The 44,587-nt window shown below is 72.2% G+C and carries 32 protein-coding genes, 1 rRNA gene and 1 pseudogene; 17 read left to right on the forward strand and 17 right to left on the reverse strand.

Annotation, left to right across the window (positions count from 1 at the left end):
- From ACWD0J_RS30535 to ACWD0J_RS30545, 3 genes are all read left to right on the forward strand, one after another.
- On the forward strand, nucleotides 1-1,292 hold a 1,292-nt coding region (locus ACWD0J_RS30535), incomplete at its 5' end, for a CDP-glycerol glycerophosphotransferase family protein (RefSeq protein ID WP_451499072.1).
- Nucleotides 1,289-2,566: a hypothetical protein gene (locus ACWD0J_RS30540; RefSeq protein WP_451499073.1), complete on the forward strand. Its 1,278-nt coding sequence runs from the start codon at nucleotides 1,289-1,291 to the stop codon at nucleotides 2,564-2,566. The genes ACWD0J_RS30535 and ACWD0J_RS30540, both read left to right, overlap by 4 nt.
- 93 nt (nucleotides 2,567-2,659) lie before the next feature.
- Entirely contained in the window at nucleotides 2,660-4,219 is a 1,560-nt protein-coding gene (locus tag ACWD0J_RS30545; RefSeq protein WP_451499074.1) for a hypothetical protein, read from the forward strand.
- Between the two features lie 40 nt (nucleotides 4,220-4,259).
- On the opposite strand, the gene ACWD0J_RS30550 is transcribed toward ACWD0J_RS30545, so the two are convergent.
- Nucleotides 4,260-4,673 carry an organic hydroperoxide resistance protein gene (locus ACWD0J_RS30550; protein WP_451499075.1) on the reverse strand — a complete coding sequence of 138 codons (414 nt, stop codon included), beginning with the start codon at nucleotides 4,671-4,673 and terminating at the stop codon, nucleotides 4,260-4,262.
- A 121-nt stretch (nucleotides 4,674-4,794) separates the two neighbouring features.
- Here ACWD0J_RS30550 and ACWD0J_RS30555 point away from each other — a divergent pair, with 121 nt between their 5' ends.
- Together ACWD0J_RS30555 and galE are read left to right on the forward strand one after the other, a co-directional pair.
- Entirely contained in the window at nucleotides 4,795-5,280 is a 486-nt protein-coding gene (locus ACWD0J_RS30555) for a MarR family winged helix-turn-helix transcriptional regulator (protein WP_451499076.1), read from the forward strand.
- 106 nt (nucleotides 5,281-5,386) lie between these two features.
- Nucleotides 5,387-6,367, forward strand: a complete 981-nt coding sequence (gene galE, locus ACWD0J_RS30560; RefSeq protein WP_451499077.1) for a UDP-glucose 4-epimerase GalE — start codon at nucleotides 5,387-5,389, stop codon at nucleotides 6,365-6,367.
- 51 nt (nucleotides 6,368-6,418) lie between these two features.
- Here galE and ACWD0J_RS30565 read toward each other — a convergent pair whose 3' ends face one another.
- The 3 genes from ACWD0J_RS30565 to ACWD0J_RS30575 are packed head-to-tail and all read right to left on the reverse strand — an operon-like array spanning nucleotide 6,419 to nucleotide 7,999.
- Nucleotides 6,419-6,649 (reverse strand): hypothetical protein, encoded by a 231-nt coding sequence (locus tag ACWD0J_RS30565; protein WP_451499078.1) that lies wholly within the window; start codon nucleotides 6,647-6,649, stop codon nucleotides 6,419-6,421.
- A gap of 10 nt (nucleotides 6,650-6,659) precedes the next feature.
- A complete protein-coding gene (locus tag ACWD0J_RS30570) occupies nucleotides 6,660-7,304 on the reverse strand; it encodes a LuxR C-terminal-related transcriptional regulator (RefSeq protein WP_451499079.1) in 645 nt (214 codons plus the stop codon).
- A 56-nt stretch (nucleotides 7,305-7,360) separates the two neighbouring features.
- A complete protein-coding gene (locus ACWD0J_RS30575) occupies nucleotides 7,361-7,999 on the reverse strand; it encodes a TetR/AcrR family transcriptional regulator (protein WP_451499080.1) in 639 nt (212 codons plus the stop codon).
- Nucleotides 8,000-8,188: 189 nt separating this feature from the next.
- Here ACWD0J_RS30575 and ACWD0J_RS30580 point away from each other — a divergent pair, with 189 nt between their 5' ends.
- The 4 genes from ACWD0J_RS30580 to ACWD0J_RS30595 all read left to right on the forward strand — a co-directional run bounded on the left by ACWD0J_RS30580 (nucleotide 8,189) and on the right by ACWD0J_RS30595 (nucleotide 13,967).
- Nucleotides 8,189-9,118 carry an ABC transporter permease gene (locus tag ACWD0J_RS30580; RefSeq protein WP_451499081.1) on the forward strand — a complete coding sequence of 310 codons (930 nt, stop codon included), beginning with the start codon at nucleotides 8,189-8,191 and terminating at the stop codon, nucleotides 9,116-9,118.
- A complete protein-coding gene (locus ACWD0J_RS30585; RefSeq protein ID WP_451499082.1) occupies nucleotides 9,111-10,028 on the forward strand; it encodes an ABC transporter ATP-binding protein in 918 nt (305 codons plus the stop codon). Before ACWD0J_RS30580 ends, ACWD0J_RS30585 begins: the two co-directional genes overlap by 8 nt.
- A 97-nt stretch (nucleotides 10,029-10,125) precedes the next feature.
- Complete coding sequence (locus ACWD0J_RS30590; protein ID WP_451499083.1) at nucleotides 10,126-12,324, forward strand: CDP-glycerol glycerophosphotransferase family protein; 2,199 nt, start codon at nucleotides 10,126-10,128, stop codon at nucleotides 12,322-12,324.
- Entirely contained in the window at nucleotides 12,321-13,967 is a 1,647-nt protein-coding gene (locus ACWD0J_RS30595; RefSeq protein WP_451499084.1) for a glycosyltransferase family 2 protein, read from the forward strand. The genes ACWD0J_RS30590 and ACWD0J_RS30595 overlap by 4 nt, the downstream gene beginning before the upstream one ends.
- A gap of 167 nt (nucleotides 13,968-14,134) precedes the next feature.
- On the opposite strand, the gene ACWD0J_RS30600 is transcribed toward ACWD0J_RS30595, so the two are convergent.
- The 4 genes from ACWD0J_RS30600 to ACWD0J_RS30615 all read right to left on the reverse strand — a co-directional run bounded on the left by ACWD0J_RS30600 (nucleotide 14,135) and on the right by ACWD0J_RS30615 (nucleotide 22,939).
- Entirely contained in the window at nucleotides 14,135-15,634 is a 1,500-nt protein-coding gene (locus ACWD0J_RS30600) for a hypothetical protein (RefSeq protein ID WP_451499085.1), read from the reverse strand.
- 285 nt (nucleotides 15,635-15,919) lie between these two features.
- A complete protein-coding gene (locus ACWD0J_RS30605) occupies nucleotides 15,920-20,854 on the reverse strand; it encodes an NAD-glutamate dehydrogenase (protein WP_451499086.1) in 4,935 nt (1,644 codons plus the stop codon).
- A gap of 686 nt (nucleotides 20,855-21,540) precedes the next feature.
- A complete protein-coding gene (locus ACWD0J_RS30610) occupies nucleotides 21,541-22,206 on the reverse strand; it encodes an HAD family hydrolase (RefSeq protein WP_451499087.1) in 666 nt (221 codons plus the stop codon).
- A gap of 217 nt (nucleotides 22,207-22,423) precedes the next feature.
- Entirely contained in the window at nucleotides 22,424-22,939 is a 516-nt protein-coding gene (locus ACWD0J_RS30615) for a DUF6912 family protein (RefSeq protein ID WP_451499088.1), read from the reverse strand.
- A gap of 341 nt (nucleotides 22,940-23,280) precedes the next feature.
- Between ACWD0J_RS30615 and ACWD0J_RS30620 the strand changes: the two genes are divergently transcribed.
- Entirely contained in the window at nucleotides 23,281-24,030 is a 750-nt protein-coding gene (locus tag ACWD0J_RS30620) for an Rv3235 family protein (protein ID WP_451499089.1), read from the forward strand.
- 156 nt (nucleotides 24,031-24,186) lie between these two features.
- Here the strand turns inward: ACWD0J_RS30620 and secA are convergent, their stop codons facing one another.
- On the reverse strand, nucleotides 24,187-26,997 hold the full coding sequence (gene secA, locus ACWD0J_RS30625; RefSeq protein ID WP_451499090.1) for a preprotein translocase subunit SecA: 2,811 nt from the start codon (nucleotides 26,995-26,997) through the stop codon (nucleotides 24,187-24,189).
- A 280-nt stretch (nucleotides 26,998-27,277) separates the two neighbouring features.
- Here secA and ACWD0J_RS30630 point away from each other — a divergent pair, with 280 nt between their 5' ends.
- Complete coding sequence (locus tag ACWD0J_RS30630) at nucleotides 27,278-27,886, forward strand: GNAT family N-acetyltransferase (RefSeq protein ID WP_451499091.1); 609 nt, start codon at nucleotides 27,278-27,280, stop codon at nucleotides 27,884-27,886.
- 150 nt (nucleotides 27,887-28,036) lie between these two features.
- Nucleotides 28,037-29,209, forward strand: coding sequence for a winged helix-turn-helix domain-containing protein (locus ACWD0J_RS30635; RefSeq protein ID WP_451499092.1), 1,173 nt, complete (start codon nucleotides 28,037-28,039; stop codon nucleotides 29,207-29,209).
- Nucleotides 29,210-29,224: 15 nt separating this feature from the next.
- Here the strand turns inward: ACWD0J_RS30635 and ACWD0J_RS30640 are convergent, their stop codons facing one another.
- The 7 genes and pseudogenes from ACWD0J_RS30640 to mtnA form a co-directional block, all read right to left on the reverse strand.
- The gene (locus ACWD0J_RS30640; RefSeq protein ID WP_451499093.1) at nucleotides 29,225-29,971 is read right to left on the reverse strand and encodes a response regulator; all 747 of its coding nucleotides are present in this window, start codon (nucleotides 29,969-29,971) and stop codon (nucleotides 29,225-29,227) included.
- Between the two features lie 204 nt (nucleotides 29,972-30,175).
- Complete coding sequence (gene hpf / locus ACWD0J_RS30645; protein ID WP_451499094.1) at nucleotides 30,176-30,868, reverse strand: ribosome hibernation-promoting factor, HPF/YfiA family; 693 nt, start codon at nucleotides 30,866-30,868, stop codon at nucleotides 30,176-30,178.
- Nucleotides 30,869-31,741: 873 nt separating this feature from the next.
- A pseudogene (locus ACWD0J_RS30650) lies at nucleotides 31,742-32,533 on the reverse strand (ComF family protein); the annotation flags it as partial.
- 279 nt (nucleotides 32,534-32,812) lie between these two features.
- Nucleotides 32,813-34,645, reverse strand: a complete 1,833-nt coding sequence (locus tag ACWD0J_RS30655) for an LpqB family beta-propeller domain-containing protein (RefSeq protein WP_451499095.1) — start codon at nucleotides 34,643-34,645, stop codon at nucleotides 32,813-32,815.
- A complete protein-coding gene (gene mtrB / locus ACWD0J_RS30660; protein ID WP_451499096.1) occupies nucleotides 34,635-36,746 on the reverse strand; it encodes an MtrAB system histidine kinase MtrB in 2,112 nt (703 codons plus the stop codon). Before mtrB ends, ACWD0J_RS30655 begins: the two co-directional genes overlap by 11 nt.
- Nucleotide 36,747: 1 nt before the next feature.
- Nucleotides 36,748-37,437 carry a two-component system response regulator MtrA gene (gene mtrA / locus ACWD0J_RS30665; protein WP_187284748.1) on the reverse strand — a complete coding sequence of 230 codons (690 nt, stop codon included), beginning with the start codon at nucleotides 37,435-37,437 and terminating at the stop codon, nucleotides 36,748-36,750.
- Nucleotides 37,438-37,441: 4 nt separating this feature from the next.
- Nucleotides 37,442-38,590, reverse strand: a complete 1,149-nt coding sequence (mtnA, locus tag ACWD0J_RS30670; RefSeq protein WP_451499102.1) for an S-methyl-5-thioribose-1-phosphate isomerase — start codon at nucleotides 38,588-38,590, stop codon at nucleotides 37,442-37,444.
- A 140-nt stretch (nucleotides 38,591-38,730) separates the two neighbouring features.
- Between mtnA and ACWD0J_RS30675 the strand changes: the two genes are divergently transcribed.
- From ACWD0J_RS30675 to ACWD0J_RS30695, 5 genes are read left to right on the forward strand one after another with little or no spacing between them, the layout of a single operon-like run.
- On the forward strand, nucleotides 38,731-40,095 hold the full coding sequence (locus ACWD0J_RS30675; RefSeq protein WP_451499097.1) for a glycerophosphoryl diester phosphodiesterase membrane domain-containing protein: 1,365 nt from the start codon (nucleotides 38,731-38,733) through the stop codon (nucleotides 40,093-40,095).
- A 4-nt stretch (nucleotides 40,096-40,099) separates the two neighbouring features.
- Nucleotides 40,100-40,918 (forward strand): DUF4129 domain-containing protein, encoded by an 819-nt coding sequence (locus ACWD0J_RS30680; protein WP_451499098.1) that lies wholly within the window; start codon nucleotides 40,100-40,102, stop codon nucleotides 40,916-40,918.
- A complete protein-coding gene (locus ACWD0J_RS30685) occupies nucleotides 40,915-42,117 on the forward strand; it encodes a DUF4350 domain-containing protein (RefSeq protein WP_451499099.1) in 1,203 nt (400 codons plus the stop codon). The genes ACWD0J_RS30680 and ACWD0J_RS30685 overlap by 4 nt, the downstream gene beginning before the upstream one ends.
- Nucleotides 42,117-43,106, forward strand: a complete 990-nt coding sequence (locus ACWD0J_RS30690; protein ID WP_451499100.1) for an AAA family ATPase — start codon at nucleotides 42,117-42,119, stop codon at nucleotides 43,104-43,106. The genes ACWD0J_RS30685 and ACWD0J_RS30690 overlap by 1 nt, the downstream gene beginning before the upstream one ends.
- The gene (locus ACWD0J_RS30695) at nucleotides 43,106-44,416 is read left to right on the forward strand and encodes a DUF58 domain-containing protein (protein WP_451499101.1); all 1,311 of its coding nucleotides are present in this window, start codon (nucleotides 43,106-43,108) and stop codon (nucleotides 44,414-44,416) included. Before ACWD0J_RS30690 ends, ACWD0J_RS30695 begins: the two co-directional genes overlap by 1 nt.
- 83 nt (nucleotides 44,417-44,499) lie before the next feature.
- Here the strand turns inward: ACWD0J_RS30695 and rrf are convergent.
- Nucleotides 44,500-44,587: ribosomal RNA gene (gene rrf / locus ACWD0J_RS30700) — 5S ribosomal RNA — on the reverse strand; the annotation flags it as partial.

Genomic DNA, 44,587 nt, shown 5'->3' on the forward strand with positions numbered 1-44,587 from the left:
GGTTCGGCCGAGGCACTCATGAGATCGACACCTCGATCGACGAAAGGTCGGGCCAGAACATGTCCAGCACGCGGCGCAGGCCCGGCGGCGGCCGGCTGAGCGCGCGCCGGGCGCTGGACCCGGACCTCGTCCTCTACTCGGCGTTCTCGCACCGGGGCGTGCTCGGCGACCCGGCGGCGGTCTACCGCACGGCACACGAGATCGCGCCGCACCTGCGCGGGGTGTGGGTGGTGCGGGACGAGGAGGCGGCGGCCCTGCTGCCGCCGGACGTGGAGCACGTCCTCCTGGACTCTCCGCACTACCGCCGGGTGGCCGCGCGGGCCACGTACTTCGTCAACAACGTCAACTGGCCCGGCACGCTGCCCAAGCGTCCCGGCAGTGTCCACATCCACACCCACCAGGGCACCCCGCTCAAGTACATGGGCGCCGACCTGCTGGACAAGCCGGGTGCCCGGCTCGGCTTGGACGTGCCGCAGATGCTGCGCCGCGCCGACCGCTGGGACTACAGCCTGGTCGCCAACCCGCACTCCGAGCTGGTGTGGGAGCGGGCGTACCCGTGTCACTTCACCTCGCTGCGGACGGGCAGCCCGCGCAACGACGTCCTCGTGCGTGCCCGCCCGGACGACTCCGCGGCCGTCCGCGCCCGGCTCGGCGTCCCGGCCGGCCACCGGGTCGTGCTGTACGCGCCGACCCGCCGCGACTACCGGCGCGGCGGCCACGTCGACCGGATCGACCTGGCCCGGTTCGCCGAGGACCTGGGCCCCGGCCACACCCTGGTGGTACGCCTGCACCCCTCGCTCGCCGCCGGCCCGGCGCGCGGCCTGGGCCTGGCCGAGCTGCACCGGCGCGGTGTCCTGGTCGACGCGACCGGCGAACCGCACGTCGAGGACGTCCTGCTCGCCGCCGACGTCCTGGTCACCGACTACTCGGCCCTGATGTTCGACTACGCCCTGCTGGACCGGCCGATCGTCGTGCACGCCGACGACTGGGGCGCCTTCACGGCCAGCCGGGGCGCCTACTTCGACATCACCGCCGAGCCGCCGGGCCATGTCTCGCGCTCCTACCGGGAGCTGGCGTGGCTGTTCGCCTCCGGGACCTGGCGGGACGAGGAGTCGGCGCGTCTGCGGTCCGTCTTCCGGGAGCGGTTCGGCGCGTACGACGACGGACACGCCGCCGAACGGGTCGTACGGACGCTGCTGCTCGGCGAGGACGGGTGGGTGCCGGGACCGCCGGCGGCCACCGAGCCGCTGCCGGTGCTGTCCGCCGACCGTGACCTGCTGACCTCCTCGTGAGGCCGCGCACCTGGGTGCTGGCCCTGGCCGCGGTGTTCGCCGTGCTCCAGCTCGCGAACGTCTCCGGCCGGGACACCCCCGACAGCAAGAACTACCTGTCGTACGCCCTGAGTCTGCGCGGTGACAGCAAGCGGGAGGCGGCGTCCGCGACCATCGCCTACGCCTGCGCGGGCAAGGCGTCGATCGCGCACCGCCAGCAGAAGGTCGACGTGGTCCGCTTCCACGCGCCGAGCCCCACCCGGCGGGTGCGGGAGACGTGCCGGGCCGCTCAGTGGCGGGGCGTGGACGCGCGGCTGCGGGCGGGGCAGACGGGCGGACACACCGTGCCGTTCATGCCCGAGCGGTTCATGCGGATCTTCGAGGCGCGGCCCGGCTACCCGGTGTTCCTGGTGCCGTTCCTCACCGTGCTGGGCATGAAGTGGGGCGTGTGGGCGGCGGGTGTCGTGGTGACGGTGGCGGGCGGCGTGCTGGCCTTCCTGATCCTGCGCACGCTGTCCGTGCCGCTGCCGCTCGCGCTGACCGGCCAGGCGCTGTTCTACGTCCTGCCGTGCGGTGCGACCGCCATGCGGCCCATGACGGAGGGACTGCTGCTGGCGCTGACGCTGGCGGCGGTGTGGGGGTGCGCGCTGGTGCTGCACGGGCGGCGCGAACGGGCCGGTCTGTGGCTGGTGGGCGGCTCGCTGCTGGCCCTGTTCACGGTGAAGCACTCGCAGGCGCTGTTCCTCGGGCTCTGTCTGGCGGCGGCGGGCACGGTGATCGTGGTCCGGGGATGGCGGCGGGGCCGGGCGCCGGGGCGCGGGGTGGTCGCGCTCGGGGTGGTGGGCTGCTGCGGGCTGGTCGGGACGCTGCTGCTGGCCAGGGTGCTGCACTATCCGTCTGGGTCGGAGAGCCTCCAGGACCTGCTCACCGGGCACTTCGCCCGGCCCGACCGGGCCCGGCCGTGGCCGGAGTTCCTGCACCTCCAGGTCAACTTCTGGGGGGAGTGGCTGCGCCGGCAGCTGTGGGAGCCGCTGTTCCTGGCGGCGCTGGCGGCCGGGGCGTGGGGCGCGCTGCGGGGGCGGCGGGCGTTCGGCGGGTTCCTGCTGGCGGCCGCGTTCACCGGGGTCCTCACCCAGGCCGGGCATCCCGACATCAACATCTGGGGCGGCCGGCTGATCGTGCTGGCGTGGCTGCTGCCGGTGGTGGGGGTGCCGTTGCTGCTGGAGCGTCTCAGCCGCGGGCCGGTCCCGGTTCCGGCGCAGGGGCACGCCGATCGGGCTCACTCGATGAGGTGACGGGCCGCTCGACGGGGTGACGCCCGGCTAAGGCGTTGACGTCGGCGGGAACATACGGCCAATGCCTCAGCCCCTCCGTGTTCCCCCCGTCCGATGAGCGCCGGCGTTCTGGTCCGGCGGGCCACGCGCGGCGCGACGGCGCTGCGCGGCGGCCGCGCCTGGCGGCCCACCCCCTACCAGGTCTTCGGGTTCCTGTTCTGGCTGCTGATGTCGCTGGCCTACTGGCGGGTGCCGCTGTGCTGCGACGCCGGCCAGCACGCCGCGGTCGTCGAACGCCTGAAGGCCGACCTGCTCCGCCCGCGCCACCCGATGGCCGACCTGCCGGGCGCGGGCAGCCCTTACTACTCGCCGTACGCGGTCGCGCAGGGCGCGTTCGCCCGGCTGACCGGGCTGGGCGGCTGGGAGGTGGTGAAGCTCGCCGGACCGCTGAACCTGCTGGTCCTGCTGACCGGCATCGGCCGCTTCGTGCGCGTGCTGACGCCGAGACCGTGGGCGCCGGTGCTGGCACTGGCCGCCATGACGCTGCTGTGGGGGACCGAGCGGGCCTGGTGGAGCGGGTACCTCGGGCTGATGTCGATGACGGGGAACCTGGGGTATCCGTCGACGTTCGCCATCGGGCTGGCGTTCTGGGCGTGGGGGTGGACGGGGGCGCGGGCCCGGGGCGCGGTGCGCGGGGTGCGTTATGTGGGGCCGCGCGGGCTGGCGGGTGTGTCCGGGTACGCCGGGCTCGGCGCCCTGTACGGGCTGATCCTGCTGGTCCACCCGATCACGGCGGTGGCGGCGGTGCTGGGGGCGGTCGCGTTCGCGGCGGGGTGGCAGCGGGGCTGGTCCCCGGCCCTCCTCGGGCGCTGGGCGCTGACCGGCGGCACCGCCCTGCTGGTCGCCGTCTGCTGGCCGTACTTCGACGTGTTCGCGCTGGCCGGGAACGGCAGCGTGGACGCCATGCACCGGCGGCTGTACCGGGACCTCGGCGGGCACTTCTGGCTGGCGCTGCTGGGGCTGCCGGCGCTGTGGCTGCGGGCGAGGCGGGGTTCCCCGCGCGATCCGCTGGTGCTGATGTTCGCCCTCGACTGCCTGGTCGTGGGCTACGGCTGGGTCAGCGGGCACCACACGTACGGCCGGATCCTCGGGCTGACGCTGGTGCCGCTGCAGTTCGCGCTGGCGGTGGAGCTGGCGGCACCGCGGCCGTGGCCGGCGTGGCGGCGGGTGCTCGGAGCCGCCGCGGCGGCCGGGGCCTGCGTGGGCTTCCTCGCCGTGCAGGCGGGGGCGGTCGTCCCGCGCGCCCTGGACCCGGTCGGCTTCGCGCAGCCGCCGCGCTGGCCCACGTACGAGTGGGCCGCGCGGCACATCGGGCCCGGCGAGGTCGTGATCACCGACGGCTACTACTCCGTCCACGCGATCGCGGGCCACGGCCCGAACCTCGCCGCGCCCGCCTGGCCGGACCCGGCCCTGGACGAACGGGAGCGGCTGCGGCGGCTCGCCGACGTCCGCGCCTACCTCGCCCCGACGTCGACCCGCGCCGTACGCACCGCCGTCGCCCGCCGCTATCACGTGCGGTGGCTGCTGCTGACGCGCTGGCGCACCGTGCCCGAGGAGGCGGTGGTGGTGGCGTGGAGCGGGCGGACGGGGGAGGTGCTGGCGCGGGTCGGGTGAGGGGGCCGGGCCGCGGGGCCGGGGTCTGGCGGGCCGGGGACTACTCGATGACGAGGTCGACCTCGATGTTGCCGCGGGTGGCGTTGGAGTAGGGGCAGACCTGGTGGGCCTGCTCGACCAGCTTGCGGCCGGTCGCCTCGTCCAGGGTGTCGGGCAGCTCGACGCGGAGGGCGACCTGGAGGCCGAAGCCCTCGCCCTGCTTGCCTATGCCGACCTCGGCCGTCACGGCGGCCTCGCTGACGTCGACCTTGGCCTGGCGGCCGACGAGGGCGAGGGCGCTGCCGAAGCAGGCGGCGTACCCGGCGGCGAACAGCTGCTCCGGGTTGGTGCCCTGACCGTTGCCGCCCATCTCCACCGGGATGCCCAGCGCGAGGTCAAGGGTGCCGTCGGAGGAGACGGCACGGCCGTCTCGGCCGTGGGTGGCGGTGGCGACAGCGGTGTAGAGCGCGTCCATGGAAGATCCATCCCTCTTGAGTCACGGAGCGGCGGCCCGTTCCGGCCGCCCGACGACGACAAGTAGAGCACACAACTTAATTGTGCACAACTAAATGGCTCGCAAGAGCTATCCTGGAGACATGACCCCGACGCCGACCCCCGCCACCGACGAGAACTGGCTGCGCCTCGACTCCCAGATCTGCTTCTCCCTGCACGCGGCCTCCCGCGCCTTCAACGGCGTCTACCGGGTGATCCTCAAGGACCTGGGGCTGACCTACCCGCAGTACCTGGTGATGCTGGTGCTGTGGGAGCGGGGCGACCTGCCGGTCAAGACGCTCGGTGAACACCTGCGCCTGGACTCCGGCACGCTGTCGCCGCTGCTCAAGCGGCTGGAGACGGCCGGTCTGGTCCGGCGGGAGCGCAGCGTCCGGGACGAACGCTCGGTGGAGGTGCGGCTGACCGGGGAGGGCGCGGCGCTGCGCGAGCGCGCGGTGCGGGTCCCGCACCGGATCGTCGCCGCGACCGGGTTCGACCTCGACGAGATCCGCGAGCTGCGCGAACGCCTCGACCGGCTCACCTCGACGCTGGACGCGTCGGCGCCGGAGGAGACGCCGGAGTGCCGGTGAACTCTCGCGCCTGTGCCGGAACCAGGCTGAGCCGCCCGCTTCACCGCGGACGGAGACCGGAGCCCACCCGCTCCCTCACAGGCCACGGACGAGGAGACGGCCCCACATGACCTGGCTGATCACCGGCGGCGCCGGTTACATCGGGGCGCATGTCGTGCGCGCGATGACGGACGCGGGCGAACGGACGGTCGTGTACGACGACCTGTCCACCGGCATCGCCGACCGGGTCCCCGCGAGCGTACCGCTGGTGACCGGCTCGACCCTGGACGGCGAGCGCCTGGCGCGCACCCTCGCCGGCCACGCGGTCACCGGTGTCGTCCACCTGGCCGCGAAGAAGCAGGTGGGCGAGTCGGTGCAGCGCCCGCTGCACTACTACCGGGAGAACGTCGAGGGTCTGCGCGTCCTCCTGGACGCGGTGACCGCGGCGGGCGTGCGCTCGTTCGTGTTCTCCTCCTCCGCGGCGGTGTACGGCACGCCGGACGTGGAGCTGGTGACCGAGGAGACCCCGTGCGCGCCCGTCTCGCCGTACGGCGAGACGAAGCTGGCCGGCGAGTGGCTTCTCCGGGCCACCGGCCGGGCGACGGGCCTGGCCACGGCGTCCCTGCGCTACTTCAACGTGGCCGGCGCGGCGAGCCCCGCCCTCGCGGACACGGGCGTCTTCAACCTCGTCCCCATGGTCTTCGAGCGGCTGACCGGGAATCTGCCCCCGCGGGTGTTCGGCGACGACTACCCCACCCCGGACGGGACCTGCGTCCGGGACTACATCCACGTGGCCGACCTGGCCGAGGCCCATGTCGCCGCGGCCCGCGCCCTGAAGGCGTCCCCCGGCCGCGATCTCACCCTCAACATCGGACGGGGCGAAGGCGTGTCGGTCCGCGAGATGATCGACCGCGTCAACGCCGTCACGGGATACGACCGCCCTCCGACCGTCACCCCGCGCCGCCCCGGCGACCCGGCCCGTGTCGTCGCCTCCGCCGAGCGTGCCGCCGCCGAACTGGGCTGGAAGGCCAGGCACGGCATCCAGGACATGATCACGTCCGCCTGGGCGGGCTGGGTACGCCTGCACCCGGAAGCCGCCCGCGACTGACCCGCCCCGAGGCCGGCCCGCGCCCGGCCGGCCACCGCGCCGAGGCCCCTGTCAGCCGGGGCGCTCGGCGCGCTCGCGGCGCCCGGCCCGCTCACGGCGAGCGCGCCGCACCTCCTGCGCGAGCGTCCAGCCGGCGCTCAGGAAGACCACGGCTCCGGCCCCGACCCACAGCGCCGACGCCCCGGCCCGGTGGTCCCGCACCGCGAGCAGCAGAAGTCCCGCACTCACAAGGAACCCGAACACGGAGATCAGGGTGCCGATGTCGCCCGCGGCCCTGCGCACCCCGGGCGGCCTACGCATTGTTCAGGTACGTCAGCACCGCCAGCACCCGCCGATGCCCGCTGTCGCTCTGCTCCAGCCCCAGCTTCAGGAACACGTTGCCGATGTGCTTGTGGACCGCGCGCTCGGTCACGACCAGCGTCCGGGCGATGGTCGCGTTGTCGCGGCCCTCGGCCATCAGCTTCAGCACCTCCCGCTCTCGCGGGGTCAGCGAGTCCAGCGGAGTGTCCCGGCGGCGGGTGAGCAGCTCGGTCACCACCTCGGGGTCCAGCGCCGTACCGCCCGCCGCGACCCGCTCCAGCGCGTCGAGGAACTCGTCCACCCGCCCCACCCGGTCCTTCAGCAGATACCCGAGGCCGGCCGCACCCCCGCCCAGCAGCTCGGCGGCGTACGACTCCTCGACGTACTGCGACAGCACCAGCACCGGCAGCCCGGGAAGCTCCCTGCGCGCGGCGAGGGCGGCACGCAGCCCCTCGTCACGGAAGCCCGGGGGCATCCGGACGTCCAGTACGGCGACGTCGGGCCGGTGTTCCAGCAGCGCGGGCAGGACCTCGGGCCCGGTGCCGACGACGGCCACCACCTCGTGTCCGGCCGAGGCCAGCAGGAGGACGAGCCCCTCGCGCAGCAGGGCGTTGTCCTCGGCGATCACCACTCTCATGGGCCCCATGGTCCTACGGGCCCTTCAGGCAGGTGGCGGCGCGGTCCGCCTGGGCGTCACAGCGCCTTGACCGCCGCCGCGGTGGCCCGCGCCAGGGAGGCCAGATAGCCCTTCGGGAGCTTCGGGCTGCGGATCACCACCGAGCGCCAGTACAGCGGGCCCGAGACGAGGTCCAGGGCCAGGTTCTCGTCGAAGCCCCGGCGGATCTCGCCGCGCTGTGCCGCCGCCGCCACGATCTTGCTGGCGACGCCCTCCTGCCCCTCTTTCAGCGCCTTCTGCAGGGCCTCGGCGATCTCGGGGTTGCGGGCCGCCTCGGCCTGGAGGTCGGGGATGACCTGCGAGGCCACGGGGTGGCGCAGGGCACGGGAGGTCACCTCGTACAGCAGCCGCAGGTCGCCCTCCAGGGAACCGGTGTCCGGCACGGGCAGGCCCTGCACGGCGATCGCGGAGACCAGGTCGAGGACGAGGTGCAGCTTGGAGCGCCAGCGGCGGTACACCGCGGTCTTGCCGACGCCCGCGCGGCGCGCGATCCCCTCGATGGACATCCGCGCGTAGCCGACCGCCGCGAGCTCCTCGAAGACGGCCGCCCGGATGGCCTCCGTCACATCCTCCCGGAGCACGGCGGCCCCGGCGGGGGCCCGGCGGCGCGGACGCGGCTGCGGCTCGTCGGCGTTGCTCGTCATACCGACCAGCATAGGGCGTGAGGACGGAACGGTTGCGTTCCGACGTCGACTCGTCCTACTCTCGCGTTGCGACGATACGGTCCCGTCCCGACGTAAGAGAACGTGAAGAGAACCGTGAGGAAACGCCGGGCGACGGGCCCGCCGGCCACGCACGCACCAAGGCCCCACGCACCACACCACCCCCGAACGAAAGCAGCGGATGTGAGCCAAGTCCTCCACACACCGCCCCCGACATCGGCACCGGCGACGGCACCGCCCGCCGACGACCTCGCGGCGCTCGCCGCCCGCCACGGCCTCTCCGTCAGCGGCGCCCGCCCCTCCCTGCCCGAGTACGTCCGCGAGCTGTGGGCGCGACGCCACTTCATCACCGCCTTCTCGACCGCCAAGCTGACCTCCCAGTACAGCCAGGCCAAGCTGGGACAGGTGTGGCAGGTGATGACGCCGCTGTTGAACGCGGCCGTCTACTTCTTCATCTTCGGGGTGCTGCTCGGCACCAAGAAGGGGGTGCCGGACTACATCCCGTTCCTGGTCACGGGCGTGTTCATCTGGACGTTCACGCAGAGCTCGATCATGGCGGGCACCCGCGCGATCTCCGGCAACCTCGGCCTCGTGCGCGCCCTGCACTTCCCGCGGGCCGCGCTGCCGATCTCCTTCTGCCTCCAGCAGCTCCAGCAGCTGATGTTCTCGATGTCCGCGCTGGTGGTCATCCTGCTCTGCTTCGGCGTCCCGGTCGCCGCCTCCTGGCTGCTGGCGATCCCGGCGCTGGTGCTCCAGTTCACCTTCAACGCGGGCGTCTCGATGATCCTGGCGCGGCTGGGCGCGAAGACCCCCGACATCGCGCAGCTGATGCCGTTCGTGCTGCGCACCTGGATGTACGTCTCCGGCGTGATGTGGAGCATCGACCACCTGCTCAGCAAGCACGGCGACCTGCCCTCCTGGGTGGCACCCGTGCTTCAGGCCAACCCGGCGGCCGTCTACATCGACCTGATGCGGTTCGCGCTGATCGACAGCTTCACGGCCGGCCGGCTCCCGCAGCACGTGTGGCTGCTCGCGACGGGCTGGGCGCTGCTCGCCGGAGTCGGCGGGTTCATCTACTTCTGGAAGGCTGAGGAGACGTACGGCCGTGGCTGACAACACGCAGGACGCACCCGAGCAGGTCCCCACCGTCGTCGTCGACGGCGTCGACATCGTCTACCGGGTCAACGGCACCGGCGCGGGCCGCGGCTCCGCGACCGCCGCCCTCAACCGCATGCTGCGCCGCCGGCAGACCGAGAAGGCGGCCGGCGTGCGCACGGTGCACGCCGTGCGGAACGTGTCCTTCGTCGCGTACCGGGGCGAGGCGATCGGCCTGATCGGCACCAACGGCTCCGGCAAGTCCACGCTGCTCAAGGCGGTCGCGGGCCTGCTCCCGGTGGAGCGGGGCCACATCTACACCGACGGCCAGCCCTCCCTGCTCGGCGTGAACGCGGCCCTGATGAACGACCTGACCGGCGAGCGCAACGTGCACCTCGGCGGCCTCGCCATGGGCATGTCCCGCGAGCAGGTCAGGGAGCGCTACCAGGAGATCGTCGACTTCTCCGGCATCAACGAGAAGGGCGACTTCATCACGCTGCCGATGCGCACCTACTCCTCCGGCATGGCCGCCCGCCTGCGCTTCTCCATCGCCGCCGCCAAGGACCACGACGTCCTGCTCATCGACGAGGCCCTCGCGACGGGCGACCGTTCCTTCCAGAAGCGCTCCGAGGCCCGGATCCGCGAGCTGCGCAAGCACGCGGGCACGGTGTTCCTGGTCAGCCACAGCAACAAGTCGATCCGCGACACCTGCGACCGCGTGCTGTGGCTGGAGCGCGGCGAGCTGCGCATGGACGGGCCGACGGAGGAGGTGCTGGAGGCGTACGAGGCGTTCACCGGCGGCCCGGACAAGGCGAAGGCCAAGCCGAAACCCCAGCCGAAGGCCGCCGCCCCGAAGTCCGCCGCCTCGAAGCCCGTCCCGCAGACCCCGGCCTCACCCGACGGGACCAAAGTGCCGCTTCCCTCGTGAGGCGCAGCTCCGGCCGCCCTGTTCGTCGTATTGGTGCCATTATGACCGAACAGGGTGTGCCCGCAGTGCAGCCGCCGTAGGTGAAGGAGTCCCCGCGATGCCCGAGCTGAGCGTCATCGTCCACGGACCCGACACGCGGGGGCACCTGGCCGGACTCCTCGACTCCCTGGCGGCCGTACCGCCGCCGGGCGTCGAGGTGGTCGTGGCCGCGGTCGGCGACTGGGCCCGGGAGACGGCCGAGGCGCACGCGGCACCCGGGACGGTGGTGCTGCCCCTGCCGGACGGGACGGACGACGCCGCGGCGCGGGCGGCGGGGGCCGCGCGGGCCTCCGGCCGCTGGCTGCACTTCGTGCACGCCAAGGACGGCCTGCCCACGGGTGCCGCGCGGACGGTGGCCGAGCGCGTCGCGGACCTGCCGGACGCGGTGGACCTCCTGCTCTTCGACCACGTCCGCACCACCTGGGAGTCGGCCGCCCTCCCCGGCCCGGACGGCCGCCTCCTCGCCCGCGCGGGCCGCACCGACCTGACCCTCGACGACGCCCCGAGCCTCCTGCGGCTGACCCCGCTGCTCGGCAGCCGGGCGATACGCACCGCCTTCTGGCACACGCACGAGCGGCACCTCACCACCGACGACGAGCCGTTCGCCGCGCACGCCGCCCTCCTGCGCGCGGACCGGATCGCCTGCCTGAACCAGGTCGCGTACGAGGAACGCCGGCCGCGCCCCGAGAGCCTCCCGCCGCTCACCCCGCAGCAGCGCTACGCCCTCGTCGACCGCTACGAGCGGCTGCTCGCCGAGGCCGCGGACCGCCCCGCCGTCCACGCCGTCCTCTACGACCTCATGGTCCGCGACTGTCTGCGCGCCTTCGCCCGGACCGCCCTGCCGGACCCGGTGGCGCGGGAGTTCTTCCGCCGGGCCTCACAGGCGGCCGTCCGCCACCGCCCCGAGACCTACCGGCACCCCGCCGGACCCGAGGGCATCCGCCGCACGCTCCTCGAAGAAGGCGCGTACTCCCGGTACCGCGCGTTCCAGACCGCCAACCGGGCTCGCCGCGCCACGAGATCGGCGCTCAGGTCCGGCGCCCGCCGGATCGCCGCCGGCCTGCGCGACCACCGGTACCGCACGGCCCTGGGCCGCCCCGTCAACCCCGACCTGGCCGTCTTCGCGGCCTACTGGAACCGCGGGGTCGCCTGCAACCCGGCGGCGGTCGCGGTGAAGCTCGGCGAACTCGCCCCGCAGATCCACCCGGTGTGGGTCGTGTCGGCGGACCACGCGCCGCTGCTGCCGCCCGGCACGGACCACGTCGTCCCCGGCACCCGGCGCTACTGGGAGGTGCTGGCGAGCGCGAAGTACCTCGTCAACAACGTCAACTTCCCCGACACCGTGGTCAAACGCCCGGACGCGATCCACCTCCAGACCCACCACGGCACCCCGCTCAAGCGCATGGGCCTGGACCAGATGAGCTTCCCGGCCGCCGCGCAGGGCCTCGACTTCGCCGCCCTGCTGGCCCGCGTCGACAAGTGGGACTACAGCGTCTCCGCGAACCGCCACACCACGCGGATGTGGGAGCGGGCGTACCCGTCCCGCTTCGTCTCGCTCGACCACGGCTATCCGCGCAACGACATCTACTACCGGGCCGGAGCCGAGGACATCCGCACGGTCCGCGCCCGCCTCGGCATCCCCCCGGGCCACCGCGCGATCCTCTACGCCCCCACGCACCGCGACTACGAGGCCGGCTGGACTCCCCGTCTCGACCTCGCCGCCCTCGCCGACCGCCTGGGCGAGGAAACGGTCCTGCTGGTCCGCGCCCACTACTTCTACGGCGCCTCGGCGTCCCCCCTGGCGGGCCTGCGCCGCACCGGCCGGGTCATCGACGTGTCGCGGTACGACCCGGTCGAGGAACTCTGCCTGGCCGCCGACGTGCTGGTCACCGACTACTCGTCGATCATGTTCGACTACGCCAACCTGGACCGCCCGATCGTCATCCACGCCGACGACTGGGAGATCTACCGGGAGACCCGGGGCGTCTACTTCGACCTGCCGGCCGAACCGCCGGGCCAGGTCTCCCGCACCCAGGAGGACCTGACGGAGATCCTCACCACGGGCGCCTGGCGCGACGAGGGCGCGGCCAAGGCCCGGGCCGCGTTCCGGCGCCGCTTTTGCGAGTACGACGACGGACGCGCCGCCGAACGGGTCGTCCGCCGGGTCTTCCTCGGCGAGCCCGAGGAGCGGCTGCCGCCGGTGATCCCGGTCGGGGAACGGACGCCGGCGCCGAGCCCCGAGGAGGCCCGCGCATGAGCATCCCCGACGTGACGGTCACGGTGATCGTCCACAACGACGCCGCACGCCTGCCCCGCGCGGTGGCCTCCGTCCGCCGCCAGACCCACCCCGGCATCGAGATCGTCATCAGCGACGACCACTCCACGGACGACACCCCGGCGGTGGCACGGGAGCTGGCGGCCCAGGATCCCCGGATCCGCCTGCTGCGCCTGCCGGAGAACAGCGGCGGATGCAGCGCCCCGCGCAACCGCGCCCTGGAGATCTCCCGGGCGCCGTACCTGATGTTCCTGGACAGCGACGACGAACTCCCCGACAACGCGGTCGAGTTGCTGCTGGCCGCGCACCGCGAACGCGAGATCGACTTCGCGATGGGCGCGGTGCGGCGGATCCGCGAGGACACCGGCCGCCGCTCCACCTGGATGCCGCACCTGGTGTCCGGGCGCCGCACCCTCGACGGCATCGAGTCCGACCCCCGCCTCCTGTTCGAACACCTGGCGACGAGCAAGATGTACGCCCGCGCCTTCCTGGACCGCCACACCCTGCGCTTCCCCGAGGGCATCCACTACGAGGACCAGCTGTTCACGGCGCAGGCGTACTGCCTGGCGAAGTCGTTCACGATCATCCCCGACCCGGTCTACCTCTGGCACGTGGCTCCGCAGACGGATCCGGCGTCGGCGTCGATCTCCAACCAGCGCCACAAACTCAGCAACGTCCGCGACCGGGTCCACGTCCAGCGCCTGATCGACGACTTCCTGGCCGCCGCCGGCCACGAGTCGCTGCGCGAGGACAAGGACTACAAGTTCCTCAAGCACGACTTCCGCATCCACGCCGGTGACCTGCCGTACCGGGACGAGACCTGGCTGGCCTCCTTCGCCGACGTGATGAACCCGTACCTGGAGACGCTCGCACCGGCCGCGTACACCCGTCTCCCGCGCACCGAACGCGTGGTCCTCCAGCTGGTCCGCGACCGCCGCTTCGCCGAGGCCCAGCTGGCCGCCCGGGGTCTGGGGCACGCGGTCGCCCCGAGGCAGGTGACCACGGACGAGCAGGGCAGGACGTACTGGGGCGGCCGCGTCCCCACGTCCTCCCCCGCCCGCCACGAACTGGACGTCGGCGACCTGGACCTGGACACGCGCCCCTTCCCGAGCGCCCTGTTCCGCCACGAGATCGCGGACCTCACGCCGGGCCCGGGCGCCTCGGTCGACCTGGTCGTCCACACCTACGACCCCGGCCTGCGCCTGCCCGTGGGGCCGCACCACGCCGACCTCCTCCTGTCCCCCGGCCGCCGCCGTCTGACGGTCCCCTTCCGCCTCACCCCGGTCCGCCCCGGCCTCTACGAGGGCCACGTCCACCTGGACCTGGCGGCGGCCCCCCTCCCCCTTCACGGCTTCGAGGGCACCCGCCACCCCATGGTCCGCCTCCACCACCGGTCCCAGACCAACAGGGCCGTCCTCCTGGCCCCCCTGTCCTTCCCGCCCCGCACCGCCCAGGTCCCGCACCACCGCCTCACCCTGGAACCGGAGGGCCGCACCCCGGGCCGCCTCCAACTCCGCTGGCACCCCACAGGCGCCACAGCGAAACTCCTCCACCCGGCGGCCCGAAAACTCGCCCGCCCACGGGTACGGCGGGCGATGCGGTTGCTGAGGAGCGTGTGGAGGTAAACCCTGCCCTCATGACCCGCCGGCATCCATAGCCCGTCCGGCGCTTGAGGACGAGGCCGTCCAGGCCGAAGCGGGGCCCGGGGACGGCAGAGCCCCCGCCGGGGGCGAAGGGGCGGAGCCCCTGGGGACGGGACGGGACGGGCAGAGGCGGCGGGGGCGAAACACCCCTACGGCACCACGGCGTACAGCACCTGCCCACCCGGCCCTCGAGCCACCGCCCGCACCCCCGCCGCGCCCCGCAACCCCGCCCCCCGGTCCACCACCCACCGCACCCCGTACACCCGCACGATCTCCCGCCGCTCCCCCGCCGACGTCCCCGCGTCGAAGTACCTCCGCACGGCCACCCCCCGCCGCCCCTCGTCCGGCAGGAAGAAGTCGGGATACCCGGGCGCCACGGTGTACGCCCCGTACGCCGGAATCTGCCGGGCCGCCCCCGTCCGGGCCATCACCACATCCCCGTACTCCACCCACGGAGTGATCCAGTGGTACCCCGCCCACGGCTCCCGGTACCTGGCCTCGACCACCGCCGGCAGCACCCCCCGCCCGACGACGTACCCCAGCGTCCCCGCCTGCGCCCACGCCCCCACGGCGAGCGCCCCCGCAAGCACACACCCCCACCCCACCCCCCACCACCGCCCCCATCGCTCCCCCACCTCCGTCGTCTTCATCACCCCCACCACCCTCACCGTCTCCACCGCCGCAGCGATCTGCGCCGGAATCATCACCCCCGGCACCACCCGCCCCCACGACCAGTGCCCACTCACCCCGCCCACCACGAACACGGCCGCCGCCGACCCGAAGAACAGCACCAGCGGATCCCACCGGTCCCGCCGCCACCGCAGCCCCAGCGCCGCCACCCCGACCAGCACCAGCCCGAACCGCCCGGCCAGGTCCCGGTACAGCCCCCGGTGCACCGACTCCAGCTCACCCCCCGCCCCGAGCAGCGCGAAGAAGTCGTAGTACGGCCACACCCAGAGCACCGCGAGCCCCGCCAGCAGCCCCGCCCCGAGGCGCCGCCACACCATCCCCGCCGGGCGCGCGGCCACCACCACCGCCAGCGCGCCCAGCGAGGCCACGATCCCGGAGAACTGGTGGCACAGCAGGACCACCGCCCACAGCACCCCGAGCCCCGCCCACGTCCCCCACCCCCCGGCCGGCCGTCCCACCGCCCCCGCCAGCCACGCCCACAGGTGAAACGCCAGCCCCAACGCGAACACACTCGGATACGACACCGTCAGCGCGAGCGAGTTCAGTCCCAGGAACCCGCTCCACGCGAACAGCACCGGCCCCCAAAGGAACAGCAGGCACGCCATCGCGAGCGCCGGCGCCGCCCGATGCGCGCTCAGCGTCCGGACGTACCGCCACACGCCGGTCACCAGCAGCCCCAGCCCGGCCACCGCCCCGATCCGCAGCACGACGAAGACCGAAACGCCCGTCACCCGGGCGAGGCACCCGAGGACCACCATCCACGGCGAGTAGTACGGACTCGGCGTGTCCGCGTCGACGAGCGGATTCCCGGGCCGGACCAGGTCGTGCCGCAACCGCTCGACCGTCGCCGCGTGCATCCCGAGGTCACCGGCCCACGGCAGGCGCACGATCACCAGGAGCAGGAACAGCAGGAGGACCGCGACCGCCGCCGACGGCGCGGCCCTAAGTGCGACGCGCATCGCGCGGGAACAGCGGTGGCACGGGGGCGTCCGCCGGACACTCCTCGGAGAGATTCACAGTCACGTCCCCAGCCTCGGCCGGAAACGCCAAGTCCTCCACTCGACACTCGAAGCCCTCCGCGGGCACGCCGAGAAAGGGCGCCCCGAGCCGCGATGGCCCAGGGCGCCCTGATGGTCGTACGCACCGCGAACGGGTACCGGCCGGCGAACCCGTACCGGTCATGAGCTGCCGGCCGACGAACCCGTACCGGTCATGAGCTGTACCGGCCGGCGAACCCGTACCGGCTACGAATGCGCCCGCAGCAACGTCCGCATCGTCCGCATGGCCACCGACAGGTTCGCCAGGTCGAACGAGTCCGAGCTCTGGATCTCCTCCAGCGTCGTCCGCGCCCGGCTCAGGATCGGCGCGTTCTTCTCCTCCCACGCCTTGAAGCGCTGCTCGGGCGTCGAGGTGCCGTCGCCCACCGCGAGGACATCCGCGGTCAGGGCCGCGTGGGCCGCGTACAGGTCCTCGCGGATGGAGGCGCGGGCCATGGACTGCCAGCGGTCGGCCCGGGGCAGCTCGATGATGCGGTCCATCAGCTGGGTGATGTGGAGACGGTCGGCGAGGTCGTAGTAGACCTCGGCGACGTCCATCGGGTCCCGGTCCATGCGGTCCGCCACCGAGACGATGTCGAGCGTCGGGAACGCCGAGGAGAACCCGGCCACCCGGGTGGCGACCTCGTCCGGGACGCCGGCGCCCGCCAGCTCGTCGTAGATCTTCTGGTACCACTCCGCGTCCGCGCCCCGCAGCAGCTTCGGCAGCTGCGACCACACCTGCTCGACCCGGTCCACGAAGAAGTCGACCGTCTCGGCGAGCTGCAACGGCTGCGGCCGGTTGTTGAGCAGCCAGCGCGTGCCGCGCTCCACCAGGCGGCGCGAGTGCAGGCGGATCCGGGTCAGTACGGCCGCCTCGACCCGGTTGTCGAGCGCCTCGACCGCGTCCCACACGACGCCGGAGCGGAAGATGGCGCGGGCCACGGTCTGCGCCCGCACGATCTCCTCCAGCGAGGCGCCGGTCTCCTCCCGCAGGCGGTGCAGATACGTCGTACCGCCCGTGTTGACCGTGTCGTTGACCAGCACGGTCGTGGTGATCTCGCGGTGCAGCGGGTGGCCGTCGATGCGCTCGGAGAACTTCTCGCGCAACGCGGCCGGGAAGTACGTGTGCAGCAGACCGCGCAGATAGGGGTCGTCCGGCAGCGAGGTGTGCAGCAGTTCCTCGGCGACGGTGATCTTCGTGTACGCCAGCAGGACGGCCGTCTCCGGGCTGGTGAGGCCCTGCCCGGTGCTCAGCCGCTCGCGGATCTGGCGGTCGGTGGGCAGGAACTCCAGGGCCCGGTCCAGCCGGCCCTCGCGCACCAGGTGGCGCAGGTAGCGCTGCTGGGCGTGGAGCATGTCCTTGGACTGGGCGAGCGCGTTGGCGATGGCCGTGTTCTGCGCGTAGTTGTTGCGCAGGACCAGGCGGCCGACCTCGTCGGTCATCGCGGCGAGCAGCTTGTTGCGCTGCTTGACGGTCATGTCGCCGTCCACGACCAGGCCGTTGAGCAGGATCTTGATGTTCACCTCGTGGTCGGAGGTGTCCACGCCCGCGCTGTTGTCGATGGCGTCACTGTTGATCTTGCCGCCGCGCAGTGCGAACTCGATCCGGCCGAGCTGGGTCAGCCCGAGGTTGCCGCCCTCGCCGACGACCCTGACGCGCAGGTCGGCGCCGTCGACGCGGATCGGGTCGTTGGCCTTGTCGCCGACGTCGGCGTGGGTCTCGGTCGACGCCTTCACGTACGTCCCGATGCCGCCGTTCCACAGCAGGTCCACCGGCGCCTTGAGGATCGCCTTCATCAGGTCGGCCGGGGTCATCTTGGAGACCTTCTCCTCGATGCCGAGGGCCTCGCGGATGTGCGCGTTGACCGGGATGGCCTTGGCGGTCCGGGGGAAGACGCCGCCGCCGGCGGAGATCAGGCCGGTGTCGTAGTCGGCCCAGCTGGAGCGGGGCAGCTCGAAGATGCGGCGGCGCTCGGCGAAGGAGGTGGCCGCGTCCGGCTTCGGGTCGATGAAGATGTGCCGGTGGTCGAAGGCGGCGACCAGGCGGATGTGCTCGCTCAGCAGCATGCCGTTGCCGAACACGTCACCGGACATGTCGCCGATGCCGACGACCGTGAAGTCCTCGGCCTGCGTGTTCACGCCCAGCTCGCGGAAGTGCCGCTTCACGGACTCCCAGGCGCCGCGGGCGGTGATGCCCATGCCCTTGTGGTCGTAACCGGCGGAGCCGCCGGAGGCGAAGGCGTCACCGAGCCAGAAGTTGTAGTGCTGCGCGACCTCGTTGGCGATGTCCGAGAAGGTCGCGGTGCCCTTGTCGGCGGCGACCACCAGGTAGGTGTCGTCCTCGTCGTGCCGGACGACGTCGGCGGGCGGCACGACCTCACCGGCGACCATGTTGTCGGTGATGTCCAGCAGCGCCGAGATGAAGGTCTTGTAGCTGCGGATGCCCTCCGCCAGCCACGCGTCCCGGTCCACGCTCGGGTCGGGCAGCTGCTTGGCGACGAAGCCGCCCTTGGCGCCGACCGGCACGATGACGGTGTTCTTCACCATCTGCGCCTTGACCAGGCCGAGGATCTCGGTCCGGAAGTCCTCCCGCCGGTCGGACCAGCGCAGACCACCGCGCGCGACCTTGCCGAACCTGAGGTGCACGCCTTCGACGCGCGGCGAGTACACCCAGATCTCGAACGCCGGGCGCGGCGCCGGCAGGTCCGGGATGGCCTGCGGGTCGAACTTCATGGAGACGTACTCGTGCGGCCGGCCGCCCTCCGCCTCCTGGAAGAAGTTGGTGCGCAGGGTCGCCTTGATGACGGTGAGGAAGGACCGCAGGATCCGGTCCTCGTCGAGCGACGCCACCTGGTCGAGCGCGGCGTCGACCTCTTCGAGCAGCGCGTCGACGATCTCGTGCCCCGCCCGCTGCCGGTCGGGCGACATCCGCGCCTCGAACAGCGAGACGAGCAGCCGGGTGGTGTGGACGTTGTTGCGGAGGGTGTCCTCCATGTAGTCCTGGCTGAACGTCGAGCCCGCCTGCCGCAGGTACTTCGCGTACGCCCGCAGCACCACCGCCTGGCGCCAGTTCAGCCCGGCACTCAGCACGAGGGCGTTGAAGCCGTCGTTCTCCGCCTTGCCGGTCCAGGTGGCGGCGAAGGCCTCCTGGAACCGCTCGCGCCCGTCGTCGCCGAGGTAGTCGCCGCTGCCGCTCTTCGGCTGGGGCATGCGCAGCCCGAAGTCGTAGATCCAGGCGACGCTGCGGTCCGAGCAGCGCAGTTCGTACGGCCGCTCGTCCATCACCTCGACGCCGAGCCGGTTGAGCACCGGCAGCACCGCGGACAGGGAGATGGACTCACCCTTGCGGTAGATCTTGAACCGGCGCTCCTCGGGGGCGGCGCCCACGGGCTCGTAGAGGCTGAGCGAGAAGAAGCCCGTCTCCTCGCTGAGCTCTTCGAGGTGCGCGAGGTCGGCGACCGCGGCGCGCGGGCTGTGGTCGGCCTTGTAGCCCTCGGGGACGGCGTTGTTGTAGCGGCGCAGCAGTTCGGCGGCGCGCTCCTCGCCGAACTCGGCGTTCAGCGCCTCCGCGAACCCGTCGGCCCAGGAGCGCGCGGCCTCCACCAGCCGTCCCTCGATGCGCTCCTTGTCGGCGTCGGACAGCTGCGGCAGCTCGGTGCCCTGCGGGACCCGGACGACGAAGTGCAGCCGGGAGAGGATCGACTCGGTGTTCCAGGCGCTGAAGTCGACGCTGATGCCGCCGAGTTCCTCCTTGAGAATGTCGATGATCCGCAGCCGGACGCCGGTCGTGTAGCGGTCGCGCGGAAGGTAGACCAGCGCGGAGTAGTAGCGCCCGTACTCGTCCTGCCGGAGGTAGAGCCGCAGCCGCCGGCGCTCCTGGAGGTAGAGCACGGAGGTGACGATGGCCTGGAGCTCGTCGACCGGGGTCTGGAACAGGTCGTCGCGCGGATACGTCTCCAGGATCTGGAGCAGGTCGCGCCCGTCGTGGCTGTTGGGCGAGAACCCGGCGCGCTCCAGGACCTCCTCGACCTTGCGGCGGACGACCGGGACCCTGCGCACGGACTCGGTGTAGGCGGCGGACGAGAACAGCCCGAGGAAGCGCCGTTCACCGACGACGTTGCCGTTCTCGTCGAACTTCTTGACGCCGACGTAGTCGAGGTACGACGGCCGGTGCACGGTGGCCCGGCTGTTGGCCTTGGTCAGGACGAGCAGCTTGTGCTCGCGGGCCTTGGCGCGGGCGTCGACGGGCAGCCGCTCGAAGGAGGGGCTGACGGGGTGGCTCTCGTCGCTCGCGTGCTGCGGATCGGCCCGCAGGATGCCGAGCCCCGTGCCCGGTACGGCCGCCAGCGAGTCGTCGTCCCGGAGCTGGTACTCCCGGTAGCCGAGGAAGGTGAAGTGGTCGGCGGCCAGCCAGCGCAGCAGCTCGCGGGCCTCCTCGATCTCCTGCTCGCGCAGGTCGGAGGCGATGGGCTCCCTGGGCAGTTCGTCGGCCATGCGCAGGGCCGCGTCCCGCATCTTCTCCCAGTCCTCGACGGCCTCGCGGACGTCGGACAGGACCCGCAGCAGGTCGGCGGTGATCTGCTTGAGGTCGTCGCGGTCGCTCTCGCGGTCGATCTCGACGTGGATCCAGGACTCGATGTGCCCGTCGTGCGGGAGGTCGCCCGTGAGGGGCGCGGTGAGCACCTCGACCAGTTTTCCGGTGACGTCGCGCCGCACGACGACCTGCGGGTGGATGACGACGTGGATGCCACGCCCCTGCCGCGTCAGCTCGTTGGTGACGGAGTCGACGAGGAAGGGCATGTCGTCGGTGACGACCTCCACGACCGAGTGGCTGCAGGTCCACCCGTTCTCTTCCACGGTGGGCGTGTGGACCCGCACGTTGGCCGTGCCCTGCGGGCGGTTCTCGGCCAGCCGGTAGTGCGAGAGCGCGGCTCCGAAGACATCGACCGGGTCGCGGTCGGTGAGGTCCTCCGGTGCGGTGTGCAGGTAGTAGCGCTGGAGGAACGCGAGCACGCTGTCCTGGTCGGACGTGCTCGCGTCCGTGGTCCCGGTCGGTAGGTGCCCCCCGACCGGGCTGTTCTCAGCTACCCGTGCGGCCCTCTCGAGCAGCTCGGCCTTGGCTTCGTCCAGCTTGGTCTGCATTGTCCTCTGGCTCCTGTCGCGCGCCGTTGCGTGACGTAGAAGGAAGTACGGTCTCTTCCCCTGTGACGTAACGCCGCGACGCGGGGTGTCCGGTCTGCTCCGACGCTATGCCGCCAGGTGAGATGAGCGGGGGGTTATCAGCCATTCTCGACACGCCGGCACGGTGTGACGCTGATCTCCGCGCCGCCTGTTCCCGGGGTGTGTACGGCGTCCTGGGGGCCCTTGCGACCCCGTCCAGCCCGCGAGGACCAGCGACCGCCGCCCGGTCACGGAGGTAGTCCGTGCTCGCCGGGCGCAGGGCAGGGGCAACAACGCCCCCGCGAACTATCGCGCTGATCACGCCACCAGGCTATCGCTCCTTACAGGTGCCTCGTCATGAGCCGTATGTGTACAAAAGCGGGGGTGGAAGTTTGACGTTCTGCACTAAAGCGGAACCCGGCCGACCGTGCAGGGGCGACTCAGCCTGTCCGGCGCTTGAGGACGAGGCCGTCCAGGCCGAAGCGGGGTCTGGGGGCGCAGCCCCCAGGGACGGGAAGGGAAGGGAAGGGGCGGGAAGGGGCGGGGCGGCGGGGGCGAAGACCCACTCCATCACCGGCCGACGCCACCGCCCCGGGTACTCCCGACCACCACTCCCGGTGCCACCCAGCACCATTCCGGCCCGCCCAGCCCGGCTGCCCCGCCGCTTCCTACGCCGCCAACCGCTCCGCCTCCACCACCGCCTCCGCCAACGTGTCCACCACAGGCACCCCGACCCCTTCCAGGCTGGCCCGGCTGTGCGATCCGCCGGTGTACAGCACGGCTCTCGCGCCCACGTGCAGCGCGGCCACCGCGTCGTCCGCCGCGTCCCCGATCACCACCGTCCGGGCCGGCTCCACCCCCGCGAGCGCCGCCAGATGCCGCACCATGTGCTCCGCCTTGCTTCCCCCGGACGGCCCGGTCCGCCCGTCCACCCGCAGGAAATGCGCCTCGATCCCGAAGTTCCGCACCAGGGGGACGAGTTCGTCATGGACGTACATGCTCAGGATGGACTGGCTCCGCCCCGCCGACCGCCATCCCGTGAGCAGCTCCGCCACTCCGGGTGTGAGCCCGCACCCCACCCGGTGCTCGGTGTAGTACCGGTGGAAGGTCTCGTCCATGACCTCCCACTCGGCGTCGGTGGGCAGCCGCCCCAGCAACCGCTCGTAGAACTTCGGCACCGGCACGCAGTACAGCGCCCGGTACTGCTCCATGGTGATCGGCGCCAGCCCCAGCTCGCCGAAGGCCGCGTTCGTCGCCCCGATGATCGCGTCGTTGTCGTGGAACAGCGTGCCGTTCCAGTCCCAGACAATGTGCGCGCCCGTCTGCTTCCCCATGCAAAAACGGTACCCGCCGCCACTGACAATCAAGAGTCCACGGCTGACAGCCCGGCGCAGGGGGCCCGGTACAGGGGAGTACCGGGCAGTACAGGCAGGGGAGGGAAGCAGAGGGAGGCAGAGGCAGAGGGAGGCAGAGGGAACGGAAGGGCACGACAGGCCAGGCCCCGACACGGACGGGCCGGGGACAGGACAGCCGAGGGAACGGCAGCCCCGCTCAGTCCCCCAGCCCCACCAGCCTCGGGATCTCCTGCGTCGCGAACCACAGCAGTTCGTGGTCCTCGGCCCCGTCCACGACGAACTGCGCGTCGTCGTCCCCGCCGTCCGCCGCCTCCAGCGCCTCCGCCGCGGCGGTCACGTCCGCCTCCGCGTCGTCCGAGTCGACGTGCACGGCCGCCGCCCCGGTCAGCCGTACGGTCCCGGCGACCCGCACCTCGCCGAGCGCCGCCGGGTCCAGCGCCCGGTCGGGATCGGCGGCCGCCGTCCCGTCGGGCACGTCCACGGCGACCACGACCCGGCGCCGCGCCGCGTCCGGGTCCGCCGCCAGCAGCCGCAGGGACGCCAGCGCGGCCCGGTTCAGCGCCGCGTACTCCAGTTCCTCGATGTCGTCGGAGAGATACCACTCGCGCAGCGCCGGCGTGACCGCGTACGCGACGAACGGCCCGGCCCCCAGCTCTCCCGTCCTGTACGCCTCGGCGAGACCGGGAAGGGTCAGGGGGACGTAGACGCGCATGGCTGGCCGCTTTCGTGGTCGGTTCCGTGGTCGCGGACTCCGCAACAGAGTCCTCGGAAGGGCGAGCCCGCACCTCCCGGGGGCCTTCAGGATACGCGCGGGCGTCCCCTTTCGAGTCCCTGCCCATGCCCCCGCGAGCGTCAGCCAGGCGCCTCGAAACTCACCCGGCGCACCCTCTCCACCAAGGCTTTTCCCCGCCCGGACCACCCGGATAAGTGAACCTCCCGGCCACCCCGCCGCGCGTGCCGCCCTCCTTGCCCTGGCCCCCCAAGGCCCCGTACAAGATCCCCAACCACGAAGTTACTGCCCGGTATCTCCGGGTCGATCGAACGGGGACCCCCATGAACAAGGTCATGACCAGGGCGAGCCACCACCCCGGCGCCCGCCCGCCGAGCCGCCGCGACCCCCGCCGCCCCGGCGGCACACCCCCGCGCACACCGGGCGGTGGCGCCGTCCGCACCACGACCCCCGACGGCCGGCCGCCAGGTTCCGCGGGCGGCCGTGGCCCCGCCCTCCGCTCCAGGCCCACCGACACCCGGCCACCGACCGCCGCCGTCACCACGTCCACGAGCACGAGCACGAGCACGAGCACGAGCACGGCAAGGGTGACCGCGGCGGACCCGGCGAGGGCCACGACCCCGCGCACGACCGCGAGGACGGGCACCGCCACGGCCCCGGCCCCGCCCGCCACCGCCGCTCCACTGAACCCCGGTGTCCCCGCCCGGACCCCGCACAGGCCGGTCCCCCAGCCCCGCCCCACCGATGTCTTCGCCGACCGTCTCCTCGCGGTCCTGAGCGGCCGGCGTCCCGTCCACGCGATGCTCCGGCACACCGCGGGCCGCGCCTACGACGAACTGGCCTGGCTCGCCGAACGCGGCCCCCTGCGCACCACCCGGGGCACCGCACCGGTGGTCCGCGACATCGGGTACGACGTCCCCCGCCCCGGCGTCATCGAGGCGTTCGCCCGCATCGGCGCCGGCGACCAGCTGCGCGCCATGGCCTTCCGCCTGGAACAGGGCCGGGACCTGCGCTGGCGCTGCACGGCGGTAGAACTGGGCGGCCCCCGCCGACCGCACACCGACGCCGACTGACACCGGCCGCCCCGCCGAAGCAGCACCGCATGCCGCGAGGCCGCACCGCATGCCGAAGGGCCGGGCACCCAGAGGTGACCCGGCCCTTCGAGCCGCTACGGCGCCGCAGACACAGGCGCCCTTCGCATCGCTACGGCACCGCGGGTACCGGCAGCGTCACTTCTTGCGGCGCCGCCCGCCGCGGGACTGCTTGCGCCGCTCCGCGCGCGTGAGGCCGTCGGCCTGCGAACGCACCGGCTCCTCGTCGTCGGCGAAGTCGCCCTCGATGACGCCGCCCTCGCCGTCCACGGTCGGCGCGGAGAAGTGCAGTTCCCGTCGCTGCGGGACGTCGAGCCCCTTGGCGCGGATCTCGGGACGCCCGCCCGCCTGCGCCGGCACCGTGTCCTGCTTGTCGAGCGACGGCTTCGCGTCCTCGACCGGGACCTCCTCGACCTGCTGCTCGACCTGGACCTCCAAGTTGAACAGGTAGCCGACGGACTCCTCCTTGATGCCCTCCATCATGGCGGTGAACATGTCGAAGCCCTCGCGCTGGTACTCGACCAGCGGGTCCTTCTGCGCCATCGCGCGCAGGCCGATGCCCTCCTGGAGGTAGTCCATCTCGTAGAGGTGCTCGCGCCACTTGCGGTCCAGGACCGACAGCACGACCCGGCGCTCCAGCTCACGCATGATCTCGGAGCCCAGCTGGGCCTCACGCTGCGCGTACTGCTCGTGGATGTCGTCCTTGATGGACTCGGAGATGTACTCGGCGGTGAGTCCGGCCCGGTCGCCGGCCGCCTCCTCCAGCTCCTCGACGGTGACCTTCACCGGGTAGAGCTGCCTGAAGGCGCCCCACAGCCGGTCGAGGTCCCAGTCCTCCGGGAAGCCCTCGGCGGTCTCCGCGCCGACGTACGCGTCGATGGTGTCGTCCATGAAGTGCTGCACCTGCTCGTGCAGGTCCTCGCCCTCCAGGACGCGGCGGCGCTCGCCGTAGATGACCTCGCGCTGCCGGTTGAGCACCTCGTCGTACTTCAGAACGTTCTTGCGGGTCTCGAAGTTCTGCTGCTCGACCTGCGACTGGGCGGACGCGATCGCGCGCGTGACCATCTTGTTCTCGATCGGCACGTCGTCCGGGACGTTCGCCATCGACATCACGCGCTCGACCATCTGGGCCTTGAACAGGCGCATCAGGTCGTCGCCCAGGGAGAGGTAGAAGCGGGACTCGCCCGGGTCGCCCTGACGGCCGGAACGGCCGCGCAGCTGGTTGTCGATACGCCGCGACTCGTGCCGCTCGGTACCGAGGACGTAGAGCCCGCCGAGCTCCTTGACCTCTTCGAACTCGGCCTTGACGGCCTGCTCGGCCTTCTCCAGTGCGGCGGGCAGCGCCGCGGCCCACTCCTCGATGTGCTCCTCGGGGTCGAGGCCGCGCTGCCGCAGCTCCGCCTCCGCGAGGTCCTCGGGGTTGCCGCCGAGCTTGATGTCCGTACCTCGGCCGGCCATGTTCGTGGCCACGGTCACGGCGCCCTTGCGGCCGGCCTGGGCGATGATCGGCGCCTCACGGTCGTGCTGCTTCGCGTTCAGCACCTCGTGCTGGATGCCGCGCTTGGACAGCTGCTGCGACAGGTACTCGGACTTCTCGACCGACGTCGTACCGACGAGGATCGGCTGGCCCTTCTCGTGCTTCTCGGCGATGTCGTCGACGACCGCCTCGAACTTCGCGACCTCGGTGCGGTAGATCAGGTCCGACTGGTCCTTGCGGACCATCGGCCTGTTCGTCGGGATCGGCACCACGCCGAGCTTGTAGATCTGGTGGAACTCGGCGGCCTCGGTCATCGCCGTACCGGTCATGCCGGCGAGCTTGTCGTAGAGGCGGAAGAAGTTCTGCAGGGTGATCGTGGCGAGTGTCTGGTTCTCGTCCTTGATGTCCACCCCTTCCTTCGCCTCGATCGCCTGGTGCATGCCCTCGTTGTAGCGGCGGCCGGCGAGGATACGGCCGGTGTGCTCGTCGACGATCATGACCTCGCCGTCGATGACGACGTAGTCCTTGTCCTTCTTGAAGAGCTCCTTGGCCTTGATGGCGTTGTTCAGGTAGCCCACCAGCGGCGTGTTCACCGACTCGTAGAGGTTGTCGATGCCCAGCCAGTCCTCGACCTTCGCGACACCGGACTCGTGGATGGCGACCGTGCGCTTCTTCTCGTCGACCTCGTAGTCGCCGGTCTCCTCGATGCCCTTGAGCGGGTTGCCCGCCTCACCGCGCTTGAGGCGCGTGACCAGCTTGGCGAAGTCGCCGTACCACTTGGTCGCCTGGTCGGCCGGGCCGGAGATGATCAGCGGCGTACGGGCCTCGTCGACGAGGATGGAGTCGACCTCGTCGACGATGGCGAAGTTGTGGCCGCGCTGGACGAGTTCGTCCTTGGACCACGCCATGTTGTCGCGCAGGTAGTCGAAGCCGAACTCGTTGTTCGTGCCGTAGGTGATGTCGCAATTGTACTGCTCGCGGCGCTGGGCCGGCGTCATGTTCGCGAGGATGCAGCCGACGTCCAGTCCGAGGAACTTGTGGACGCGCCCCATCATCTCGGAGTCACGTTCGGCCAGGTAGTCGTTGACCGTGATCAGGTGGACGCCCTTGCCGGAGAGAGCGTTCAGATACGCGGGCAGGGTGCCGACCAGGGTCTTGCCCTCACCGGTCTTCATCTCGGCCACATAACCGAGATGGAGGGCGGCGCCGCCCATCATCTGGACGTCGTAGTGACGCTGTCCGAGGACACGCTTGGCGGCCTCGCGGACGGTGGCGAACGCCTCGGGCAGCAGATCGTCCAGGCTCTCGCCGTCGGCGTACCGCTGCTTGTACTCATCGGTGAGGGCCCGCAGCTCGGCGTCGGAGAGGTCGACGAAGTCCTCTTCGATGGAGTTGACCTGGTCCGCGATGCGGTGCAGCTTGCGCAGGATCTTGCCTTCGCCTGCACGCATGATCTTGGAGAGGACGGACACGGGGGTTGGTCTCCTTGCCGGTCGGGCCTGGGACGGTCGGTTTCCATGGGACGTGCTGAGCAACGGCCATCGTATGCGAGGACCCCACCGCGCCGGGAGGCCTGCAGACACGACGACCGTCCACTGCTTCACGCGCCCGCATCACTCTGCTTCAAAAAGGACAACGGGCAAGCTCCGCGGATGGTGCCGCGGGCCGCCGAGGAATTGCGCGAATCGTGATCACCCGCTCACGCACGGAGAAAGGATGGCGTCCTTCCGCCCGCCTGAGCAGAATCGCCCGATGGACCCCGTCACGCTCACCACGGACCGCCTCGTCCTGCGCACGGTCGACGCGCGGCACACGGACGCCGTGTACGCGGCCGCCCAGGACCCCGGCATCCAGCGCTGGACCACGATCCCCGTGCCCTACCTCCGTGAGCACGCCCTGAGCTTCACCCAGCAGGTCGTCCCGGACGGCTGGGCCGACGGATCGATGTTCACCTGGGGTCTCTTCCTCCCCGAAGGGGAGGACCTGGTGGGCATGCTCAGCATCACCCTGCGCTCCCCCGGCACGGCCGAGATCGGCTTCTGGGGCACGCAGCAGCACCGCGGCAACGGCTACCTCACGGAGGCCGCCGGCGCCGCCTCCCACTGGGCCTTCATCCAGGCGGGCGTCGACCGCGTGGAGTGGCGCGCGGAAGTGGGCAACGGACCCTCCCGCGCCGTCGCGGAACGCGCGGGCTTCACCATCGAGGGCACGCTGCGCTCCGCGATCACCAACAAGGGCGTGCGCCGGGACTGCTGGGTGGGTTCCCTGCTCCCTTCCGACCTGGGCCTGCCGTCCAGGGCGCCGTACCTGCCGACGACGACACCACCGCCGTCCGGCCCGTCCGGCCCGTCCGGCACCTGAGGACGAGGCCGTCCAGGCGGGATTCCAGGGACGGGACGGGCGGGGGCGGCGGGGCGTGGCCGCATGGCGCCTGACCCGATGCCCGGTGCCCCCGCGACAAACCCGCAGCGCATCCCCCGCTGTCAGTGCCACCCCTTATCGTGCGATCCCATGACGACCCCGCGCCCCGCCACCCACCTCTCCGCAGACGAGGCCCGGCGCCTCGCCCTACGAGCTCAGGGCTTCCTCGGCGCCCCCGACCGCAGGTCCGGCGTCCGAGGCGTCCTCCGCCACCTGGGCGCGGTCCAGCTGGACACCATCTCGGTCCTGGCCCGCTCCCACGAACTCATCCCGTACGCCCGCCTGGGAGCGGTGGGCCGCAAGACGATCGAGGACGCCTACTGGAAGGACACCCACGCCTTCGAGTACTGGTCCCACGCCGCCTGCATCCTCCCCATCGAGGAGTGGCCCCACTTCGCCTTCCGCCGCCGCGCCTACCGCAACCGCCCGCACTGGAACCACGAACTCCCGGACGACGCCTACGACCAGGTCGTCAAGCAGCTCCGCGCCGAGGGCCCCCTCACGGCCACGGAGCTGGGCGGCGCGAAGAGGACCAGCGAGTGGTGGGACTGGTCCTCCTCGAAGGTCGCCGTCGAACGCGCCCTGATGTACGGCGAGGTGGTCTGCGTCGAGCGCCGCGGCTGGAAGCGCGTGTACGACCTCGCCGAGCGCGCCGTACCGGCAGCGCTGCTGCACGACGACCTGGACGACACCGAGTGCCTGCGCCGCCTGGTCCGCCTGGCCGGCCAGTCTCTGGGCGTCGGCACGCGCGCCGACATCGCCGACTACCACCGCCTCAGGGGTGATCAGGTCGACGCGGTGATCGCCGACTCGGGCCTGGTCCCGGTCACCGTCGAGGGCTGGGGCAAGCCCGCCTGGGCCGACCCCGCGGCCCTGGAGACACCTCCGCGCGGCCGCCACCGCACCACGCTCCTGTCCCCCTTCGACTCCCTCGTCTGGGAACGGGCGCGCACGGAACGCATCTTCGGCTTCACCCACCGCCTGGAGGCCTACGTCCCCAAGCCGAAGCGGGTGTACGGCTACTTCGCGATGCCGGTGCTGGCCGGCGGCCGGCTCGTCGGTCGCGTGGATCCGGCCCGCGAGGGCCGCACCCTGGTCGCCCGCCAGGTCACCCTGGACGGCCCGAAGGCGGTCCCGGCCATCGCGCAGGCCCTGGTCGAGGCGGCGAGCTGGGTGGACTGCACGGACGTACGCGTGGAGCGGGTGGACGCACCGGACCTCCGCGAGCCCCTCACCAGGGAACTCGCCCGCGCACTCGCCTGAGTCCGCCAGCCGGGACTACCGGATCTCCAGGATCTTCTCCCGCATCGCGTAGACGACGGCCTCCATCCTGGAGTGCAGTTGCAGCTTCTCCAGGATGTTGCGCACGTGGTTCTTCACGGTGTTCTCGGAGATGAACAGTTCCTTGGCGATGTCCCGGTTGTTCATTCCCGTGGCGACGAGTTTGAGGACTTCCAGTTCGCGCTCGGTGAGCCGGGGCGCCGGCACCAGTCGGCGCTCGTCGGTCCGCTGGATCATCGACTTGAACTCGGTGAGCAGTTTCGACGCCATGGACGGGCTGATCTGCGACTGCCCGTCGGCCACCGCGCGAATGGCGGTGGCCACCTCGTCCGTGGAGATCTCCTTGAGGAGATATCCGGTCGCGCCCGCCTTGATCGCGTCGTAGAGGTCGGCCTCCTCGTCGCTGATCGTCAGCATGATGATCTTCGCGCTCGGGGCGACCTCCTTGATGGAGGTGCACGCCTCGATACCGCCCCGCTTGGGCATCCGGACGTCCATCAGCACGATGTCCGGCAGCAGGTCGGCGGCCTTGTCGACGGCCTCCGCGCCGTCACCGGCCTCGCCGACCACCTGGATGTCCTCCTCGGCGGCGAGCACGATCTCCAGCCCACGGCGGAAGAGGGCGTGGTCGTCCACGACCAGGACACGGATCGGCTCCTTGCGTGGAGATCCCGCGTCCGGGCCCATGCCGACGGCGCCGTCGCCGGCGTTCTCGTCCTGCATCGGTCCGAAGCTGTCCGCCATCGTTCCTCCCCCTGAAGGCTGTGGCCTGTGGTTCCGTGCCATCGCCAACCCAAGGCAACGGCCCAGCGGTTGGGCCGGTGCGGCCATGATTTCATGCCCGGACGACAGTGAGGTGACAGAGCGGGGCGTGAAGTGGTCGCACACCGGTGCCCCTGGGGGCGCACGCGCGCACCAGGGGCACCGGCTCAGCTGTCTGCCGGGCGATCAGCCGCCCAGCGTGTCTCCCGCCGCCTGGGGTTGCGCCTCGGTCACCATCGGGTCCGTGCTGAGGTGGATGACGCCGTAGTCGTAGGCGTGCCGCCGGTAGACGACACTCGGCTCCTTGGTCTCGGAGTCGATGAACAGATAGAAGTCGTGCCCGACCAGCTCCATCTCGTAGAGAGCCTGATCGAGGGTCATCGGGGAGGCGACGTGGGTCTTCTCACGGACGACAAGGGGGCCGTCACCCTTGATCTCCAGCGAGCCGATCCTCTTGGTGGGCACTCCGTCCGACTCCTCGTCGTGGACGGCGTTACCGTTCCCGTCGAGCGTCGCCGCGTCCGGGACGTGGTCGGGGACCTCGGCAGCGGTGAGCCGCCGTGCGCCCCGGCGGGTGTGGCGCTTGTCGTGCTCCTTGCGCAGCCGGGCGTCCAGCTTCTCCGCCGCCAGGTCGAGTGCCGCGTACGGGTCACTGGCCGCCGCCTCCGCCCGGATCACCGGTCCGCGGGAGCGGAGCGTGATCTCCACTCGGTCACAGCGGTCGGCCTGTCGGGGGTTGGGCTCCTTGGACACCTCGACGTCGAGGCTGATCACCTTGCCATCGAGCTTCTGGATCTTCTCCAGCTTCAGCTTCTCGGCCACGTGCTTGCGGAACCGCTCGGGCACCTCGGTCTTGCGGCCCTTGACGACGATGTCCACGCAGAACTCCGTTCCCGGATCGCTCCGCCTCGCTGCGGAGCATCTCCCTTTTGCACCAGGCTCCGGTGAGTCCCGGAACCTCGGACTCGGTGACGTCCACCTCCTCCCCCGCGGGCAAGATCTCCACTCCACCGGTGCGGGTGATGAGGGAAAATCCCGCAGCACGGCATTCGGATAAGAGAGGTGTGGCCTGGGCCTTTCTCTCACAACCGAACATATCTCGCCCGGACGGATGTCGTCACCCTCTACTGTGGCCTACCTCCGTTCAGGTGAATTGGACCTCTCATTACCTGCAACGATGCACGTTTCCAGTCAGTTCCGGTTCATTTCGAAAGAATCCGGCGTGGCCGCGACCACGGCCGCGCAGATCACGCCGCGGACAGCGCCACCGCCCGCCGTTCCCGGCCGGTCAGGCGCCCACCCGGTCTCCTCCTCCGTCACCCGGATCGTCCGTTCCTCTCTGCGTTCCCGACTTCCTGCCCCGTACACAGGCGTGACCAACCCCAGACACTCCCTCACTCCACCATCCGCCCGACAGGCCCCCACCTCTCCCACACCGACCCCGCGATCTCCGGCCCGCGGACCACCGACAGCCCAGCCACACCCGCCCGCTCTCCCCCCACGCTCGGTGTCTCCGCAGGCGACGGCACTCCCCCCGGCCCCCGGCCCGCCGTACAGCCCCACTCCCTCCGTCCCCGCCGTTCCACCGCGGCCGGCCGGCTCCTCCACGCCGCCGTACGCCTCCGCTCCCCGCCCCCACGCCGAAGCACCGCCGGCAGCGGACCCGCGCCCACGCACCACATCCCCGTACGCCACCGGACGCCCGTACGCCACCCCACCGCCCGACGCCGCTCCCTCCGTCTCCCCCGCCGACGCCTCCCGCACCGCACGCGCCGCCTCCGCCAGGGACGCCCCGGTCGTCATCAGGTCGTCGACGAGCACCACCGGACCGCCGGCCAGCAGCCGTTCCCCGCCCGGCACGACCACCAGCGCGCCCGCGAGGTTCTCCAGCCGCTGGCGGGAGTTGAGCCCCGCCTGGTCGGCCACCTCCCGGCGCTGCCGCAACACCGCGGCCACCCGCGCCGGTGTCCCGGCCCGCCGCAACGCACGCGCCCCCGCGAGCGCGATCCGCCGCGCCGGATCATGTCCCCGCGCCCGAACCGTCCGTCGCGCGGACGGCACGGGCACAAGCACCACGGCCCCGCCGCCCCACACCGCCCCGTCCCGCGACCCCGCCGGCCGCCCGCCCCACCCACCACCGCCGCCGATCCCGGCCCCTACGTCCGGCGCCCCGATCCGCGCATCCCGGCCGGCCCGCCCGTCGGCGCCCCGCAGGCCCGCCCGCCCACCGTCGCCGGTCCACGCGCCGGCCTCCCGCACCCCCGCGCACACGGCGCCCGCCAGCGCCACTCCGAGCGGCGCCGCGAGCGCCAGCGCACCCCGTTCCTTGTGCGCCAGCAAAACCGCCCGCACCTCGTCCGCGTACCGTGCCGCCGCGTGCACGACCGGCAGACCCGGTGGTTGCGGCACCGGTCGTACCCGACGCGGTACGGCCCCGCTCAGGGCCGCACGGCACTCCGGACAGAGCACCGTGCGTGGCCGCCCGCAGCCTCCGCACTCGGTCGGCAGCACCAGGTCGGTGAGGTCCTGCCACCACCCCCGCATGCCCACCACTGTGCCCGCACCGACGCGTCCCGGCCACCCCTGTGGACAACCGCCTGTGGACAACTCCGGCCGGTACCACGCACAGCCGGTGCCGCAGCAGTGACCAGCACAGCCCCCGGCCCCCGGCCACTGGCCCACCGGGCCCACCGGCCACCGCACAGCGGAACGGCCGCCCCCGCCGGAGCCGTACCCCGGCGAAAACGGCCGCTCGAATCACCGGTCGCCCACGTCACTGGTCGCCCACGTCACCGGCCGGTCCGGCTCACCGGCCGATCCGGCTCACCCCGGATAGACCGGCGCGGTCCCGTCCGCGTCGACCTTCTGCCACTGCGCCCCGGACGGCAGCCGCACGATCCCGTCCTCCGAGTACGCCGCCAACGGCACCTGGTCGTCCTCGGACGCGGCGATCTCCTTCACGCCCGTCAGCGCCGCCGGCGGCGGTCCCTCCGGCGTGGAGCCGTCGACCTGGACGTACCGCATCTGCTGCACCCCGCCCTGCTCGCGTCCGACCACCACGAGTCGGCTGTCCCCGGCCCACGACATGGCCGTGACCTCCTCCAGCTCCGGAGTGGCGGACCGCAGTTCCTGCACCGAGACGGACGGCCTGGCGCTCGTCCGCTCGCCGCGCTCGATCCGCCCGATGAACAGCGACTGCCGGTCGCCCTTCTCCACGACGAGTGCGATCCGCACCCCGTCGGCGGCCACCCGGACGTCCTTGACACGCCCGTCCAGTCCCGGCGCGTCCACGGTGAGCGGCTCGCCCGCGCCGTCCTCCAGCACCAGCAGCCGCGCGTTGCCGGGATCGCGGTCGGCCACCCACAGGTCGCCCTCCGCGTCCCAGCTCGGCGTGGTCAGCCGGTCGTCGGCCGTCGCTCCCCCGCTGCTGAGCACGGGCTCCCCGAGCGATCCGCCCGACGCCAGCGACCCCACGTACAGCGCCTTGCCGTCGATGCCGACGCCGGCCGCCTTGTGCTCGTCGCGCGACACCGCCACCGACTGCAGTTGCTTGTCGCCCTCGCCCAGCGCCCCCGGCACCGGATCGGGCTTCGTACCGTCGCTGTCGGCCGGGATCCGCACCAGCCGGCGCTTGCCGTCGACGAAGTACAGATACTCGGGATGCCGCACCGAGCCCCGCGCGGCGACGGAGTCGGCCCCGCCCTCGGTGAGCGTGCACAACTGCTTGCCGCCCGCCTCGAGCGCGACCTCGTCCACCGCCGGCGTGAGGTTCTTCAAGGTGAACAGGATCTGGGCCGCCATCTCGCTGCACACGGGCGCACCGACCCGGGCGGCCTTGTCGTTCAGCGGCACGGTCAGCTTGCTCCGGTCGTCGGGCGTCAGCGAGGTGACGCCCTTCTGCAGCTGAGTCCCGGTGGGGAAGCTCGACCTGACGACCGGCCCGAGCCAGGTCGTGGGCCCGCTGAACAGGGACCGGACCATCTGCGTCATGGGATCCACCCGCTTGCGCACGTACACCGGGTCGGCGACCGCCACGGTCTGCGGGGGCGTCCCCCCGGGTGCGTGCGAGGCGAAGTAGTACTTGTTGACGGAGACGTAGTTGCGCTGGAAGTCCGACTTGCCCATGACGACGCCCTGCGGCGGTTCGTCGATGCGCCACTGTTCGGTCTTCTGGTCCCGCACCAGGTGCACCGACTGCTGGTAGTCCCCGTCGGTGGGTGCGTACGACTGCTGCGCGTCCACGGTGGCGACCTTGGTGCCGGTCAGCGTGAACAGGTAGTCGCCGGTCTCCTCCCGGCTGACATCGGGCTCGACCTCGATGCCCGGCCCTTCGGCGAGCACCGTGGTGGACCGCTCCGGCTCCCAGGTCTGCGCGGCTTCGGCGGTCAAGTACTTGCTGGCCGTCTCGTAGTGCGGATCATCGCTGGTCAGCGCCTCCAGGAAACCCTGCACGATCGCGTTGGGCCGCGCGTCCTCCTGCGGCGGCATGGCGAAGACCCGCACCTGCGTGTCCTGGCGCGGCGTGGACTCGACACCGCGCAGATCCCCGCTGTCCGGCATCGAGGCGCACCCCGCCAGCAGTACGACGCCACAGGCGGCGTACGCCATCGTCCGCCCCGGTCCGCGCCGAGCGCTCCCCTTGCGGTCAGCGCCCACGAAATGCCTCCCCTTGCTCGTACGACTCCGCCGGCGCGGTCTGCGAAGAGGCCGCCGGCGGATGCTCCGGCCCGGTGTCCGGGCCACGTCCGCTCCCGCCCCGAGACCCGTCACCGACGGGCGTCTCGGGCCGGCGCACGCCCGAGGCCGGCCGGGGCACCACGCGCGCGCCGCTGCCCGGCAGCGCCGTGGGATCGGCCGTGGGCGCCACGGTGGCCGGCCGCGGCGCGATCGGATCCCGCGACGGCGTCTGGTCACCCGCCGGCTGGGCGGGCACGGTGGCCCGCTTCTCCCCGCCTCCGCGCGGCAGCCCGGCGTCGCTGAGTCCGCGATGGCGGCGCGAGTCCTTCGGCTCCAGCGGTATCGGGGAGCCCCGCAGCGGCTCGTCCGCCGTCCGCGGCAGCGTCAGCCGGAACTGCGACCCGCCGCCCGGCTCGCCCCACGCCTGCAGCCAGCCGCCGTGCAGCCGCGCGTCCTCCAGGGCGATGGACAGCCCCAGCCCGGTACCGCCGGTGGTACGCGCGCGTGCCGGGTCGGCCCGCCAGAAGCGGCTGAAGACGCGAGTCGCCTCGCCGGGCTTGAGCCCGACCCCGTAGTCACGCACCGCGACCGCGACCGCCCCGCCCGCCGCGGCGAGCTTGACGACGACGTCCTTGCCCTCGCCGTGCTCCACGGCGTTGACGACCAGGTTGCGCAGCACCCGCTCCACCCGCCGGGCGTCCGCCTCGGCGACGACGGGCTGCTGGTCGCCGACCACCCGCACCGTCGTCCCCTTGCGTTCGGCGAGCGGCTCGGCCCCGCTGACGACCCGCCGTACGACCTCCCTGAGGTCGATCGGCTCGGCCTCCAGCGCCGCCGCGCCCGCGTCGAAGCGGCTGATCTCCAGCAGGTCCGCGAGGAGCGTCTCGAACCGGTCCAGCTGGTCGGCGAGCAGTTCGGCCGACCGTGCGGTCACCGGATCGAAGTCCACGCGCGCGTCGTGGATGACGTCGGCAGCCATCCGCACGGTCGTCAGCGGCGTGCGCAGCTCGTGCGACACGTCCGACACGAACCTCCGCTGCATCCGCGACAGGTCCTCCAGTTGCTGGATCTTGAGCTGGAGGTTCTGCGCCATCTTGTTGAAGGCCTCACCGAGCCGGGCGATGTCGTCCTCGCCGGTGACCTTCATCCGTTCCTGCAAGCGCCCCGCGGACAGCCGCTCGGCGATCCCGGCCGCCATCCGCACCGGGGTGACGACCTGCCGCACCACGAGCCAGGCGATGGCCCCGAGGAGGACGACGACGAAGAGACCGGCCGTCGCGAGGGTCCCCTTGACCAGGCTGAGCGACTTCTCCTCCTGGGTGAGCGGGAAGAGGTAGTACAGCTGGTACGGGTCGCCGTTCGGGTCGTTGACCTGCTTGCCGATGACGAGGGCGGGCTGGGACGCCTTGTCGGAGGACCTGTCGTAGGTGATCCGCGTGTAGCTCTGCGCCGGCGCCGTACTGCCGTCGACGCGCTCACGCAGGTCCTCGGGCACGCTGGCCGACCAGTCGACGTCACCGGAGGCGCGCGGTCCGCGCCCGCCGCCGCTGTCGTCGCCCGCGGCGGGGAGCGTCACCACGTCAAAAGCGCCCTGGCCGCCGCTGGAGAGCGACTCCACCAGGTCGCTCATCCACTGGATGACGTTCTGCTCGGTACGGTCGTCCACCGGGGCGCCGTCGTCGCCGGTGCCGGCCGCCGCCTCGTCGGACTTCTGCTTGGCCACCGCGAACCCTCCGGTGGCCTGGCTCTGCGAGGCCTTCACCTTGGCGTCCAGCAGCCCGTTGCGCACCTGCCCGATCACGACGAACCCGAGCAGCAGCACGACGCCCAGCGACATCAGCAGCGTCGTGACGACGACCTTGAGCTGGATGTTGCGCCGCCACAGCCGCATGACGGGCAGCAGCGGCCGGCGCACCCAGCGCACGAACAGGCGCAGGACCGGACTGCCCTGGACTCCGCCCTGCAGCAACCCGCCCTCGAAGAAGCGCCCCCAACGGGAGCCTGCCGTCTTCCGGCCGACAGGCCGCTCCGCGCGCGCCCCGGTCCGCCCGGGCGACGAAGCGGCACTGTCCTCGGACATGTCAGCTGGGTCCTGCCTTGTATCCCACACCACGGACGGTCACCACGATCTCCGGCCGCTCCGGGTCCTTCTCGACCTTGGAACGCAGCCGCTGCACATGCACGTTCACCAGCCGGGTGTCAGCCGCGTGCCGGTAGCCCCACACCTGCTCCAGAAGCACCTCCCGGGTGAACACCTGCCACGGCTTGCGGGCCAGCGCGACCAGCAGATCGAACTCCAGCGGGGTCAGCGCGATCGACTGCCCGTCCCGCTTCACGGAGTGACCGGCCACGTCGATGACCAGATCGCCTATGGCGAGCTGCTCGGGCGCCGGTTCCTCGGACCTCCGCAGCCGCGCCCGGATCCGGGCCACCAGCTCCTTCGGCTTGAACGGTTTCACGATGTAGTCGTCGGCACCCGATTCCAGGCCCACCACGACATCGACGGTGTCGCTCTTGGCCGTGAGCATCACGATCGGCACCCCGGACTCCGCCCTGATCAGGCGGCACACCTCGATACCGTCCCGGCCCGGCAGCATCAGATCGAGCAGCACGAGGTCGGGCTTGGACTCACGGAAAGCGGCCAGCGCCTTGTCGCCGTCGGCTACAAAAGACGGCTCAAAACCTTCACCACGCAGCACAATGCCGAGCATCTCGGCCAGTGCGGTGTCGTCGTCGACGACAAGGACTCGTCCCTTCATAAACGACATCATCCCATTAGCTAATCGTTACCTGGCGTGACCTGGCACACAGCTCCGCAAGCGCCTCAGCCGTCACGGGCGAAACGACGCCTTCCTCGGTGACGATCGCCGTCACCAACTCGGGCGGCGTCACGTCGAACGCCGGGTTGTACGCCTGGGTCCCCAGGGGTGCCACCGGAATCCCGCCTCCCGCTTCCGCTCCCGCCACCGGCACCTGGGGTGCTGTGAGCTCGGTCACCTCATGACCGGGACGTTGTTCGACCTCGATGGAAGCCCCGTCCGGCGTGTCCGGATCCACTGTCGTCACGGGCGCCACCACGATGAACGGGACATGGTGGTACCGCGCGAGCACAGCGAGCGGGTAGCTCCCCACCTTGTTCGCCACCGAACCGTCGGCGGCGATGCGGTCCGCACCGATCAGCACCGCGTCCACCTCTCCGGCCGCGAACAGCGAGCCCGCCGCGTTGTCGGTCAGCAAGGTGTACGCCATACCGCTGCGAGCCGCCTCGTACGCCGTCAGGCGAGCACCTTGCAGCAACGGACGCGTTTCGTCCACCCACAGGCGCCTGAGCTGCCCCGCGCGATGCGCCGCCAGCGCCACCGCGAACGCCGTTCCCTCACCGCCCGACACCAGGGAGCCCGTGTTGCAGTGGGTGAGGATCCGGTGCCCGCCACCGGGCAACAGCTCGTCCAACAGCGCCAGCCCGCGCTCGGCCATCCGGGCGCTCGCCTCGGCGTCCTCCTGGTGGAGCCGGCGTGCCGCGGCCAGCGCCGCCTCGGCGGCCTGCCGGGCGTCTCCGCCCTTGCCGAGCTCGGCCCGGTACGCCGCGTGCGCCCTGCGCACCCCGACGGCCAGGTTCACAGCGGTGGGACGCGCACCCGCCAGGGCGGCCGCGGCGTCGTCCACCTCGAATCCGCGCGCGGCGGCGAGCGCGACGCCGTACGCCCCCGCGATGCCGAGCAGCGGTGCCCCGCGCACAGCGAGCGACCGGATCGCCTCCACCAGCGCGGATGCGTCCGTACAGACCAGTTCGACCTCCTCGGCCGGCAGCCTCGTCTGGTCGAGAAGCACCAGTACGGGACCTTCAGGTGGTTCTTCCCAGCGGATCGCCGGCAGTTCTGTCGGCCTGCTGTTCTCGGCGGTTTGCGCGTACTGATCAGCCATGCGATCAGTCTGCCCCTTATCCAGCTCACAATTGAAGGTGTGCAGCCCATACCGCGGCTGGTCACTCGGCGACCACCCCATGGCACGATGGCTGCCAACCTGCCGCCGCGACCGCGGACGGGCACCGTGAAGGAGCGACGATGAACGACACTCCGGGCTGGGCCTCGCCCGGATCCGCCCCGTCCGACGGGCAGCAGCCCGGCGCGTCCGGCTCCCCCGAGCCCACCGACCGCCCCGGTGCCCAGGACCCCACGGAGCAGCCGGCAGCGCAGCCCGGACAGGCCCCGCAGGGCCCCGGCTCGCAGTGGTCCAAGGAGCAGCCGCCGCCCGCCCAGTGGTCCGCGCCCACGGGCCCCACGGCCCCGGGCCAGGCTCCGCCGCCACCCCCGCCGCCCGGCCCGGGCTGGGGCCCCCCGCCGCCGGCCGGCCCCGGCGGCTACGGCCCGCCCGGCGGACCCGGCGGCTACAGCGGCTGGGGAGGCGCCTACGGCCCTCCCGGCGGGTACGGCGGCTGGGGAGGCCCGCCGCCCGCGGCCAAGCCCGGCGTGATCCCCCTGCGTCCGCTCGGCGTCGGCGAGATCCTCGACGGCGCGGTCTCCACCATGCGCACCTACTGGCGCACGGTCCTCGGGATCTCCCTGACCGTCGCCGTCCTCACGGAGATCGTCGTCATCCTGCTTCAGGGCCTCGTCCTGAACGACACCGCCAACACCGAGGCGCTCAACGATCCGAGCGCCACGCTCGGCGAGCTCACCCGCGCCCTGGGCGAGGCCATGCTCGGCTCCGGTGTCGTCTTCCTGATCTCGCTGGTCGGCACGGTCGCCGCGACCGCGCTGCTCACGACCGTCACCAGCCGCGCGGTGCTCGGCAAGTCGGTCACCATCGGCGAGGCCTGGCGCGACGCCCGCCCCCAGGTGCTGAAGCTGTCCGGCCTGATCCTCCTGCTGCCGCTCATCGCGGTCTCCATCGTCCTCGCGGGCACGGTGCCCGGCATCCTCCTGGCCGCCTCGGGCCAGGGCACGGGAGGCGCCGTACTCGCCGTACTGGGCGGCCTGGGCGCGGGCATCGTGGCCGTGTGGCTGATGGTCCGTTTCTCCCTGGCCACGCCTGCCCTGATGCTGGAGAAGCAGAGCATCACCAAGTCGATGAGCCGCTCGGCGAAGCTGGTCCGCGGCTCCTGGTGGCGGATGTTCGGCATCCAGCTGCTCGCCGGGATCATCGCGAACATCGTCGCGGCGATCGTGATCCTCCCCTTCACCTTCCTCGCCGCCGCGGTCAGCGGCGACGGCATCGGCGGCTTCCTGAACGGCACCGGCGAGCTCGGCTGGACCTTCCTCATCGTCAGCGGCATCGGCTCGGTGATCGGCTCCATGATCACGTTCCCGATCACGGCGGGCGTCACCGTGCTCCTCTACGTCGACCAGCGCATCCGCCGCGAGGCCCTCGACCTCGACCTGGCCCGCGCCGCCGGCGTCCAGGGCTACGGCCCCACCCCCGGGAGCTGATGCGGTGAACCTGGCGGGGGGAGTTCTCACAGCGGTACCGGCGCCGCAGCACACGGCCGACTCGGCGGTACAGCTCGCGCTGCGCGCCGGCGACACCCTCGTACGCGCCGCGACGCGCGCCGCCGACACCGCGTCCGTCCTGTCACTCCCGCGCTCGGACGACGCGCCACCGCTGACGGTCCCGCGCGGCCCCGCGGGGGAGGCGGCCCGGCGCGAACTGTCCAAGCGGATGTACCACCAGGACGACCCCGGCCTGTTCGAGCGCGCCCTGAACGCGTTCTGGGACTGGGTCGGCGAGATCCTCGACGCCGCCTCGGCCGCGACCCCCGGCGGACCGCTCGGCCTGGTCGTCGTCATCGTGACCGTCCTCGCGGCCCTGGGCGCCCTGTGGTGGCGCCTGGGCACCCCGCGCCGCGAGCCGGCCTCCGCCCCCGCACTGTTCGACGACCGTCCCCGCAGCGCCGCCGAACACCGGGCCGCCGCCGAGGCGCACGCGGCCCAGGGCCACTGGAACCAGGCCGTCCAGGAACGCATGCGGGCCATCGTCCGTTCCCTGGAGGAACGCGCCCTGCTCGACGCCCGCCCCGGCCGCACCGCCGACGAGGCAGCCGTGGAAGCCGGCCGCGCCCTGCCCTCCCGAGCGGACCGGCTGCGCACCGCCGCCAGGGACTTCGACGACGTGACGTACGGCGGCCGAAGGGCCGGCGAGCAGTCGTACCACCGCATCGCCGAGCTCGACCGTGACCTGGAGCGCACAAAACCGCAGCTGGCGAGCAGCAGCAACAGCGCGGCCCACAACGCCCGCCGGGGAGCCGCCGAATGACCACCGGGGCCACGCTCCCGTCCACCTCGGCCTCGCCCACCGCCCGTCAGGTGTGGACCCGCGCGCGAGGCGTCGTCCTCGCCCTCGTGATCCTCCTGGCGGGGGCGGTCGCGATCGCCGCGATCCGCTCCGACGCCCACCACGGCAGTCTCGACCCCCGCTCCGCCGACCCCTACGGCAGCCGCGCGGTGGCCGAACTCCTCGCCGACCGAGGTGTCTCCACCCGGGTGGTCACCACGCTCGCCGAGGCGCGCACCGCGGCCGGGCCGGACACCACTCTCCTGGTCGCCGTGCCCGACCTGCTGACCGAGAGGCAGCAGGACGAGCTGCGTGCCGCGACGACCGGCTCCGGAGGCCGCACCGTCCTCGTCGCCGCAGGCGGCTGGTCCGTGGAACGGCTCGCCCCCGGCATCGTCGCGAACCCCGCCACCAGCCTCGACTCCACGCTCTCCCCCGCCTGCGCGCTGCCCGCCGCCCGGCGCGCGGGCAGGGCCGACACCGGCGGAATCCGCTACACCGTCACCCGCCCCGGCGCCGACGAGTGTTACCCCAGCGAGCGCCTGGCCACCCTGGTGCGCCTCCCGGACCCGTCCGGGGACGGCGACACCGTCGCACTCGGCGCGCCCGACATCCTCCACAACGACACCCTCGACGAGCAGGGCAACGCCTCGCTCGCCCTCCAACTCCTCGGCTCCCGCCCCCATCTGGTCTGGTACCTCCCCTCGCTCTCCGACACCGCCGCCGCCGACCCGGACGACGAAAAGGGCTTCTTCGACCTGCTCCCCTCGGGCTGGCTCTGGGGCACGCTGCAGCTCTTCATCGCCGCGGCCCTCGCCGCCCTCTGGCGGGCACGCCGACTCGGCCCGCTCGTGCCCGAAAGACTCCCCGTGGCGATCCGCGCCTCCGAAACCGTCGAAGGCCGTGCCCGCCTCTACCGCAAGGCGAACGCCCGCGACCGCGCGGCCGCCGCTCTTCGCTCCACCACGCGCACGCGCCTCGCCCCCCTGGTAGGCATCCCCACGACCCAGGCACACACGCCCGAGGCCCTTCTCCCCGCCCTGTCCGCCCACCTCCACAGCCCCGGAGACGGCCAGGCCATGCACTCGCTCCTCTTCGGCCCGCCGCCCAGCGACGACGCGGCCCTCATCTCCCTCACCGACCAACTCGACGCCCTCGAAAGAGAGGTACGCCGTCCATGATGGACCCGACCACTGACAACGCCGGGCACACCGGGGATCCGGGCGCCGCCCGCGCCTCCCTGGAAGCCCTGCGCGCCGAGATCGCCAAAGCCGTGGTCGGCCAGGATCCCGCCGTGACCGGCCTCGTCGTCGCCCTCCTGTGCCGCGGACACGTTCTCCTGGAAGGAGTCCCCGGAGTCGCCAAGACGCTGCTCGTCCGCGCCCTCGCGTCCGCGCTCGAACTCGACACCAAACGCGTCCAGTTCACCCCCGACCTGATGCCGAGCGACGTGACCGGCTCCCTGGTCTACGACAGCCGCAGCGCCGAGTTCTCCTTCCAGCCCGGCCCGGTCTTCACCAACCTCCTTCTGGCCGACGAGATCAACCGCACCCCGCCGAAGACCCAGTCGTCCCTCCTGGAGGCCATGGAGGAACGCCAGGTCACGGTCGACGGCACCCCGCGCCCGCTCCCCGACCCGTTCCTGGTCGCCGCCACCCAGAACCCCGTCGAGTACGAGGGCACCTATCCCCTCCCCGAAGCCCAGCTGGATCGTTTCCTCCTCAAGCTCACGATCCCGCTGCCCTCCCGCCAGGACGAGATCGCCGTCCTCACCCGCCACGCCGAGGGCTTCAACCCGCGGGACCTGCGCGCCGCCGGCGTGCGCCCCGTCGCGGGCCCCGCCGACCTGGAAGCGGCCCGCGCCGCGGTCGCCAAGACGACGATCTCCCCGGAAATCACCGCCTACGTCGTCGACATCTGCCGGGCCACCCGCGAATCGCCCTCCCTCACCCTCGGCGTGTCCCCGCGCGGCGCGACGGCCCTGCTCGCCACGGCCCGCGCCTGGGCCTGGCTGACCGGCCGCGACTACGTCACCCCCGACGACGTCAAGGCCCTCGCCCTCCCCACCCTCCGCCACCGCGTACAACTCCGCCCGGAAGCCGAGATGGAGGGCGTGACGGCCGACTCCGTCATCAACGCGATCCTCGCCCACGTCCCCGTCCCCCGCTGATGGCACTCACCGGACGCGCCGCCTTCCTCGCAGCCCTGGGTTCCCTCCCCGTAGGCATCTGGGAACCCAGCTGGACGGGCATCCTCGCCGTCAACGCACCCCTGGCCATCGCCTGCGCCTGCGACTTCGCCCTGGCCGCACCCGTACGACGGCTCGGGCTGACCCGCTCCGGCGACACCTCCGCACGCCTCGGCGACACCGCCGACGTCACCCTCACGGTCACCAACCCGTCCCGCCGCCCGCTCCGCGCCCACCTCCGCGACGCCTGGCCCCCCAGCAGCTGGCAGCCCGGCACGGAGGTCGCCGCCTCCCGCCACCGTCTGACGGTCCCCGCGGGCGAACGCCGCCGCGTGACCACCCGTCTACGCCCCACCCGCCGCGGCGACCGCCAGACGGACCGCGTGACCATCCGCTCCTACGGCCCGCTCGGCCTCCTCTCCCGCCAGGGCACCCACCAGGTCCCCTGGACGGTCCGCGTCCTGCCCCCGTTCACCAGCCGCAAGCACCTGCCGTCCAAGCTGGCCCGCCTGCGCGAACTGGACGGCCGCACCAGCGTGCTCACCCGAGGCGAAGGCACGGAATTCGACAGCCTTCGCGAGTACGTTCCCGGCGACGACACCCGCTCCATCGACTGGCGCGCCACAGCCCGCCAGACCACGGTCGCCGTACGCACCTGGCGCCCCGAACGCGACCGCCACATCCTTCTCGTCCTCGACACCGGCCGCACCTCCGCGGGCCGCGTGGGCGACGCCCCACGCCTCGACGCCTCCATGGACGCGGCCCTGCTCCTGGCTGCTCTGGCGTCCCGCGCGGGTGACCGCGTCGCCCTGCTCGCCTACGACCGCCGCGTACGGGCCCTCGTCCAGGGCCGCACGGCCGGCGACGTCCTCCCGTCCCTGGTCAACGCGATGGCCACGCTGGAACCGGAGCTGGTGGAGACAGACGCCCGAGGCCTCGCCGCCACCGCGCTCAAAGCGGCTCCGCGCCGCTCCCTGATCGTGCTGCTCACGACCCTCGATGCGGCTCCGGTCGAAGAGGGCCTGCTGCCCGTCCTCTCCCAGCTCACCCAGCGCCACACCGTCCTGCTGGCGTCGGTCGCCGACCCTCACATCGCCCGCATGGCCAAAGGACGGGGAAGCACTGACGCCGTCTACGAGGCCGCAGCCGCCGCCCAGGCCCACACCGAACGCCACCGCACCGCCGAACAACTCCGCCGGCACGGCGTGACAGTCGTCGACGCAACACCCGACGATCTGGCCCCGGCACTGGCAGATGCCTATCTGGCACTGAAGGCAGCGGGCCGCCTCTAATACAGAGGGCGGCTCGCCCGCCCTAAGGGCTGTAAACGCAGAAAACCCCCGTGCCGAAAGGCACGGGGGTTTTCTCAAGAATTGTTCGGCGGCGTCCTACTCTCCCACAGGGTCCCCCCTGCAGTACCATCGGCGCTGTAAGGCTTAGCTTCCGGGTTCGGAATGTAACCG

The organism is Streptomyces sp. NPDC003011 (genome assembly GCF_053591515.1).

Excerpts from the sequence above, each read along its gene's own strand:
- ACWD0J_RS30675 (WP_451499097.1), top strand. The coding sequence starts at position 38,731 with ATGAACGACACTCCGGGCTGGGCCTCGCCCGGATCCGCCCCGTCCGAC.
- ACWD0J_RS30610 (WP_451499087.1), bottom strand. The coding sequence starts at position 22,206 with ATGGGGAAGCAGACGGGCGCGCACATTGTCTGGGACTGGAACGGCACG.
- ACWD0J_RS30595 (WP_451499084.1), top strand. The coding sequence starts at position 12,321 with ATGAGCATCCCCGACGTGACGGTCACGGTGATCGTCCACAACGACGCC.
- ACWD0J_RS30690 (WP_451499100.1), top strand. The coding sequence starts at position 42,117 with ATGGACCCGACCACTGACAACGCCGGGCACACCGGGGATCCGGGCGCC.
- ACWD0J_RS30600 (WP_451499085.1), bottom strand. The coding sequence starts at position 15,634 with ATGCGCGTCGCACTTAGGGCCGCGCCGTCGGCGGCGGTCGCGGTCCTC.
- ACWD0J_RS30555 (WP_451499076.1), top strand. The coding sequence starts at position 4,795 with ATGACCCCGACGCCGACCCCCGCCACCGACGAGAACTGGCTGCGCCTC.
- ACWD0J_RS30545 (WP_451499074.1), top strand. The coding sequence starts at position 2,660 with ATGAGCGCCGGCGTTCTGGTCCGGCGGGCCACGCGCGGCGCGACGGCG.
- mtrB (WP_451499096.1), bottom strand. The coding sequence starts at position 36,746 with ATGTCCGAGGACAGTGCCGCTTCGTCGCCCGGGCGGACCGGGGCGCGC.
- ACWD0J_RS30590 (WP_451499083.1), top strand. The coding sequence starts at position 10,126 with ATGCCCGAGCTGAGCGTCATCGTCCACGGACCCGACACGCGGGGGCAC.
- ACWD0J_RS30605 (WP_451499086.1), bottom strand. The coding sequence starts at position 20,854 with ATGCAGACCAAGCTGGACGAAGCCAAGGCCGAGCTGCTCGAGAGGGCC.
- ACWD0J_RS30570 (WP_451499079.1), bottom strand. The coding sequence starts at position 7,304 with ATGAGAGTGGTGATCGCCGAGGACAACGCCCTGCTGCGCGAGGGGCTC.
- ACWD0J_RS30615 (WP_451499088.1), bottom strand. The coding sequence starts at position 22,939 with ATGCGCGTCTACGTCCCCCTGACCCTTCCCGGTCTCGCCGAGGCGTAC.
- ACWD0J_RS30550 (WP_451499075.1), bottom strand. The coding sequence starts at position 4,673 with ATGGACGCGCTCTACACCGCTGTCGCCACCGCCACCCACGGCCGAGAC.
- ACWD0J_RS30635 (WP_451499092.1), top strand. The coding sequence starts at position 28,037 with ATGACGACCCCGCGCCCCGCCACCCACCTCTCCGCAGACGAGGCCCGG.
- ACWD0J_RS30630 (WP_451499091.1), top strand. The coding sequence starts at position 27,278 with ATGGACCCCGTCACGCTCACCACGGACCGCCTCGTCCTGCGCACGGTC.
- galE (WP_451499077.1), top strand. The coding sequence starts at position 5,387 with ATGACCTGGCTGATCACCGGCGGCGCCGGTTACATCGGGGCGCATGTC.
- mtnA (WP_451499102.1), bottom strand. The coding sequence starts at position 38,590 with ATGGCTGATCAGTACGCGCAAACCGCCGAGAACAGCAGGCCGACAGAA.
- ACWD0J_RS30640 (WP_451499093.1), bottom strand. The coding sequence starts at position 29,971 with ATGGCGGACAGCTTCGGACCGATGCAGGACGAGAACGCCGGCGACGGC.
- ACWD0J_RS30575 (WP_451499080.1), bottom strand. The coding sequence starts at position 7,999 with ATGCTGGTCGGTATGACGAGCAACGCCGACGAGCCGCAGCCGCGTCCG.
- ACWD0J_RS30685 (WP_451499099.1), top strand. The coding sequence starts at position 40,915 with ATGACCACCGGGGCCACGCTCCCGTCCACCTCGGCCTCGCCCACCGCC.
- ACWD0J_RS30695 (WP_451499101.1), top strand. The coding sequence starts at position 43,106 with ATGGCACTCACCGGACGCGCCGCCTTCCTCGCAGCCCTGGGTTCCCTC.
- ACWD0J_RS30620 (WP_451499089.1), top strand. The coding sequence starts at position 23,281 with ATGAACAAGGTCATGACCAGGGCGAGCCACCACCCCGGCGCCCGCCCG.
- mtrA (WP_187284748.1), bottom strand. The coding sequence starts at position 37,437 with ATGATGTCGTTTATGAAGGGACGAGTCCTTGTCGTCGACGACGACACC.